Source organism: Sphingobacterium siyangense, assembly GCF_007830445.1.
In the GTDB taxonomy this organism is placed as follows: domain Bacteria; phylum Bacteroidota; class Bacteroidia; order Sphingobacteriales; family Sphingobacteriaceae; genus Sphingobacterium; species Sphingobacterium siyangense.
This window is the reverse complement of the sequence record NZ_VLKR01000026.1, coordinates 1-57,671: the sequence shown is the minus strand read 5'-3', so window position 1 is coordinate 57,671 and position 57,671 is coordinate 1. Positions and strand designations below refer to the sequence as shown.

Below are 57,671 nucleotides of genomic sequence, written 5' to 3'. Positions count from 1 at the left end.
CTACGGCATCATGATACAAGAGATCAAAACGGGTGTCGTAAATTGCAACCTCGACTTCGTTGAGGATTTTTCGGTTGTTGTGGTAGATATCTTCTAAGGTCTTTTTGTCGACTTTTGCATTCAAAAAAAGGTTTGCTTTGGTGTAAGCTTCTTTTTTCAATAGGGCGTAAAATTCTCTTTCCCGATTCTCCACCGCTGAAAAATATACTGTACAGGCAAATACCAGCAATATGGTGGCTGTAATCAGCGTGAATAATATGGAGATTCGTGTCCTGATCCGCATTAGTCCTGTTTTAGAATAAAGCCCATTCCGGATTTAGTATGGATATATCTGGTTGCAAAATCTTTGTCGATTTTTTTACGTAGATAGTTGATGTAAACATCAATGAAGTTGGTTCCGGTGTCGAAATGCGTTTCCCACACTTTTTCAGCAATTTCCATTCTGGAAAGGACACGCTCGGGATTTTGCAATAAATAATGGAGTAACTTGAACTCTTTGGGGGTCAAATGGATTTCGGTATTATTCCTTTTGACGCTTTTGGTATGGAGGTTCATTTCCAGGTCTCCATAACGCAAAATTGTTCCCGTGAGTGTATCTTGTTTTTGATATCTTTTGAGCAGGACTCTGATGCGGGCTAGGAGTTCGCGCATTTCAAAAGGTTTGACCAGATAGTCATCCGCTCCGGCGTCAAAACCCTCAATTTTATCGTCTGTAGTTCCTAATGCTGTTAACATGATAATGGGAACATCGGGTTTGATATGACGAATTTCTTTGCAGAGATCCAATCCATCCATCTTAGGGAGTACGATATCGGTTATGATAAGATCAAAGTCGTGTTGTAAGGCCATTTTCTTTCCAGATATGCCGTCGTAGGCAATAACTGTTTGAAATTCATTTTCATCAAGTCCGCGTTTGATCAATCCTGCGACACGTACGTCATCTTCGACTAGGAGAATCTTCATATAAAGAAAAACGTTAAAAACTTCGATGAATCGAAGTTTATCTATGATACCAAATCATGGGCTATCCATGCATTGTCCCTACAAATGTATCAAACTAAGCTAAATTTACACGGATATGCAAATAAAACTTTCTACACGGTCCTGCGATGACATCACTTACCTAATGTCTGTTATTGATCGTAGGACTACTTTTGGAATTTTAAAAATGAATGGAAAAAATATGTTGATTATTTTCAAATTGATAATCAACAATCCAGCCTTGATACCGGGCGATTTCGGTAATAATTGCCAACCCTAAACCACTGCCTTGGCTGTTTTTCGAGAGCTTGGAAAACCGTTTGAATAAAAGTATTTTATCTAAGGGCATTGAACCGGGGTTATATACCGTTAAAGAAGTTTGATTGAGATGTACAGCAATTGTATCGTTGGCATTGCTGTAACGTATGGCGTTCAGGAGTAGGTTGTTGATCAGGATTTCGGTCAGACTGCTGTTTCCTGTCAGCAGCACCGATGGTTGGATCTCTTGTTGCAGTCGTAGCTGTTTTAGCTCCAGATGTTCTTGCATGACTTCAATACTTTGTGTAACAAGCGAGTCCATACTGATTTTTTCGGAATGATCGAATTGACTGTTGTCAATCTTGGCGAGCAGCAGCAGGTTGCGGTTGATTCGCGTGCTACGTGAAAGCGCTTTATGCATATCTTCAAAGAGCTGGTATTGCTCATCGCTTAGATCCGGGTACTGCAATAAGATATCTAACTTATTTTTTAGGATTGCCAAAGGTGTTTGCAATTCATGAGAAGCATTTTCAGTGAATTCCTTTTGTGATCGGTATACGGCCAGGTTTTTTTCAAGAAGCTTGGATAAGGATTGATTAAGCTCATGGAACTCTATGGTGTCCGTTTGCTGGAAGTCAACCTGTTGTTGACTATTGAGATTAAATGCCTTCAATTTATCAACGGTATCTCGAAATGGTTTCCAGAGCCTAAGTGATATTTTTCTGGAGATAATAAGTAGACCAATGACCAAGATAACAAAGAAAAACAGCGTTGTTGCGGCGATGGCGGCGATGGTTTCTACAGATTCTTCAATATTTGTTTGTACGGTAAAACGATAAGGCGCACCATTGATCTGAATGACAGATGATAGGCATCTAAATCGGTCAATTGTCTTTGGTTCGACAAAACGCTGCGGTTTTTCGATGGTATACACGCTATCTTGCAATAAATCACCCGGCTTTACTTGATGTATATTCGTTTCAGGTTGTATGCTATTCCATAAAGCGATGCTGGCTTGGAGGCTGTCTTCGGACAGTTTTAAACTGTTCAGCTCGTAGGTTGTTTTCTTGACGATAATTTCGTTATGTTCGTCTAATTCACTTTTCCATATTCCGTCGATTACAAAATAATAAACAGGAATACTGACACCTAGTACAATCAATACATAGAGTAGAAATGGGGTCGTTATTTTGCTCAGTAGGGGTTTCATCTTACTATTTTAATTTTCCCATTTGTAGCCCGTACCGTATACCGTTTTGATATAGGGTTGACTTCCGGCGTCCTGTAATTTCTTTTTTAAATTTTTGACATGAGCATAGACAAAGTCATGGTTATCGAGCATATCAGCAATGTCGCCAGACAAGTGTTCCGCTAAGGTGCTTTTTGAAATCACTTTATTTTTGTTGCCGATAAAAAACATCAGCAGATCGAACTCTTTTTTTGTCAATACAACAGGAAGATCATTGACAATAACAGTTTTTGCAAGTAGATCAATCTGTATTTCATTTTGCACAACAATATTTGAGCTGTTGAATTGTTTCCGACGGATCAGGGAATAGATTCGTGCTGTGAGTTCCGATAAATGGAAAGGTTTGGTCAGATAATCGTCGGCCCCCAGTTGTAGTCCATGAATTTTGTCGTCCAATGCATTTTTTGCAGAAATGATGATCACACCGTCCTGCTTTCGCTGCGTCTTCAACTCTTCGAGTAGTTTTAGACCATTTCCATCTGGTAGACCGATGTCCAGTAAGATACAGTCGTACTGATATAACTGAATTTTGTCTAGAGCATCCTGTAAAGTTGGCGCAAATTCGCATAAATACTGTTGCTCGCTAAGGTATGTTGCGATGCTTTTGGCCAGCTCCAATTCGTCTTCTATGATCAAAATCTTCATGTGGTAAAGATAGAATTTCAATTTAGTAGAAATTTAGAATTTATTTCGCAATGATCTATCAATTTTGTTCATTTTTATTTCTTGTCCTACGACAAGTGTAATCGCTATTGAAACTTGTAATTTTAGTATAAATCAGTTATTTAGTATTTAAAAAAATCAAAACGAAATGGATAAACCGAAATCATTAAAATTAGAAATCATCATTCCTGCTTATCGCATGCACAGTCAAATTTTTCTGAATGCGTTGGATGGCGTTTCGGAAGAAGATGCATTAAAACGAATTGATGGACAGACCAACCATATCGTATGGATGGCAGGTAATTTTGTAAATGTGCGTTATGCAATGGCACATGTTCTTGGGCTTCAGGAAAATGATCCTTACCATGAGCTATTTTTTATGGGAAAGACACTCGATGAAAGCTATCACTATCCCAGTGTGCAGGAATTAAAAGAAAATTTTAAATCGATATCTCCGAAAGTCTATGCTGCTTTGCTGCAAGTGGACGATACGCAGCTGGCTGAACTATTTAAGATTAATATGAATATCCCTTTTATTGAGGAGGACAAGCTAAATTTCATAGGGATGTGTATCGGACGGGAAGATTATCTGGCCGGTCAGATTGCCTTGATGCGAAGGTTGCTGCACTATCCAGGCATGAAATACGATATTGACGAAAAAATCCAGTACTAAAAGAAAAAATCCAGTACTTAAAAAACTCAAGATCGGCCGCTGCTTAAAACGTCCGATCTTGAGTTTTTAAGTATGGACCCAGCCGCATGATCTGTCTGCGCTGAAAAGTCAATACGTTGTTTATACCTAGAAATAAGGTTTACTCGCTACCTTTTATCGTCAATATAACACCTGAATATTTCTCGTGGTCTTTACCGATATAGAGCAGATCGACTTTTTTTGTCGCAGCATCCTCGAGCTGTTTTTTCAATAGATTTAAATCTATTTTTTCCGTTTTTTCCTGCCATTCATCGGTCGATTGGGGCCTGAACGAAGCAATGTTCTTCATGTCAAAAAGTGCCGAATTTGTGTCGAGCTGCTTTGAACGATGTATAAAAATAGTGTCGCCCAGTATTTTATCTATTTTTATCCAACCTGCAGGAAGTCCATTTATACTGTTACCGTCCTGATCGGTAAAAAAAGTAGCGCCATAAAGTTGACCTGCCTTTAGTTGCTTCAAATTATCAACCATCTGACCGACTTCTTTTTCCCGTTGTTGATTGCCCAATTTATTCTTTACCCCATAAATGACTGCCCAGATAAGGATTGCCGCAGTGACAATTAGAAATCCTTTCCATAACTGAAAATAGGGGATGCTATACTGACTTTTGAACGCTTTGATCTCGGCTTTTAATTCATCTGAATAATTCCGCGCGTGAATCAATTTTCCTTGTTCGTCGTAAAGTCTGGAAAGTTTAACAAATCCACCGCCAAAAGGTAGGCCTATAAACCGACGGGCTGGCGTAATAATCTGTAAGGTGAAATTTCGTGGCGCGTTTTCTTTTTTTAAGGTTGCGGTTACCGTTTTTTCTGCTAATACAAAGTCGTAGATACTGAAAATAAAAAACATAGTCTGTCGTGATTTTTTAATGAAGAACTGAGGGAAGGATTCCGGATCAGTTCGACTTCATGAGAAATGAAGCATAAAAGCAAAATTAAAAGAAATAAATAAAAATCAATAAAAACACCCGGGCATTGCAAGAAAATTTCGATTTTTGAAGGGTACATTTTTGAAAAGCAATAAGATCAAATTGATTTAATACGCTGTGCCTTTCAGTAGGCTGACAATATAAACCGAAATGTGCGCTATAAAATATGATAAACCTAAAACTGAGTTTTATTTTGATCTGTGTAACAAGTGCTGTTATGGGACAAAAAATGGATAAATCAAAATTGGATAGTACGATTGCAGGCTATTACAAGGACTCGGCAGCTCCGGGGATTAGCTGTGCAGTTAGCCAAAATGGTCGTCTTATTTATCGTTATGCATTTGGGCTTGCAGATTTGAAGGAAAAACGTGCAATCACATCCAGTTCACATTTTCGCCTAGCATCGGTAAGCAAACAGGTGACTGCACAAGCGATATATACCTTAGTGATTCAAAAGCGTTTAAAACTAGACGACCCATTGTCCCTTTTTTTTGAAGATCTGCCAGTCGCACTGAAAGGTATTACTGTAGCACAGCTTCTGCAACATACATCCGGAATCTGGGACTATGAAGAACTTATTCCGAAAGAGAGGAAAGATCAGGTATCGGATAAGGATGTGCTGAAGTATATCCGGCAGACTGATCGTTTATATTTCCCTTCGGGAAGTCAATTTCGCTATAGCAATACAGGCTATTGTCTTTTATCGCTGATTGTCGAGCATGTTGCAAAAAAATCCTTTGCTTCCTTTGTCAAAAGTCAATTGTTTGAACCCCTAGGCATTAGCAAGGAATTGGTCTATGAACCGGGCACGACGGTTGATGAACGAGTCTACGGTTATCATCCGACAGAAGGCTCCTACCTGTTTGCCGATCAGAGTGTGACAAGTGCGACACAGGGGGATGGGGGTGTTTATCTATCTGCGGATGAATATCATACATGGGCCAATTTTTTGGTAAAAGATCGGTTAATACAGCCGGGACTGGAGCAATTGTTCGATCAAATGGCCTACCCGGTAAAGGATGGAATAGCGTATCATTTCGGATGGTTTATTCAAAAAAATGCAGGCCATAAAATCCTGTTTCATTCAGGTGAATCTACCGGGTTTCATCATATCGTATATATCGATGTACAGAAAGACCTTGTGGTTTCACTTTTTAGCAATCGTGATGATTTTATGATCGGTGAAGCTTTTGATGCCATCCTTAAAACAATGGGTATCAGCAAACCGGTATTGAATGGACAGCATCGCTCAACTTTTGCATGGTTGAACGGAGTTTATGCGAATGAGTGAAAGAGGGGAGCGGATTGAAATAAGCAGAAACAATAAATCGTCACAGCTCCACCTGCGACGATTTATTGTTTCTGAAGAGACCTATTTTAAAAAGTCGGGCGATTGATAGGCCGGATTGGGATAGGTATAGAACCCTTCCCCAGTAGCGACGCCCAATTTGTTTTTGTCTATAAAATGCTCCTTGAGATAGGCTACTGTTTTGATCTTTAAGGGGTCATTTGTTGCTTCGGCGCTCATTTTGTTGATATTATAGGCTGTTGTGATGCCAACGATATCGAGTATGCCGAAGGGGCCTGTTGGCGCTCCAGTGGCAACCATCCAGGTTTTGTCGATCGTTTGGGCATCCGCCACTTCGTTGACCAAAAGATCCGTTGCCGCCGAAAGTAATGGGACAAGTAAGGAGTTTACAATATAGCCAGGTTGCTCCTTAAGCAGTGGTAGGGCAACCATGCCAATGGATTTTGCAAAGTTTACAACCTGCTCAAATACCGTTTTATCTGTACCCGGATGGCCCATAATTTCTGCTGTATTGTGCTTCCAGATTTCATTGGCAAAATGTAGCGCAAGGAACTTCTCGGGACGGCCGGTTTCTTGAGCAAATTGACTTGGCAGCAAGGTTGAGGAGTTTGTGGCAAAAATGGTTTTCTCCGGTGCCACTTTCGCTAATTCCTGATAAAAACCAATTTTAATGGCTGGGTTTTCGGGAACGGCTTCGATAAGAAGATCTGCTTTTGCTACCGCCGCGGCAAGATCTGAACTATAACTGAGCCTATCAAAGGTTGAAGCCAGTTGTTCTTTACTCGCATGAAGATCTTTCTCGAATGCCTGCGCCAAAATATCAAATTTTGCTGCAGCTTTTTTAAGTACATCGTCATTGATGTCGTATACAGTGACATGATAGCCATGAAATGCTGTTTGGAAAGCGATTTGATAGCCTAAAACCCCGCTGCCAGCTATCGTTATATTTTTAAAGTCCATGATGTTATTGTTTTTTCAATTCGTAAAAACCTGCGCCACGGAACCATGGCGCAGGTTGTGATCCTTATCCTTTAATTCCTTTTAACCAATCTTTGAATTTGGTGATCTGCTCTGTCAAGAAAGATTCATGTTCTTCTTGTTCTTCAGAACCGATAGGCAGGATATGTTCAAAATAAGTGCCTTTTAGAATTTTACGCAGTAAGCCTTCGCCCACAAATGGTTTGTCATCATTTAATGTTTTGGCTGCTTTCAAAAGATGGCGGATGTCATATTGTAGGGGATTGATATCCGGAACCTGCTTGTTTAAGTTCAGCAGTTCATATACCGCAATACGTGCGGTACGTACCGAGCTTTCCATGGTAAAGACAACGTCATTGTTGGTTTCGACAAACTGACCGATCAAGCCCAGGTTTTTACATCCTTCAGGTACGACTCTCGGACGGTCGCCTTTTGCTCTTGGCATAAACATCGAGGTGATGTAAGGCATGAATGTCGTACGTACAATCGTATTTTTGATAACATCGTCCAGTTGATCAATAATGCCCAAATGGTGACATAGTTCGGCTAGAATTTCATCTCCCGTACATTGTGGCATTGGCTTTTTGATGTAATTTCCTTCTTTATCCATAAATAAGGCATATACCCATAAGACAAGAACATCATCCGGTTGGCCAGGGAAATGTGGCTGTCTATTACAGGTGAAACTCATCAGCCAATCAGAATCGGTAATGGTAATAATACCGCCAGTAACAGTTTTGCCGGAATAAGGGTCGTTGACGGAATATTCTTTTAATTTTTCGACTAAAGCCGAAGGTTTACATGTCAGGGTCGCAGACTCCCATGCTGATTTTTCGATGTTGCTGCAGAACTTTTCGGGTTTACCAAAGATGGTCGATTTGGCAGCAAGATTTTTCCAGAGTTTCCAGCCTGCACTCTGACCGCTGCTGCTGTTGTCGATACCGATGATCGGTGCATTTTTGTTGTCCCCGTAGAAGGTATCTTCTGTCATTGATCCAGTTGTCACAATGACGAAGTCGTCTTTTCCGATTGGAATTTTTACTTCTTTGCCATCTTGTTCTGTAATTAGGGCCTCCACAACTTTTCCATCGGTATTGCTTTGGATATCCAGGTCTTTGACCAATACATTGAATCGGATGTTTACACCTTTGCTTTGAAGTACTTTACGCAAAGGGGTCACAAAGGTGTCGTATTGATTGTATTTCGGGAATACGAGTGATGAAAGATCATTCAATCCGTCTATCGCATGTAAAAAGCGGTGCATGTACAATTTCAGCTCAAGTAAACTATGCCAGTTTTCGAAAGCGAACATGGTACGCCAGAAGGTCCAGAAATTACTGGATAAAAATGACTCGCTGAAGTAGTCTTCGATGGTTAAGTCATCTAGATCTTCTTTATTTTTGAGGAGCAATCGAATGATGGCCAGCTGATCCATTTTGCCCAATCCAAACTTGCTGAAGTCTTTTATCTCACCAAGTTTATGAATAAGCCTTGCTTTGGAGTAGTTGGAGTCGTTGTCATTGATCAAACGGTACTCGTCCAGAACACTGTAAGGGGCAGGCATTTCCAATGCAGGAATGTCCTGAAACATATCCCAAAGATTTTCGTAGGTCATATCCATTTCCCTACCACCGCGGATGACATAGCCGTCGGTTGCATTACCGGCGCCATCTAACGAGCCGCCTTCCACATGGAGCTGTTCAAGGAATGTGATGTTTTCAGCAGGAACATGACCATCACGGATAAAATAGTAGGCTGCAGACATCCCTGCTATACCGCTTCCGACGATGAAGATTTTACTGTCTTTATATGATTTTGGTGGAATACCTTTATTGCGTTGATAATTTCCGATCTGATCAGAAAAGGGCATCGATTTTTTCGGTGTGTTACGTTGTTGTTCTTTGCTTGAATCAGGTTCATGATTTACATTTCCATATTCAGCAGATGCATTTAATACTTTGTCGAATTTTGAGGTGATTTCTTTCATGATTCTTATGTTTTTTAATTCTTGAGTAAAGTTACTAAGATCACCTTAATCATTTGTGCCCTCAAATTCGCTATTGTTCTACCGAATTTCCTCTATCTACATATTTTGTCGCTTTCGGTACTCTGATGGCGATAAGGTGGAGTATTTTTTGAAAAAACGACCAAATGCTGAGATGGAATTAAATCCGATTTCATAAGAAATTTCTGAGATAGTCTTTTCGGGATTCCCGAGCAGCACATAGGCTTCTTTAAGCACACGCTCATCAATAATTTCATGTGGTGTTTTACCTGATGCTCTTTTAACAATCTGAATGAGGTATTTGTTTGAAATAAATAACTGGTCGGCGTAATATTGTACTTCTTTGTATTGATTGCTATGTCGCTGAACCAGGTCTGTAAACTTATAGAACAGGTTGTTGGTCTCTTGTACACTTTCCGTTGTATTATGGTCTTTAGAGGCCAATTCGTCTGCGATCTCTAACAGGAGATTAAAGATGATCGTGCGGATGATATCTGCTGTAAAATGCGTTGTTCTTAAGGTAACTTCTTTGAGGTAGTCTATTAATTTTAACAACTTGTCAATTTGTTTGTCTTGGGAGCTGACAATGGTAAAGGTCGAATTTTTGAAAAGCCCCAGTTGTTCGATAAAGAATGGATTGACAATATGTTTAAGCAGGAATGCTTTGTCAAAAAAGAGCAGCTTCATTCTAAAGTCGGGGCTGACCTGCGAAAAACGGATAATTGTTGTTGGGGCGGATATGAGGATATGATTTGTCGAGATATGGTATTCCTGATTGTCTACCTGAATATTTATATCGCCTGCCGTGCAGATACAGATGGCATAATAATCAATACGAAAAGCATTGCTTGGGTATTCAAAAATCGGATTTCCAGAAGAAATATAATAGGGGCGGTGGCAATTTACGCCAAAGAATGATAAGGTATCTTGAAGACTTTCGTGTGTATTATAAGTTGTTTTTACCTTAAACTTCATTGACTTTTTGTTCGGCTTGGGCATATACAGTTCCTATTGTTTTAAATATTCGAATGGGCTTTGTTTATTCGGATGCTGTCCGTTTGAGCATCAGCTTTTCTGTGGCAATATCGTCTTCTATCCCCACGAAGAAACTTTTGAATCCGAATTTATTCAGTAGTCGTCTCGATGCGGTGTTATCGGGATCAATAATACCAATCACATCTTTACCTGGATTTAATGTTGTGGCAAGGGCTAGCATCGACTCGCAAATCTGTGTTCCCAGCCCCTTTCCCCAATGTTCTTTGCGGAGCAAATAACCAATTTCGAATACACTTGGATCTTTTTTGTAGTTAACAAGCTTACAGTCGCCTAAAAGCTTTAGCGTATCCGCTTCGATTACTTTAAAATAGCCTAAATCAGGATCCTGGTTGATTTCTAGAATCGAATCGAACTTTTTCCGGGCCTGCTCTTCGGACAATCCTTTGCCGGTAATGTATTTCATGACATCATCCGCTTTAACCAAGTCGTGGAAAGCGTCAAAATCTTCCGGAAGATATTTTTTGAATAGAAGTGTATTGTACATGGCTAATGTGTTTATTTACAAGATAAGGTTGTTTTCTCTGAAATCAAATTATCGGAACCTAAATCATCATCTTTCTGTCTTATTTAACTTTTTCATGATTTTAGTTCTCCAATTTAACTTACATTGCCTTTCTGTAAAGCGGAAGGGAAGCTTTTATAAGAATGCTATTCCGTAGCGATACGGTGTAAATAAGAATTTTTAGAGGGAGATAATCGTTATGGAAATAAGAGCGGCAAGTGGAGCCGACTATGCGGCAATCCTGCGCATTTGGGAAAATTCGGTTCGGGCAACACATGATTTTTTGAAAGAGGAGGATCTTCAGTTATATAAGAGACTGATCCCAACCGAGTATTTACCACAATTAAAGGTATATGTCATCGATGATGAGGGACAGCCTACTGCTTTTTTCGCTGTCTCCGATGATAATCTAGAAATGTTATTTGTGGATTCAGCCTACAGGGGAAAAGGTATTGGGACTGTGGCACTACAGTATGTGCTGGATAAGCTCCAGGTGTATAAAGTTGATGTCAATGAGCAAAATCAGCAGGCTGTTGATTTTTATCTGAAAAAAGGATATCAGCTTATCGGACGCTCAGCTGTAGATGGTATGGGCAAATCCTATCCGATCTTGCATTTACATCACGAGCGCGCTATCAATGGATTGAAATAATTTTAAAATGAAATAACTTATGATACAAGGTTTATACGAAACGCATATTCAGGTGCGTGATTTAGCTAAATCGGTCGCATTTTATACGGAGGTATTGGGATTACGTGTGGCACATCGCGATCCGACACGTCCTATTGTTTTTTTATGGATTGGAACCGGCAAAGACTATATGTTGGGCCTGTGGCAGGAAGAAACAAACTTTCAACCGAGACATTTTGCTTTTAGAGCGGATAAAGAGGATATCTTGAACTATGCCGTGGACTATCTGAAAACACGTGACCTGACACCTTATAATTTTTTAAAGGATGGGATCGAAGCACCGATGGTCTTTGCATGGATGCCGGCATTGGCCATTTACTTTAATGATCCGGATGGCAACCAATTGGAGTTTATCGCAGTTTTGGAAGGGGAGGGCAGGCCCGAACTGGGCGTGCTGTCTTATGCCGATTGGATCAATCGTACGACACAATAAGTCGCGAAGAGACGACTTATTGTGTTGAATCCCATTCTTCGGCAAGGATTGCAAAGACCACGTCATCTTCCCATTGACCGTTATGGAAATAGCTTTTTACAAAATGAGCTTCCTTTCGGAATCCCAAACTTGTGAAAAGCTGCATGGATGCCTTGTTTTCCGGAGCTACCGAGGCCATGATCCGATGTTTATGATACTGACGGAACAGGGCCTCTATAACTGTTTTCAGTCCTTCTTTGGCATAACCCTGTTGCTGGAATTCTTTTTTTATGGTACAGCCCAATTCCACCTGCAGGTGTTCAGTACCAAAAAAGTGAACGCCAATATCGCCGATTACTGCGTTTGCTATTTTGTCGGTCATAACGAGCTGAAACCAGGACTCTGGAAGATTGAATGTGCCCGGATTTTTAGCTATAAATGCATCGACTTCTGCCAAAGAGTCTGGAATCCAGCCCTGGTATCTATTGGTTTCTTTATCCGAACGGTAACCGAATACGGCCTGACTGTCCTCCGCCATAATAGGCCGAATCGCTAATCTTTCTGATTCAATGTGCATGGTTTAACGTTTTGAAAATCTGGCTATCGCTTCTTCACGCGTACCTACAAAATTGATTTTCTTTGATTTATTGCTTTCGTAGATAAAATCGTTTAGACTTTTGCTGTTGTATCTGGAGAAATCGCCAACGATGGCAATGTCAAAGCCATACTGCGTATATTTTTGAAGAATTTCACCGGCAAGTTTTGTTTTAAGTTCGAAGAAATCGTCTGTGATGTTCTCTTGATAAATAATTGCTTTGTATGCTTCTTGCGCGCCACAGTCGACCATAATCTGTAGACCATCATCGAGATTATGGATAAAGACGCCTGAACCTTTAACTTCAGCAATGTTTTCGTCACCTAGCTGAATAATAGTGATTTCCATTTTTTTTGTCGTGTAGTGTTAAAAATAAATTTGTGGGACCATATTCCATTGGGACCATATTCCATGACCCAGTGCTCTACGTTGGGAAATCCTGTTGGAAATGATCCGAGATAATGGGTATACAGCTTTTAACCAGCAAATTCTTTCAGCATATTAATTGTTGGACAGAAGAACAGGGAGCCGGTATGGGCCGTACTAAAGTCCAGTATTCTATCGTAATTCCCCTCGGGTTCACCAATAAACATTCTGTTCAGCATCAATTGTACGGTACTGAATGTGCTGGCGTAAGCGATAAAGTAGGTTCCCATTTCATTTGTTGCGATTTGCCCAAAAGGCATATTGTCGCGAACAATTTTCAAATCGTCACCGACATTGGCTAGGGCCGAATGTGAATTAGTCGGTTTTTCATCGTCGCCCATCTCAATATCGTTTGCTTTGCTTCTGCCGATGACCTTCTCCTGTTCAGCGACGGGTAAAGAACGCCAGGCGTTCATGTCGTGAATATATTTTTGTACAAATAAATAGCTTCCACCCGTATAGGCTACATCCTCATCACCAACGATACCAAAGAAAGCACGATCCTCACCAAGGGGATTTTCTGTTCCGTCGACAAAACCCAAGATACTTCGGCCATCCCAATATCTGAACCCATGAATTTCCTCCTTGCAATCGGCAACGGGACTTAATAAGGCTGCAATTTCGGTGGCCATGTCAATGCAATAGCTTTTTTCATAAGCGCGAATATGGAAATGTAAATCTCCGGGGGTAGCCACAGCAACATGTTTTTGACCGATGATAGGTTCGAAAGGAACCAATTCCTTTGGCATAGGTTCGTTGAGTTCAAGCTTTTTCCAGGCATGGTGACTTATGCCCAATACCACGCTTGCTTTTACAAGGTTTGAACGTACCTGCGCCGAATTGTTGAGATTGACAACCAATGCACATAAGCGTTGGAAGACATCCTTAATGACCACATTTTCGTGGAAATTCCATACCATAAACACCGTATTGTTGCTCGGTGTATCGATGACATTTTGGGCCTGATGATCCATAAGATAAGTTGTTGTGTGTTGTACAGCCTTGCTAAGCTACAAATAAAATCGGTTGTACGGATAGACTTTTTGATTACTCGGATGCGGTTTTTTGATATAGTTTGACGATTTCATCAATGACCAGATCCGGTTCGTCATAAAAGACATGATGCTCCGCATTTTGAGCCAAAAGATAACGTCTATTGTTTTTTTGATCTGCATATTTTTTAAGGGCAGCAATAAATAAACTGCGATCGGGTTCTTCAAAAGGTGATTTTCCTGAGCCAATGACAGTCATAGGAACATTGATTTTTCCTGCAACCTCATGTAAAACAGCCGTTGATGCTTCGTAGTTTAAAACGAGATGATAGAACCCTAAGCTTTCTTTTTTGATGTTATCAAGTTCACTGGCATATTCGCTCTTCAATGATTTGGATCGCTCCATGGTCATGAAATAAGGGGAAACAATATCGATCATTACTGTGCCAACAACCTGACCGGGATTGGTCGTTATAAATTTCATCGTATAGTTACCACCGAAGGAATGGGCAACAAAAAAGTACCGATCACGATAGCCCAATTGCTGCAAGGCATTTTTAAGATCCTTTACTTCATTTGTCAAGCTAATGTTAACGGTGTCTATTTCACTTTTCCCAAAGCCAGCCCTGTCATAGGTAATTAAAGGTGCGCCCAATTTGCTCGATAGCGGTTCCAATAACTTTCTCCAAACGGAAGCATCATTTCCACCCCCAGATTCAAAGACAATGGGGATACCCTTCCCCTCCATTAAAGTAAATTGAAGGCTATGGTTCCCTACATTGATCATGGTATCCCTGAGCTGTGCTTTTACGGCCAGCCCGGGGAATGTCAGTAGGAGGAAAACGGATAAGAGGAGATTATACTTTAGCCCGTACATCGTTCATTTTAAGTGTCATGGTGGTCGCTTCCGTTTCGATCCATTGGCTGTATTCGGCGATAGCCTGTAAGCGAAGTTCGTCGGAGATATACCCTTCCGTAACCATTTGTCGCGATTGGGCGACTTTGTTCCAGATGGCCAGATTGGTATCAAAGTTTGCTTCTCCTTTTTTGTAGGTCTGATCGGCATTGATAACCTGAACCGAATGGAAACCTGCTTCCTGGAGCAGTGCAGCGACCTCATCAGCAACACGATTGTTCATACCTGCATCTGCTCTCCACTTCAGGAAAGTATGGTAAAATGTGAGCATACTTTCCGGAGGGGCAGGGTTCCATTCAATGGCGGTGTGATTGTAGTCTAAAATAGAAATTTGTCCTCCGGGCTTTAACCAGGATTTGAATAAGCCCAATGCCCTGGGAATATCACTTAACCATTGCATGGTGCGCGCCGTTATAATCAGGTCGAACGGATGTGGAGGCTGATAATCAAAAATATTGCTGCAGACCAGGTTCAGATTTTGGGTGCTACCATAAAGCTCATTGCCACTGTCGATAAAAGACGGTGTATTATCGAGCCCGATTATAGTTCCGTCGCCGATATAGCTTGCTACCTCATTCGTGAGCGTTCCGGTACCACAGCCTACGTCCAAGATTTCCATGCCGGGAGACAGTAAGGGAATAATCGTTCTATAATCGGAGGATAATGTTCTTCTTTCAAATATCTTATTGGCCTGTTGATCCTTTCTGTCAATAAATTTCTCTTTCATTGGATTGGGTTTAGTTGACTGTAAATATAGCTTTTGCTTTCCGGTTAAAAAAACTTCTATTCGTTTAACCGTTTTCGTTACGCTAATCAGACCAACAGTTGAGTATATTCCTTGATTTGTTTATGGTTACTATCAGTCGAATATCCTATTCTCCATTAAGAAGGATATAGTAGTCTTTTTACAAGGTATTAACAGGGGGTTAACAGGGTATTTATCCCTGCTAACCCCCTGTTATACCCCTGTTAACCCACTGTAATATCCCTGTTATTATGGAAACTGATGTAAAGCAATTTCAAACCTGTATCGGACGATAAAAGAGGGCCATTTACTGCTTTATGACGATCATTTACTATTTTGATAGAAACAGTGATACTTTGCGATTAATACCCTAATTAGGAAATTATTTTAGGTCGTTTCGCTGTTTTTTTAATAATAGTTTTTTATATTGTTGTACAATAGTACTCGTGCCGTTGTAATTACACTAAGATATCCTGATATTATGCGAAAAGTATTCAAAGTTCTCACGCTAACGTATTGTGCTGTTTTTCTTTCAGCCTGTTCTTCCAACTATCTCATGACATTCAATGGGGAAAATGTAAAAAAAGATGAAGACAAGGGAACGTTTTCATTTAATAATGATACAGTACAAATTGATTATTCCTTTGCCGACAGAGATGGTCGAATTTACCTTCGAATAGAAAATAAAATCGATAAACCGATCTTATGGGATCTTAAAAGTTCGGCTATGGTTATTAATGGTAAAACGCAAGGCTATTCTGCTGAACAAGCTGCTTTTAATGGAAAGATGAATGCTTCGGTTTCCGATATAGGCGCTAGTAAATCCACTATATTCAATGATACTTGGGTGAACGGTTATATTACAGGATCGGTAAGTTTACCTAAAGATGTGGTACTTATCCCACCACATGCCTATGTGGATGGGCATTATTTTGATTTTAAAAACGATGTTAAATCCATTGTACGATCATCCCAAAAAGAAAAAGTATATATGTATGATATGAGTGGCGAGAGTTTTGCGGTAAAACTTGCTCGATTTGAAGGCGCTGATTCACCTTACAGTTTACGTAGTTATTTAAGTTATTCGATTTTAGAAGATGGTAAAGCTATTGTTAAAACTACGGAACAAAAATTTTATGCTGCCCAGCTTTGGCAGACCGGTTCAGTAGCCCTTAATGATATTATTGAACTGTATAATAAGCGCGGAGACGTGCTGGCTGTTAAGGAAAAAAAGGGGCAGGGGGCAATGCTTGTTGGAGGTGCCTTGGCATTAACTGCAGTTGCTGCCGCAATTGACCCGAAAGCGGCAGAATAGTACCTAGAGCCATATATTATGGCTATAGATTATGCTCGTCTAAGCTGTGCCGGATTAAATCATGCCGGTTACAGCTTAGACAAACAATAAGCTCAAATTATTGTTTATGGAATTGGAGTGCTTTTGCACGCTATCAAGACAAAGTCATATCACGCAAAAAAATCTATACATATGAAGTATCTTGCACAATTTATGTTGATCGTATTCCTTTTTGCCGTTAAAGAAGGCCGATCTTGTACACGCGTTGTTTATAAGGGACCTAATCAGACTGTTATCACGGCAAGGAGTATGGACTGGAGAGATGATATCGCGGCCAATCTATGGGTGTTTCCGCGTGGAATAGCGCGCAGTGGAGAGGTAGGACCTCAGTCTTTGAAATGGACTTCCCAATATGGGAGTGTAGTTTCCAGTGCTTGGGACATTGCTACAGTCGATGGTTTAAATGAAAAGGGATTGGTGGCCAATGTACTCTGGCTTGTCGAATCTACTTATCCTAAATTTGATCCAGCGGGACCAAAAAAAGGGCTTGCAATCTCGGCTTGGGCCCAATATGTTTTGGATAATTTTGCGACAGTCAATGAAGCCGTATCTGCCTTAAAGGATGAGCCATTTGTAATTGTAAGTGATTATATCCCGGGAACTACCAAATTTACGACCATACATTTATCGCTGTCAGATGCCACAGGCGATAATGCTATATTTGAATACATCAACGGTAAACTGGTGATTCATCACGATGCGGCCTATACAGTTATGACAAACTCGCCCGTCTTTGAAGATCAACTGGCGCTAAACAGGTATTGGCAGGGAATTCCGGGAACTATCATGTTGCCGGGAACAAACCGTGCTGCTGATCGTTTTGTGAGGGCTTCCTATTACATTAATGCGATCCCGCAAACAGACGATGTGCGGCTTTCTGTTGCCAGTGTTCTCAGTGTGATCCGCAACTGCTCGGTTCCCTTTGGAATAAGCTCGGAATCTGAACCTAATATTTCGTCTACACGATGGAGATCCGTGGCTGATCAGAAGAATAAAATCTATTATTTTGAGAATGTATTGGTTCCGGGAACACTGTGGGTAGATCTGGCTAAATTTGATTTAAAGAAAGGGGCTCCGACGATGAAGTTGGACATGAAGCAAGGGATGGCAATAAATGGGATTTCAAATAACCTGTTTAAGGCTGCCCAACCCTTTAAATTTATGGGCATTTAAATTAGAAAGACCGAATAAATTAGAAAGACCGAACCCGGTTGTAATGGGGTTGGTCTTTCTTTTGTTTAGGAATTAGTAGAAAGTCCTATTTGACTGACGTTCCGTCTATAATCTCTTCATCCGCTTTGCTGACCAATTTAGTGTCTTGTTTTAAGTCACCAAATATTTCGATCTGACCATCAATGCTGCGTCCTTTCTGTACAGGAATACGTTGTGTTTTGTTCGAAACAACAGCAATCACAAAACTTCCTTCGCCTGAAGTAAATACCGCCGATTTCGGTACAACAAAAGTACTGTCTTGAGATGTTAAAGGCAATTCGACCTCTGCAACCATACCCGGCAATAGCTTGTTGTCGGTATTGTTAATGTCAATTTCTACCCGCTCGGATCTTAATCGGCTGTCCAGGGCACCCGATTTACGAGCGATCTTACCCGAGAAGGTTTGCCCTGGCAATGATTTGACAGTAAATTGTAAGGGCTGGTTTTCGGTGAGGAAACCCGAATATTGTTCCGGAACAGCAACGGCTAACCTCAGTTTGCGTTGTTGTTGAATGGTCATGATGGGCATTTCCGAGCCACGGCCAGCAGGACCAACATAGGCGCCCTGATTGACATTTCTTGTTGCGATTACACCGTCGAAGGGTGCTCTGATTTCCAAATAGTTCAACAGGTTTTGTACCTCTGCGTAGGCCGATTTAGCGGCTTGGTACTGCGCAAAATCAGCATTCTTTTTTGACTCAGCAACCTCAAGATCCAGTCTAGCCACCGTTCCCTCTACTTTGCTGGTTTCAAAGAGTCTGTCGTAAGTGCTTTTTGTAGCCATATAGACCGCTTCTTGCGATTTGAGCCGCGATTTGGCTGCTGAAAGCTGCGAACTCAATTCGGGAGCCTCCAATACAGCCAATAGCTGACCGGCATGCACCTTACTTCCGATGTCCACGTTAAGACTTTTGACGTAACTGCTGACCTTAGCGTAAATCTCGACCTGCTGGAATCCCGTGATTTCTCCAGGGATCTGCATTTTATTTGTTAATTTCTGTTTGGTGGGTACAAATGTCTCCATTGCCGGAGCTGCAGCTTCCGGACTTTCTTTTTTTGCATTTTCCTCGGCAGCCGAATGGCATCCTGTTAAGGATGCGATCAGACCGGCGATAGCTAATATTTTGAACAAATTATTTTTCATGTTTTATAGATTATACTGCTTTTACGATAAAGGTTTTAATGCCGCAATATAGTGTTTACTTTCTTTGTCTTCAGGATCTAATGAGATCGATTGTGTACTGCTTTTTTCTTGTGCCCAAGCAAATATAAGCGGTAAGATGACGAGTACGGCAAAAGTCGAAAATAGTAATCCTCCAATTACGGCTCTACCGAGTGGTGAAACCTGTTCGCCACCTTCACCATGACCAATGGCCATAGGTAGCATACCCACAATCATGGCCAAACTGGTCATGATAATTGGGCGAAGCCGTAAGGATGCTGCCTCACGGGCTGCAGCCAGCGCATCGCCATTATGCCGACGGATATGTTCGGCATTGGTGATGAGCAAAACAGCGTTCGCAATGGATACACCCACCGACATGATAATCCCCATGTAAGATTGTAAGTTGAGGGTAGATCCGGTTAACAACAGCAGAAGCAATGAGCCCAGCACAACCGCAGGAACTGTGGTGAGCACAACCATAGAAACTTTGAACGACTGAAAGTTAGCCGATAGCATCAAAAATATGACGATGATGGCCACAGCTAAACCCGATTCGAGGCTGCTCATGGTTTCTGACAATACTTTTCCAAGTCCTATTTGCTCGATCGACAAGCCGCGAGGAAGTTCACCAAGGGCTTTGATACTGCGCTGTACATCCTTGGAGGCTGTTTTTAAATCATTATGATCAATATTTGCTGTAACTGATACATAAGGCATTGCACCTAAATTGTCGTTTTCGCCATAGGTGAAGGACGGTGTGATCGTTGCAACGTCGCTCAGTATTGGTCGCGCTGAATTTTTCAATAAAGGGATTTCACCGATTTCTTTCTCATCTTTCATTTTATCGATGGGAACCTGAACTTGGACGTTGTAAGAAAGTCCTGCTTTTTCATCGATCCAGGTGTTTTTTTCGGTATAACGCGAAGAAGAGGTGGAAGCGATCAGCGATCGTGTGACTTCGCTGAGATCTACACCCAATTGTGCGGCCCTGATGCGGTCTATCTTAATATCGTAAGAAGGGTATTTAATGGATTGTGCTAATTGTACATCTCTAAAATAAGGGATGGCTTTTAGTTCCTCGATCAATTTACCAGCGTACTTCTCGTTGTTCTTTTTGTTTTTTCCTGCTATCCGAACTTCAATAGGAGTGGGCGATCCCTGACTTAATACTTTATCCGTAAGCTCGATCGGTTCAAAGGATACCTGTACATCGGGAACTGCCGCTTTCAGGCGTTTTCGGTATTCATCACGGAAACTGTCCATATCGTGATGGTAGTCTTTCAGTGCAATTTGGAAAACAGCTTCATGTGGACCAGCCATGAAAAGATAGATCGGTGATACTGAAAACTGTCCGGGATGTTGACCGATATAGACAGAAGATATGCTAATATGTTCTTTCCCAACCAGTTTTTCCAGTTCGGCCAGCGCTAGTTTTGCTTTTTCTTCGGTGCGTTCGATACGTGTACCTTCAGCCGCACGGAGGCGCATTTGGAACTGACTGGAGTTAACTTTCGGAAATACATCCTGTCCGATTGTGGAAAGTAAAATGACAACAAGACTTATTGCTCCCAGCAGATAAACTACGGTAATGGTTTTCTTCCTTTTAAACAAACGGTCGATCATTTTCATGAATCTGTTTCTGAACCGTTCAAAAATACTGATCTTTCCATCGTTGTTAAAGTCTTCCCGTTCCACCAATAGTTTCTTCTGATTTAGGGTATCTTGCTCGGATTCTATGGTCAGTCCAGTTGCTGCAAATTGAGCTTCATCTGTATTTAAACCCACTGGTTCGGTCGCTTGTGGCGCTTTATGCGCATGATCTTTCATGAGCCAGTTTGCCATGATAGGAACAAATGTCTGCGAAAGGAGGAAGGATATGATCATTGAAAATCCAATGGACAGGGCCAAGGGAAGAAATAACGAGCCCGGAATACCTGTCATGGTAAATGCCGGCGCAAATACGGCTAGTATACAGAGCAGGATCAATAATTTGGGTAAGGCGATCTCTTTACAGGCATCCCAGATAGCCAAGGCTTTGGGTTTACCCATATCCAGATGCTGGTGTATATTTTCTATCGTTACCGTACTTTCGTCGACCAGGATACCAATAGCCAAGGCTAGTCCACTAAGGGACATGAGGTTGATGGTCTGCCCGAAGAGTTTCAGAAAGAGCACTCCGGAGATCACGGATATCGGAATGGTTAGGATAACGATCAGCGCAGCTCTTCGATCACCTAAAAATAGGAGGACCATTAGTCCGGTGAGGATAGCACCGATTGCACCTTCAGTAATCAAACTTTTTACGGAATTGATGACATAGACGGATTGATCAAATTCATAAGATAACTTGACGTCGTCGGGTAAATTCTCCTGAATTTTTGGTAAGGCTGCTTTTAAATTCTGGACAACCTCCCAGGTTGAGGCATCGCCGGCTTTGGCGATACTGACGTACACGGAACGTTTGCCGTTGACCAAAGCATAGCCTGCGGTAACGTCGGCACCATCTTTTACGGTAGCAATATCGCCTAAGTAAAGATTCTGTACCCCACCTTTAAATAATGGGATTTTTTCAAAATCTTTTACATCCTTGATGGTGTTGTTCGTTGGTGTAATGTAGTTTTTGTCCTGAATACGTACGTTTCCTGCTGGAGCGGTTTGATTGTTTAGTCTTAGCGCTTCTACGACCTGATCGGGTGTCATATTGTGACTCCGCATTAAATCGGGATCAACGTTGACCTCAATTGTACGTGGACTTCCCCCAAAAGGAGGTGGCGACAATAGGCCGGGGATTGACGTAAACGATGCCCGGACATAGACGTTGGCTAGATCTTGTAGTTCGTTGTTAGAACGCTTGTTACTGCTCAATACCAGTTGGCCTACAGGGAGGGATGAGGCGTCAAAGCGAATGATGAACGGCGGTTGTGAGCCTGGAGGAAAGGAGGCCTGGATCCGATTGGCCAGGGCACTTAGCTCGGCTGCAGCCTGGGCCATGTTGGTGTCTTCGTAATACGATACTTTCATTAAGGTCAGACCTTGAATATTCTTGGTCTCAATAGACTTGACCCCATTGGCAAAAAGAAGGATATTGACGTAGTTTTTGGCAAAATAAGATTCCATTTGATCCGGCGAATAGCCACCAAATGGATGGGCAATATAAATAACCGGAAGGTTCATTTTTGGCAGGATATCCACCTTGATCGATCGAACGGCACCTATGCCAAAGACAATAAGTCCCAATACGAGTACGAGGATGGATATCGGCTTGCGTAAGGCAAAACGTATTAAATTCATGTAATGTTATTTATAGTTCTTTGTTGAAAATATCAAAATCTCCCGCAGCTGCGGCTTTTAGTAAAAGCGACTGCCAAAGATTGATGTGGACGATCTCTCGATCGGTTTCGGCTCTATTTAATGTGTAAAAGGTCTGCGTCACGTCGACAAGTGTCGCTAGGCCGTTTTTATACATCGTCATTTTTTGATTGTAAGCTTGCTGAGCTGCCGACACTTGTCGGGGAGCTTCTAGATCACTTTTTAGGGCCAATTGGATTTTCACATCAGCGGCATCCAGCTGTGCTGTCAATTGGGCTTCGGCAGTTTGGTATTCTTCTCTCAGGGCATCATTCGTAAAGCGCTGTGCACTGATTTTTTTATTGATACGCGCAATCGAAGTCAGATTCCAGTTTATGCCCAATCCCAAGAGATAATTTTGCCTACTGGGACGAACCCCTTTCCAATAATTTGTGCTATATGCTTGTAAATCCGTAATGTAGTCGCTCTTAAAACCAGATCCCCTTGTCTGAAAGACCCCAAAGGCACTTACAGTGGGAAGATACTCTTTGGTTGATAGTTTCAATTGTTGTTCGCCAAGTTCAATTTTACTTTTATAAAATTGCAGCATAGGATTACTTTCAATCAAGTTGCCTGAAAGCGGAGTTAGCTGTATAGGTGTTTTCTGAACCAGAACAGTATCTATTTCGAGATTTTTCGCTGGAATCCCCATCAATACCGTCAGCTTATTGTTTTGCTCCTTAACATTTTCACGGGCCTGATTGAGGCTGATTTTTGCGCGCGATACTTCCGCTGAAGCAAGCGTAGAATCTACTCCGGGTAATATTCCGTTTTTTACTTTGGTGGCAGCAATATTTAAAAATACCAGTGCGCGATCCAGATTCATCTGTTGATTTTTTTCCAATCGTTGACTAGCCAATAAATTGAGGTAAGCCGCAGCGATCTTGATTTTATGCTGGAACTGTTCCTGACCGAGATCGGCCTGTAGTCGTTTGGTATCGGATTTGGCCAATTCGATACGTTCTTTTTTTCGTCCAAAGGTGTAAATGTCCCAATTGACATTGGCTAAGTAAAGCGCACCAAATGCGGCATTCCAATTTTGTTCTGGAAGAGCGGCTCCCGAAGAAGCTACACCCAGCCCACCAAATCCATACAGTGGACCATTTTGTCCGTTGACTGTTCCAAAGTCCTGTTGGGCTACGATGTTCAGATTGGGCCAAAAGTCGCGTTTGACTTGTTCATTGGTCTGCAGGGAGGACTGGAGATAATATTCCTTTGCCTTGATATTTCCATAATTTGCAATACCCTGTTCTACGGCATCGCGGAGCGTAAGCTTCTGAGCGAAGGAAGAGGAGGTCGCAAGTGATACAGCCAATGACAGCACTAAATTCAATTTCAGCATAGGTTATCTATCATTTTATGGACACGAAGATAGCGATGAGATGAACTGCGATGTCCCTTTAAAATGATCTATAGCGTTTAAAAGTGACCAATTTAATTCGTCATTTATTTTTCTGCTGTTATAAACTTAAAACTTTTACTTTGTAACAGATTTTTAACAAAAAAAGGATTATGAGAAAGGTTTTGGAGAACAAGATCATACAGGAGATCGTGCTATTGGTCTTTTCGTTTATCCTCTTTACTTTGAACGATTGGATTTTGATCTTGAGCTGGAAGGGATTTTTGATGGGCGTGTTCTATTTCTTGATCCTATATGCGCATGCGCAGTTGAATCGCTTTTTTTTATTGCCCTTGCTGCTCAAAAAGAATAAACCCCTGTTGTACGTTCTGGCGTCGGTGGCAACCCTGTTGGTTTTTTCACTTATATTGAAAGAGCTAACGGATAATGTAATCTACAAGAATTGCTTTCTCTATAAGAATCTTGTTCAGAAAACGTTCCATTATCAATTTGGTGTATTATTGGGCTCGTTGATCTGTATATTGGGTAGTATCCAATTTATTGAATTTTATCGCTTTCAGCGTGTGAAGACCCGACGTGAACTGCTTTCCAATCAGACGCAATTGTCCCATTTAAAAAAACAGCTCAATCCACATTTTTTATTCAATACATTGAATACCATTTATGGTATTAATTTGAAGTACCCGGAACGTACCTCCGAATTGATCATCAAAGTTTCCCAGCTTCTCCGTTATCAGATGGAGAGCAGCGATCGGGAATTTGTTGCGATGGATGATGAGATCGATTTTATCTCAAGTTATATCGAGCTGGAGCGTGAACGGTTAGGTTACCGAACAAAAATTGAATTTGATTATCAAAAAGAAGAAGATATCAATTATCAGATAGCGCCGATGCTATTGATTACTTTCGTAGAAAATGCTTTTAAACACGGAACCTGCAGTATTGAAGATTGTTTTGTACATATTTCGATCAAGATTGAAAAAGGGAACTTATATTTGCATGTACGGAATTCTGTTCCCGTTAAGAAAAGGAATGTTTTTTCGGCGAAAATAGGTTTGGAAAATACAATAGCGCGATTAAAGCTTTTGTATCCTAATCGGTATACATTAACGACAAATTCCAAGAAAGAGGAATATGAGGTGTCATTGGTTATAAATCTTTAAACAATGAATAAAAATAGCTGTATCGTGGTTGATGACGAACCTGCGGCGCATTATGTACTGGTAAATTATATTGAAAGAAGTACTGATCTGCAGTTGGTCGCTCAATGTTATAATGCTTTTGAGGCATTGGAGTTTCTTCGGGAGAACAAAGTAGATTTAATCTTCCTGGATATTGAAATGCCCGAAATTAATGGGATGGAGTTTCTGAAGATGCTGGATAACCCACCCAAAACGATTTTGACAACAGCATATTCCGAATACGCATTGGAGAGTTATGATTACGGCGTTGTTGATTATCTGTTAAAACCTATTTCATTTCCCCGTTTTTTTAAGGCTGTTCAACGTTTTTTATCCTATAACACGACTGTGTCGCCCCAGGAAGAAGAACCCAAATCAATTAGTATACGCATGGATGGTCGTATTATTGACGTTAAATTATCGCAGATCGATTTTATCCAGAGCTTTGGCAATTACGTGAAAATTGTCACTCCTAGTCAGACATTTTTGACCGCAAGCACCACCCAGCAAATTCTCACACAGGTGCCGGCATCAAAGTTTATCCGTATCCACAAATCTTACATTGCTTCGATCAATAAGGTGATCAAATATGAGCATGGTATGGTACAGATCAATAATACGTCCCTACCGGTCGGGATTACTTTCCGTCGCGAGTTACAGGAGCGGCTAGCCAATAAATAGCGCTAAGCTATGAAGTAGTTCGATCATGTATCGCCGTTCTTGTCAATTCACAGCATATCATGTCATAACATATCATGTGAAGAAGAAAGTTCATTCATTTAGCTGGATGTGCTGATGCTGACGTTGGGTTTATGCAAGACCGGAAAGTTTACTGAATTGGCAATAAAACAATATTCACTTGCTTTTTGGTGTAATTCAATGGCTTGTGCAATCATCGTTGAATCTTTTACCCGGACCGAAGGATTTAGCGTAACTTCTTTAAAACGGCCTTTTCCACTTTCTTCTTCAAGCATGATCGCTGTTGCATGGTCTACATATTCTTCTACAATAATTTTATTGACCGAGCAGAAATGCAGGTACCATAACATATGGCAGGAGGACAGGGAGGCAAGCAATAGCTCTTCGGGATTGTGTTTGCTGGGGTCTCCCAGGAACGCTGGATCCGAAGAACCTTCAATCTCGGCTTTGCCGTCAATGCTAATGCGATGGCTTCTTTCGTAGTTTTTATAATGATCGGTTCCGCTGCCGCGATTTCCTGTCCACGTAATTGTGGCGATGTAATTATGCTGTTTCATTTGAAAATAATCGTTTGACGCTGTTGGTGCTAATCTGAAAGCAAGTTAAAAAAATATGCCTTTATCCTAAACATAAACACAATCTCTTCTGCGTAGAATTGACTTTCATATTATTTTTTTTGATCTAATTTTTTATTTATAATATACTGATTGGTATTTTATTTGTAGGTTTGTACTGATTTTAATTAAATCAAAAATTTATGAATAATACGGTGTTTTCTACTGTTTTTAAATATACCTTTTGGTATTTTATTTTGTATTATGATTGGCGTATGTATTGAAATTTTTATCGTGCCTTTTGGATGGTAACTATGCGGGGCGTACTTGTAAGACCTTTTTTGGTCGTGAATAATTCTGTTAACTAAAAATAGTTCGTATATGGAACAATATGATTTGGTTGTCATTGGGTCTGGCCCAGGCGGCTATGTTGCGGCGATTCGCAGTGCCCAATTGGGGTATAAAACCGCACTTGTAGAGAAATATGATACATTGGGTGGTACCTGTACCAATGTGGGCTGTATTCCCACAAAGGCAATTTTGGATAGTACACATCACTATCATGAAGCACAGCATCATTTTGCTGCACACGGGATTCAGGTAGGGGGACTATCGGTGGACTTTGGTCGGTTGTATGCGCGTAAAGATAAAGTGGTGTTGCAAAATACGCAGGGGCTGAATTTCCTGATGAAAAAGAATAAGGTTACGGTGATCCATGGAAAGGCCTCTTTTGTCAATAATTCAACGGTGGAGATTGCTACATCAGCGGGGGAGCGGCTGTCCCTTGGAGCAAAGAAATTTATCATCGCTACGGGTTCCAAGCCAGCGACAGTTCCGGGAGTAACCATAGATAAAAAACGTATCATAAGCTCAACAGAGGCGTTGTCTTTGCAAGAGAAGCCAGATAAAATCGTTATTATCGGTGGCGGTGTAATTGGGGTAGAGATGGCATCCATATTCAATAGATTGGGTTGTGAGGTCACTATTATCGAATATGCCGATCGTCTCCTTGCCAATATGGATCATGAATTGGGGGATGCCTTGAAAAAGATACTGCTGCATGATGGCATTAAAATTTTGCTTGAACAGGCTGTTTACAAAACCGAAAATATAGGCGCTGCGGCAAACGTTTTCTTTAAAGATCGAGCTGGTAACGAGCTGCAGTTACAGGCGGATTATATTTTGGTCGCTGTCGGGCGGAAAGCATTTACAGCGGGGCTTGGTTTGGAGAATACAGCTGTTCAACTGGATGCCAGAGGGATGATCGTTACCAACGAGCAGCTACAGACGGCCGTTCCCCACATTTATGCTATTGGCGATGTGATCGGTGGGGCAATGCTGGCTCATAAAGCTGAAGAGGAAGCAATCTTTGTTGTCGAACATATGGACGGCCAAAAACCAAAGGTACATTACGATCGGATCCCAAGTGTGGTTTATACCTGGCCCGAAGTGGCTTCCGTTGGCGCAACAGAAGAGGAGCTCAAAGCAAAGGGTATAGCGTATACGATTGGGAAATTCCCGTTTTCCGCAAATGCCCGTGCCCGCGCAGGGATGGATACACAAGGATTTGTAAAAGTGTTGGCCGATCCGAAATATGGCGAACTATTGGGAGTTCATATCATTGGAGCACGTGCGGCCGATCTGATCGCTCAAGGTGTTTTGGGCTTGGAATATGAAATCACCGCCGATAGTATGTCAAGGGTGTCTTATGCACATCCTACTTATTCAGAAGTCTTGAAGGAAGCGCATACCATTGCTTCGGGACGGCCATCCGTAAATATATAGGTATCGTATGCGTCTTTTCGGCGAAGAACAAAACGTATTTCTTTTAGAAGAGCTAAGCGTATTCCCTTCGTAGAAAAGGCGCTGCTTGTCTATTTTTTTGGATACAAACATCAATTTATCTATGTTTGTTGTGTATCAGGCTTTAATTTATGGACAAACAGCTATTGTTGGACAGTATTCAGAAAGAGATCGACCTCACGGAAGATGAAATCTTACGCCTATTGGCTGTTGTGAAATCCAAAAAAGTGAAGAAGAAACAATATTTGCTGTTGGAGGGCGATCTGAGCAGGTATGCTATTTTTGTCGCTTCGGGTTGTCTAAGAAGTTATTGTGTGGATGAAAATGGCTTTCAGTATATTCAACAGTTTGCTCCCGAAGGCTGGTGGATCGGCGATATGTATAGTTTGGTGACCGGAAAACCGGGCAACCTATACATTGATGCGGTATTTGAATCTGAGGTATGGATGATTTCCAAGGTAGATCTGCATCGGCTCTATCAGGAGATTCCGAAACTGAATGTCTATTTTCGGATACTTGCCGAAAATGCATTGGTTTATTATCAAAGTCGATCGATGGAGAATCTCCGTCTAGCTGCCAAAGAACGTTACGAAAAGTTCTGTACACGTTATCCTACATTGATCGACTGTCTTCCGCAGAAACAAGTTGCGGCATATATTGGCGTTACGCCCGAATTTTTAAGCAAAATGCTGCATCAGTAGCGGAAATCGGGCTATCGGCAAGAAATTGCCCGGTGATCTACCATTTCTCTTTTAACAGCGTTTCCAATTGACCGATTTCTTCCTGATACATGGTTTTCTTTCTCGTTCCAAAGTAAAGTATATTCTCCACGGGAGAAGTCCCTTCCCAGATTAGTTTTATTTTTCCGGATGCAAGTGCTTCGGCACAAAGAAAGTCGGGAACAATGGAAAAACCAGTATTGTTGCTCAAGCAGCGTATGATTGAGCTGATATTTGGGACGATATAATTGGGACTGAAGTCTGGATGTTCGCCAAAGTGTGTCGACCAATAGTTTTTTAAATGATCCATATCGGCAGCCGTGCTATACCACAATTGTTTTTTCAGGAGTTGAGCTGCTTCCTTGATTTTATTGTCGCTCAGTAGTGACTCGAGTGTGGATGTGTCGGTCTGACAACCTGCAATCAAGACAATGCGTTCTTTTGAGAAAGCCTCGTATTGTAGATTCTGCTGGTTTCCTTTTTGAGGCGTAATAATAAGATCCAATAAACCATTATCAAGATCCTGCTGCATCTGAGGATATTCTCCAAATTTGATAATTAAATTAAAGGGGAGCTGCGCGATATGTTCTTCCAGCGTGTATTGAAAGGTCTCAAAACACATTCCGATACTGATTGTGACACGTTCGTCCAATGCACGCTTGTGAAAATGCTGTTCACCGGTTTCTAGTTTTTTAAGCGGGTCAATAACATAGTTGTACAAGATTTTCCCCTTTTCGGTCGGCACCATTCTTCGCGCAGATCGATCAAAAAGCTTGTGCCCGGTAAAGGCTTCCAGGGAATTCAGATGTAGGCTGACACCAGGTTGAGAAATAAACAATTCCTGTGCAGCTGCAGATAATGTTCCGGTTTCATAGATTGCCTTAAATGTACGAAGCCATTCTAAGTTCCATTTCATAGTTATTATTTTTATGATACAAATATACAATTTAAATTATTTGTATGATTTAAAAATATGATAGAAATTTGTGTTATCAATAAGAAAAATTATAGAAATGAAAATATTTATTATCAACGGTGGACAGAAATTCGCACACTCGGGTGGTTCTTTCAATACCACAATAACAAATTGGACTGTTGAAACATTGGCTGAAAATGGACTTGAAACAAGGGTAACCAATATCAACGATGATTTTGATCCAATGGTTGAAGTTGAAAATTTTAAATGGGCAGACATTATCGTTTACCATTTCCCTGTATGGTGGTTTCAGGTTCCGAACCGTCTGAAGCTCTATATCGATGAAGTTTTTACGGCAGGTCACAACAACGGTATCTATAAAAATGATGGTCGTTCACGTAAGAATCCGGCCATTAATTATGGTACCGGAGGTTTGATGCATGGTAAAAAATACATGGTGACTTCGAGCTGGAATGCTCCTGAGACAGCCTTTACAATGGAAAATGAGTTTTTTGATCAGCATTCAGTTGATGCCGGTGTTTTATTCGGGTTTCACAAGATGAATCAGTTTGCAGGATTGGAACATCTGGGAAGCTTCCATTTTCATGATATGGAGAAGGGTGCGTCTCAAGAACGTGTCGACAATTACGAAAAGGAATATAAACAATATTTGGAAGAGGTCTTCCATTTGGAAACTACGTTGAACTAAAAATTTATTGATCGATAAATCGCTTTATCCATGGCGTTATTGCGATGAAAAGAGTAAATTACCACAATAAAAATCAATAACATGAAGGTATATTTAACCGCAATTTTAAAGGCAGTTCCCGCACATCGGGAAGAAGTATTGGCATTATTGTTAGAAATGGTCGAAGCAAGTAGAAAGGAAGCAGCTTGCATACAGTACGATCTGCATCAGGTAAATAGTGATGAAAACCAGTTTATCTTTTATGAAATCTGGGAAGATCAGGCGGGCTTGGATGCGCATAATCAACAACCTTATATTGTCGCATTCGGAAAAGTTGCCGGTGAAAAATTGCAGGAAGCGCCTCAAATTATATTAATGAATAAAATCGCTTAATTTACAATGTGGCCTGTAAGGACCGTATTGAAAAGATAGCAAAGAATATCATGTAGTGGATGACGTGTACAGGCGGAAGATATTAACTATAATTGAAGTATTGGTGGGTACCAAAATCATTTGTGTTGCCTTGAATAAGCTTGTTTTATTCTGATTTAGTGACGCGAATGATTTTGTTGGTACCTTGCTGAACAGCGACATCGACTTTATTTCGTTGCGTGTAGCTCTGTTGTAGGAGGTTCAATTTTTTGGCCAGTTGACCATCCTGATTGTCTAGCCAGAAGGTCGCAGCCATAATACCAATTTGAACTCTATAACTGGAATCAGTTTCCGGAACAAGCTGCTCGATAACCTGATGTTGATACCAAGTCAGATTTTTGTTTTCTTTTTGGGAAACACAGGCGTGTAGGAGAAGTACCAGAAGGGCTAGATAGCCCATTTTTAAAAGTTGACCGCGTCTTAGGTTCATCAATAGTTTTTTTGTGTTACACCAAATCTACTATTTTTTATCCAACGAATGAATTACTGCTGTAAATTTTTACGCTCCTCTTTAGACAGAAACCCTTCATTTACTTATTAGACTTCTCGTGTATGCACATTCAAGTAAATCTAAAAATGTATGAAGTTTGCTGTTCATTTCGCGGTAATCAAAAGTCTTAATTTCTTCAGGTGATTGCACAAATTGGAGCGATTGGCTTTGAAGAAAGAGATCTTCTTCTGCATCTATTAAGAGCCGGACGACTTCAGGAGTGAGTTCCATATGGCATTGAAATCCGTAGACGAGATTTGTATAGCGAACAATTTGTCGAGGGCAGCCGACGCTGCTTGCTAAGATTTTACTTTCAGGGGTAAGTCCAGGCATATCGTTGTGCCAATGTCCGACCGGTAATGGGCTGCCAAAATGTGCTATTTTGCTGTCGTTTATTCCTTCCTCTGTGAGCGTGATGGGGAAAACTCCAATTTCTTTTTGCGGACTATGTCTGTACGTTGCCGACAGCGCTTCGCCAATCAATTGTGCGCCCAGACATATACCAACAACCGCCTTGCCGGCATCAATACATCGGCGAATAAAAGCGATTTCGGCCTTAGCGTCAAAATAAGGGTATTCGGATGGGGATGAATCTGGGCTTTGAGGTCCGCCCATAATGATCAATACATCGATGGAATCTATTTCTTTTGGAAGGGGATCCTGTTGATAAACATGGGAGAAAGTAACTGAATGTTGCTGTTTTTCCGCCCAGGTTAAATAGGCCCCGGGTGCTTCAAAAACTTCGTGTTGTATAAAATGTATCCGCATCGTTTTTTTTTGTTAGTTGTGTTCGTTCCAGTAATAACTATCTGGTGTAGGACGTTGTCCAAAAATTGCCGTGCCTACCCTGACAATCGTAGCGCCTTCCGCTATCGCTATCGCTAAATCTCCGCTCATGCCCATCGACAATTCTTGCATCGATACACCGGGAATAGCTAGGGCTATAATTTGTTGTTGAATTTGTTTGAGCAATTTAAAACAGGCACGTACCTGTTCGGCCTCGGCACTCAATATACCGATAGTCATCAGTCCTTTAATCTTTAGTGTGCTTAATGTTGCTATTTGCTGAACCAGGCCGATCACCTCCCTTGGCGCAGCGCCGTACTTGCTCTCTTCGAAGGAAGTATTTACCTGAATGAGTACTTCCATGGTTTTGTCTTCTTTTAAAAGTCGCTGATGCAATTTTTTGGCGAGATCTATACGATCGATCGAATGGATGCAGGATACGTTGCATTTGAGCAGATCCTTGATCTTATTGGTTTGAAGATGACCAATAAAATGATTGACATGGGGAACAGCGTTTAAATACTCAAATTTGTCTTTCAGTTCCTGCACTTTATTTTCAGCAATTAGGGTTTGACCAGCTTGCAGCGCGATTTCGATACGTTCGGCAGGTACGGTTTTAGTGGCCAGCAATAATTTTACCTCGCGGGGATCGCGACGGTTTGTTTTGCAGGCTTCGTCTATACGTTGTTGTATGACCTGTATATTTTCTGCTATAAACTCATGCATGGTGCGGTTGTACTGTTTTTTTCATCATGATATCTATTTGTTTATCGTCACCCAGTTGAAAAATATGCTGGTCGAATGCGACAAAACCATTTTTCTGATAGAAATTGATTGCCCGCAAGTTTTTTTCCCAAACACCAAGCCAGATAAATGAAGCTGCTTTTATTTGGGCTAAGGCTAGTGCTTTTTCAAACAATAACTGTCCCACTTTTCTACCCTGAAATTCCTGTAATACATAGATGCGCTCGATTTCTAATGCCTGCGGGCACTGTTGTTCGGTCTGGGCCTGGCCGGTATTTACTTTTAGGTAGCCAATAACATCATTTTTCAAGACAGCGAAGTAAAATTCAGATTCGTTATCGCAGAGCTCGGACAATAATTTTTCCTTTGAAAACCCTTCGGCCAGATAGGTCTTCATATTCTCTTCGGTATTCGTGTCTGAAAAGGTCTGAATAAATGTTGCTTTTCCTATTTGCTGCAGCAGGTCAATATCTGTTAGTTTTACCTGTGTGATTTCTATGTCAGTGTGTGTGTTCATTTTTTTTCGTTACTTATTGATCCATTTTTCATTGCTGCGGCAATATTTCTTTCGAGCTCATTGTCGCTATTTTTTAGAAAATCACGGATACGCTGTTTTTCTGTTTCACTTTTATTTTGACTTAATTTTTTTTGGCCCTGTAAATCTGTGACGACAAGTTCGAAGGCGACGATACCCCGCATCATACCACTTTTAAAACGATCGGAAAGGCTTTCCCATTGTGTTAAATACGCTTCGTCGTAACTCAGGATCATCTGTTCTAGGGCTTTACTTTTTGCTTTTTCGTCTGTAAGGATGGATGCAAGGCCATAGGCATGTACAGCGATGTAATCCCAGGTTGGCACACTTTTTTCCTTGTCATAATGTTGTGGTGAGATATAAGCATGTGGTTCGGAGAAAATAACCAATGACGGCGTATTTTCGATATAATTGGCTTGTTCGTTTGCACGAGCGAAGTGTGATGTTAAAAGCAGCTGATCTTTATCTGTACGGACGTGAAAGGGGAGCTGTGTGGCTATTGGAATCCCCTCTTTAATCGATACAATGGTCGCAAAACTATATTGTTGCATAAATTCAACCTTTTCTGCGTAATCTTCGAACTGGAAATGTTTGGGTACATACATGCAAATAGCTATTTCTTGATTTTATCCAAAATTACAGCCAATAGATGCAACTGAGCTAGTCCAATTTGAATAATGTAGCTGGTCCAGTGTTCATTTATTGCGCGGGCTGACTGGTGTTCACGCAATCCAGGGATGTCGTTTGGCCTGACAGAGTCGAAGCCGAAGAGCTAATTTATGTTTTACATCTTTAGTTAACAAGCTCACAACAGTGGATGAATTCAACAGGATATGCATACCGGGTCAAAACGCATCACATATTCTTTGCAGTAATCAGCTAAAAATTGTGCTTTCAGATCAGTTATTGTACGAGCTGTTGGGCATTTTTGGATTATATTGTTGTACATGGTCAACTTTAGCAAATATGTGTGGGCCATTCATTTCAATTCCTGCGGCTAGAAAGTCATCTAAGATCGATTGAAAAATTTCAGACTTTGCCAGTTCAATTTCACCAGATTTAGCGATGTATACATTCAGTTCATAGAGGACATAGAAGTCGTCTAATTTTTTTTGTAAGACGAATGGCGCTGGGTTAAGGTTGACTCTTTTTATTCGGGGTGGGATGTTCAGGAGCAATTCGTGTATACGTTGCCAAGGTTCTTCATAACCGACTGTCAATTCCACCTGAAAGCAGATTCCATCTTCTGAGAAGGTTGAATAATTGACGGTATTTCCGGAAAGTACCGACGAATTGGGGATGGTAATTTCTTCATTTTTTATCGTTCGAAGCCTTGTTACCAGGGGTGATTTTTCGATAACAACGCCTGTTTTATCGGCGATGGTGATACGGTCTCCAATACGGAACGGACGCATATAGGTGATCACAAGTCCCGCTATGATATTGGAAATTGCAGAAGATGATCCTAAAGAAAATAGGACACCTATAAATACGGATATTCCTTTAAAGATATCTGAATTTGCACCGGGTAAATACGGGAATATGAGCACCAGTGTGAAGGCTTGGAGCAGAAAGCGAACAATCGTAAAGGTAGGCATGGCAAAATCGCGATGAAAGCCATTAACCTCTAATTTGCCTTTGTCAATTTCGGTAAAAATATACTTTATGAATCGAACGGCATAACGCATAACAACGAGTATGACAAATACGGTAATCAGATTTGGAATATAGTTCCAAATTGCCAAAACTGCAGTCTTCAGGGGTTTTGTGAAGAGTCCAATGAGATTGGATGCCCAGCTCTGTGTAAATGGAAAAACACTGAAGACAATCGGCAGCATGATAAAGGCAATGAGGACGATCAAGCCCCAACGTAAAATATTTATTGCATTAATAAACATCCGTGTTTTTTGTACCGAAGTGACAAGGACATAATTTTTGATCTTAATGTCTTTGATCCGTTGTGTTCTTTCCGTTAATATACGTTGCGTACCATATTTTTTCAACTTGTTTATTAATAGAATCAATATCGAAAAAACGACGAGAATGAGAAATACAAGCCCAATACGGGTAAGAAGTTTTGTAATGCTGTTATCTGCACGTTCCGTTGTGATTGAATCCTGAATTCTTTTTAGGTAGTTTGCCGCAATCTCTTCTTTACTTTTTCCTTCAAGAAGAGCATCGAGTTCTGTGACGGAAGTTATGACGAGATCTTTGTAAACGATGTCGGCACTAATTTCGCTGTTTTCGATTTTAAACGAATCTACTTTCACAAAATCGTCTTCATATAGATTATGGATTCTGCTGACCACATTGTAAGCTCGGTCTTTGGCTAATGATGATCCAAGTTTATTATAGATATAGAAGAGGGTATCCTGAAATGGCGCGACTGCATATCTTTTGGTGTTTTTTTTGATGGAGTCTACTTTAACTTTCAGCTGCTGCTTCCGAAGGTTATTTTCTTCGTCAAACTCATTCAGCTGCTGTTTTAAATTTTCCTTTTTGGGGCTATTTTGACTTTTAAGATCGGCAATTTCATGCTGAAGCTTTACCCGTTCAAGAGAATCATTAATTTGCTGTTGTCTAATTCCGTTCAGTAAGGAACTCAGATCCAATTCTTTTTTATTGACCGAATCTGTTTCTTGTGCATAAAGCTGTGTGCTCGTTGAAAAAAGACAAGATATGGTCATTAAGAAATAAACGTAAATACTTCTCATCGTGTTGTTGGTAAAATTGAATGCCGATGTTTATTAGGTCATTTTGCACATAACGATCGGACGGGTTCTCAAAGATAATAATTATCTTGATTAGATGGCAGCATGTCAAATATGATATAAATTGAAGGTAAAATGATACGATGCGACAGCTGAATTTAAATTATTCCAACTTTCTTTGTTAAAACGATTGGGCATAAGTTCAATGCGGAAAACTATGTAGCTAATTTATCCAAAAAATATGATTAAACCTTTTCAAAAATCTATTCATGCAATGAACAAACTCGGGAAGATGGGTCTCTGCTTTGTTTTGGCCTGTGCTTCTACTGTTTTAGATGGACAAGCCCAAGAACGCAAAGCTCCGGCTTATCCATTGATTACGCACAACCCCAATTTTAGTATATGGTCCATGACTGATCAGCTTCATGCGTCGACAACGAAACACTGGACAGACGCTGATCATTCGCTGTTGGGCTTAATTGATGTTGATGGTAATATTTATCGTTTTCTTGGCAAAGAAGAGCCTAGTTATGCTGTTATTCTACCGACTTCGGAAGATAAATCGTATACGGTACAATATACTGAATCAAAACCTCAAGGCGGCTGGGAGTCTTCCGCTTATAAGACGAATGCATGGAAATCGGGACTTGCACCCATCGGTGATGATGCGCAACAGGTAAAGACGCTTTGGAAATCGGACGATATCTGGGTGAGACGTGAGTTTTCCGTAGCGGATCCGAAGGGCATCAATGAGCTGTTTCTAAAACTCAATCATGATGATAATATAGAAGTATTTTTGAATGGGAAGAAGGTTTACGAAAAGGTAGGTTGGACTAACAGCTTTCACTATTTACCGATTGACAAGGCGAATTTGAAGGCCGGGCAAAATCATATTGCCATCCATTTGAAGAATAGTGCTGGCGGTCGTTACCTGGATTTTGGTTTGGTTGACAGGCTCAAAGAGCGTGGACCACGAATTCAAGAAGCCGTGCAAAAAGATGTGGAAATAACAGCGACGCGTACGGTCTATAATTTTCAGGCCGGTAAGGTGGATCTGAAATTAAGCTTTACGTCGCCTTTGCTTATGGATGATCTGAATTTATTGGCTCGACCGGTAAGCTATATCACGTATAACGTAAAAGCAAACGATGGCAAGCAGCATGCTGTTAAAGTTTTTCTAAGTGCATCCACAAATATTGCGGTGTATAAGCCTTCACAGGAAGTAACCGCCGAAAAATATGAAACGGCAAAATTGTCGGTACTAAAAGCGGGAACGGTCGAACAGCCTATTTTGCAGAAAGGTGCCGATGATATGCGGATAGACTGGGGGTATTTTTATGTTGCTTCACCAAAGCAGGATAAAACGCAACAGTTTATTAGTCCGAGGGGCGGAGCCGTCGACGCCTTTAGAAAGGGAACAGCGACCGCTGCAAAAACTGTTAAGGGTACCTCACTTGCGCTGAACACGGTCATTCCGTTTGGCAATGTGGGGGCGAAAGCGGAGGAACGTTTTGTTGAGGTGGGCTACGATGAAATTTATGCGATTCAGTATTTCAAAAATAATCTGCGACCATGGTGGAACAATTCTGGCAAAGAAACGATGGAAAATCAGCTTACTTTGGCAGCAGATGAGTATCGTAATGTGCTCGATAAGTGCGTCGCATTCGACAAAGCGGTTTATGCGGATGCGCTAAAATCGGGTGGAAAAGAATATGCACATCTTAGTGTGCTAGCTTATCGCCAAAGTATAGCCGCACATACCTTGGTGAAAAGTCCACAAAATGAATTGCTATGGCTTTCCAAAGAAAATAACAGTGGTGGTTTTATCAATACGGTGGATGTTACTTATCCTTCTGCACCATTGTATTTGATCTATAATCCGGAGTTGTTGAAAGGGATGTTAACTGGAATATTTTATTTTAGCGAGAGCGGTAAATATCCGTATCCTTGGGCGGCTCACGATTTGGGTACGTATCCATTGGCCAATGGTCAAACCTATGGCGAACCTATGCCTGTGGAGGAATCGGGCAATATGATTATTTTAACTGCGGCTATCGCGAAAGTGCAAGGGAATGGGGACTATGCCAGGAAGCATTGGAAAACATTGACAACTTGGGTAGATTATCTCGTTAAAGATGGCTTTGACCCTAAAACGCAGCTCTGTACAGACGATTTTGCTGGTCATCTTGCACGAAATGCCAATTTATCTGTTAAAGCTATTGTGGGTATTGCCTGTTATGCGCAGCTAGCGGAGGCCATTGGTGAAACTGCAATCGCAAAAAAATACCGTGCAATTGCCGAGGAAATGGTCCCGAAATGGATGGAAATGGCAGATGCGGGCGACCATTACGCGCTGACATTTGATGATAAAAATACCTGGAGTCAAAAATATAATTTGATCTGGGACAAAGTGTTGGGATTGAATCTGTTTCCTCAAAAAGTGTATGATACGGAAATTAAGTATTACCTGACCAAGCAAAATAGATTTGGTATACCATTGGATAGCCGTAAGGCCTACACCAAAAATGACTGGATTCTTTGGACAGCATCATTTGCTCCATCAAAAGAAGCATTTGAAGCTTTGGTGAAACCAGTCTATAGTCATGCGATTCAAACGGAATCCCGTGTCCCATTAAATGATTTTTATGATTCGACTACGGGGATCCGTGAAAACTTTAAGGCGCGTAGTGTTGTTGGAGGTTTTTACATGAAACTTTTAGCGGATATAATGAAACAAAAATAAATAATGTCAATGAGCAGGGGGAGAACCTGCAATGAAATTTAGTTTGTGTTTAGTTAATAAGACGGCGGGCAATTATAGGATTGCTCGCTGTTTGTTTATCGGGTTATGCGTTTCAATGCTTCGCATGATATTTTCACAATATCCTCATGTTTGACGCGATGTTTTTTTTCTAGAAATTTTCCATGTACAGTAATTGCCTGCATAGTGATGAGTCGGTCAAGCTGTTTGGATGATAGTTTTAAACAGTTACGAATGACGGTGGATAGTTTGAGCTGAAAGCTGAATGCATAGATGACTTTGAAGGATAAGGTGTCTTCGTTTGTGCTGTGCAAATTTTCAATGAACAGCTGTTCATACTGTATTTCATATTTGATGGTATCGAAATCTGCTTCAACATTGTTCTTTTTTCTGATTTCTGTTGAAAAAGCGTATTGCCATGCTAGTTCCCTGTTGTTTTCCTGAAATCTATGAAACAGTTCCTTATTGATGGATTCGGGGCTGGTACGGGAAATAATGGTCATATTGTAGGTGTTATCACATTTGATACATCTATAAATCAACCAAACGTCGATATTTTTTTTCTGTGCATTCATTCTGAACTTTTCACTGCAGTAGAACCTATCACTATCGCAATGGCTGCAGGATCTTTTGAGAAGGGGAGTGTTGTGTGCTTTGACCTCCCAGATATATTCTTTTCGCATGAGTTGTAGTCGCGCTTAATATTCTTTATTTGATTTTTGATATTATCGACGATATTGGAAAGGATGGGATATTTTAAATACTGCAATAGCATAAAATACTCTCCTGAGCTAACAATACCGAGAATAATAGGGTGAAATGAAAACCTGTTCGGATAGGAGTTACCCGAATAAAAGAATAATTAGCCTGTGGTTTGTGAGGCTAAATTATGCGACTATAAATTTGAAAATTGTGTTCAAAACGCTATTTCGTTGGTTTATAAACGAATTTAATTAATTTAATTGATTTTCCATGGATATCGAATAAAATTGCGCTACAATTTATATCCTATCTTAATATTAGATGACATGTAGAATACGCTGTAGTTTGTTTAAATAATATAAATCGTTAATAGGTAATTGGGATAAGAAGTGTGACCGTGGTGCCGGCAATGGGGTCTTTGGTGGTCTGAATACTTGCTTTCTTGCCCAACAGCTGCATACGTTCACGACTGATTGTTCCAGAGAGTGAACGATGTGTAATTTCAGGAATGTCTGGATTGACTTTACCGCTATCTTTAATCGTCACCCGTAGGATATCTGCGGACAACGCAAACTGGATGTCAATACTACCATCGCCCGTTTCGAGGTTTATACCGTGCAGAATTGCATTTTCAACATAGGGTTGTATGAGCATTGGTGGTAGCATGACTGCACTTAAATCTTGATCTTCCGGTTGTGCGATGTGGTAATGAAAAGCATCTTCAAAGCGCATTTGCTGTAAGATCAAATAGTTTTCTAAGGTTTCAAGTTCTTCATTTAAGGGAACGAGGCTCTCACGGCTTAATTCGAGATTGCTACGTAGTAGTCGACTGAAACGGTTCAAATATTTGATGGCATTTTCCTTCTTATCCAGGCGCATGAAGCTCTGTACAGCGGAAAGGGTATTGAAAATAAAGTGCGGTTCCATCTGTGTGCGCAACAACTGCTGCTGCAATAAGACCTTTTCTTTCTCTTGCCTGGCGCGTCGCTGACGAAAACTGTAATATAGGAAGAAAAGTATGATGATCAATAAAATAACCGCCAGGGAGGAAATGATCAGTCCTAAACGATTTTGTTGTAGCTGAAGCTTATTGATCTTGATATTTTCATTCAGTATACGGATAGACTGATCTTTCGCCTGGAGTTGATAAAGGGCATTCATTTCTGCGATCACTTGTGTATTCTCCGACTGATAAATACCTTTTTGTAATTGCACAAGGTGATTCAATACGTCTATAGCTGCCTTATCTTTTCCTTGCAAGCGATAGACGGCGGCGAGACTGTTTTGAAATGTAATTTCGTTGTTGGGAAAGATTAATTTGGGAAACTGCGCTTTAAGTTTGCCTGCTTTTTGGATGAATTTTTCGCCCAATACCGGTTTATTTAGTGAAACATAGATTGCGGCTACATTACTGTAGTCTACGAATAAATTGTTCATCAATATAGAGGATGCTGTCTGTTGGTGCAAACGTTCATCTATTGTTATTTTTAGCAACTCATAATGTAAAATGGAATCCGGTTTCTTAGCCGTTTCATAGTATTGGATCTTCGAATCGTATAGAAAACTAATGTTGTATTTGTCTGGATTTTTAGCGTGTAATTCTTCGAGTTGATGAAGGAAGGGAGCAATATCTTCTGCTGGCCGCTGTAAGGTGTTCAGCGTCTGTATCATTTGTACCAAAACGCGTTGTCGGTTAATATGTCCTTCCGGCAGTGAATCAATTAGGGGGAGTACCGAACGATTCATCTTTTCTGCAAGGTTATACTGGAAGGAGCTCAAGTTGTTTTGGGCAGCGGACAGTAATATCGCTGATTTCGCTTCGGTTGACAGTCCTGCAGCGGTATCCGATAAAACAATCGTGGCGGCTTTGTTATAATAATAGCCCGCTTCGCGTTGTTTTGCTTCTATGCTACGGATATTTCCTATTCCATTGTAAATAAGCGCTTTGTATTTTGCGTTTCCAGTGGTGGGTTCAATGAGCTCAAGCGCCTGTTGAACAAAAAAAAGAGCCGAATCTTGACCACTCATAGCATAGAGTCGTGCTAGGTAATACTTTACACGGGCAGCGAGTACCGTGTCTTTTTTTACGGTGGAATTATGGTCTAACGTTAACCAGGCCTGTTTGATGGAATCTCCATTTGCTGCAGTTAATTTTTGGTCTTCGAGCGTTTTAATCTGTGCAGCAATAGCATCATGGTCGGGCGATAATCCGTCTTTCTTTTGAGCGCAAGCGATAAAAAACAAAGGCAGTAGTAGCCAAGGGAAAATGCGGTTCAGTGCGCTCATTTTTCTGGGAAAAGCTGATTTAAGATCGAGTTTTTTCTACGTGATGAAATTGGAATTTCCTCTTTGTTCTTTAAGACAATATATTCGGAACGATTGACACCAGAAATATGCGACCTGTTGACAAGATACGATTGATGGGTGCGTAAGAAATAAGGCTGTGGCAATAATTCTTCATAATATTTGAGGGGTTTAGAGATTAACTCTTTTGTACCATCATTTAAAAAGAAAAAAGTATAGGGACCGTCTCCTTTGCAGTACACGATGTTGTGAACAGGGACGATACGTACATGGTGTATGGAAGACAAGGCAATGCTTTCGGGAAGTTCACTGGCATGTAAAGCTTCTTGTGCCATTGATAAACGTTGCATCCATTGGGGATTGTTTTCGCTTTTACGCCGGTAACGTTCTAAGGCTTCGTTTAGTTCGGTTTGATCGACCGGTTTCAAGAGATAATCCAAAGCACCGTATTTGATGGCTTTGATGGCAAAATGATTGTAGGCCGTAATGAAAATAATATTCTGTGGAATAACGGTTAGCTTTTTTAGGATGTCAAATGCTGTACCATCACGGAGCTGAATATCCATGAGTATAACGTCTGGTTGTTTCTCTTCAATCAATTTTACAGCATCTGTCACCGTATCGCTCCAGCCAACAAGTTCAACGTCAGTTTCCTGTTGGACCAAATAGCTGATTTCTTTGCGTACGGCGGGTTCATCCTCGATAATGGCTACTCTAATCATTTATCAATACTTTATAGCGTATAAAAATAATAATTGTTAGTAAGGAAACTGAATCCATTTACAATTCGTTGCAATTATTTACAATCTGGATTCCGGGTTCGAACAGCGGTGAATTGGATTTGATCATTTAAAATTCCAAATAGCAGTTGAAATTTTTATATTTAGTATTGTATAGACCACTCGTAATATGGAGACTCAAAGTTCATTAAAATCGGTTTTCGCTGGTAGCATTGGTTTGATTACCTTGTTTGCAGTCGTTGGGCAATTTGTATTAAGTGCTCTCGTCTCTAAGCTTGGCCGCATCGACTATATTGTTCAGTTTTTTAGTTATTTTACGATTCTCGGTAATGCAATGGTTCTGCTATGCTGTTTTTTTACTGTTTTCTGGTCAAAAAGTCGAATAGGCCTATTTTTTACTAAACCCGAAACAATTACTGCCGTAACATTATACATTCTTATTGTCGGAATTATCTATAATACCCTACTACGCTTTCTGTCGCATCCACAGGGTTTATCAATGGTAGTTGACGAATTATTGCATGTGGTCACTCCTTTGAGTTTTTTTCTTTTTTGGTGGCGTTTTTTGGACAAGGGAACAATCCGTTGGAGTCATATTTTTTACTGGTTGATCTTCCCATTAGTCTATCTTTTTTATACGTTGTGGCATGGTTCATTTTCTGGGTTTTATCCGTATCCTTTTGTCAATGTTTCCGAATTGGGAATGGACAGGGTTCTTTTGAACAGTTTTGGAGTAACCTTGGTTTTCGTTGCAATTGGTGCATTATTGATCGTATTGGGAAAATGGCAAAACAAACGGCATTCTCAACGGATTAAAAAATAAGAAAACTCAAAGCTTGTCGATGTTGTTATATGACTAGAACAGCGTTCTATTTTTTACTTTAATTGAATTGAAAATGGTTATACGATTTTTTGTCTGTGTCTCTTTGGTATTATGTGGGATATGTTGTTTTGGTCAAGTTGATGTTGATAAAATGCGAGCCGAGTACGCTACTGCTGTTCAAAATAAGAAACTCTGTGAAGCGAATCTGAAATTATTGGAGGGAGCTGCCAATTCCGCAACGGAGAAGGGATACCTGGCTGCTTATGAAATATTATGGGCGAAACATATGGGCAATCCGTTTACAAAACTAGGTCAATTCAAGAAAGGGAAAAAGCTTTTGGAAGAAATGATCATGAAATATCCCGATAATATCGATTTACGTTTTATTCGTTGGAGTGTGCAGACACATGCACCCTCTTTTTTAAGCTATAGTAAGGATCGATTGCGGGACAAGGAATATTTGGTGCACAACTTACATAAATTGCCCAATCCTAAGGGGCGAGAAGTGATCTATACGTATTTAAAAGAAGCAAATAGTTATCTCAAGGGTGATCATGTGTTTTCACAGGCCGAATTGAATGAGCTCTCTAAGTAACGAGCGATCTATATAACGAGCTATCCATATAAGGTATGGTCATTCCGCTGCTTATTCATTGATGCTGCATAAAAATCTTCGCATAGGCCAAGTTTTTTTTGGATGAAAATTTTCAACTTTGCATGATCAATAGCAATTAAACTTTAAAATGATGAAACAGATATTTATTAATCTCGTCGTAGCCGATGTGAATAAGTCAATGGATTTTTATACACAATTGGGCTTTACGAATAATCCTCAGTTTTCCGACGAACAAGGCAAATGTATGGTTTGGAGTGAGCATATTTTTGTGATGCTTTTATCTCCGGATAAATTTAAAACATTTACAGAAAAACCGCTTGCAGATACAAAAAAACAGATTGCAGCACTACTTTCACTTTCTGTTTCTGGTTTGGATCGTGTGAACGAAATTGTTGATAATGGATTGAAAGCCGGAGGCATTGAACCAACGCCAATGAAAGACTACGGTTTTATGCAACAGCGAAGTATTGAAGATTTTGACGGTCATACCTGGGAGATATTTTATATGGATATGAGCAAATTTCCAACGGCATAGAAATCATATCGGAATAATCGGTTATCGTAAAGTCCCTTGCAGTAATGTAAGGGACTTTTTCTTTTGTTGTTAAGGTAGCGAAGTAGCTGAATGCCGACCATTACTGCTTCCGATTTTTTTAGCGGTGCCACGAATATTAAACCATCGGATGCGAATTATAGTTGTGCCTTGCGAAAAGCTGGGCTAGGGCTTACATTTGACAACATATACGTTTGCTGTTTAGATAAGCGAATGGCTAACAAATCATAAAACTTGACACATGTTTAAAAATAAAAAGCTCAGCAAAAACCCACTTCATTATGTTTATGCGGTGATATGGTTGGTGTTATTTGGTTCCATTGCTTACTACGTTTATTCGGGAGCGGCATTTAAACCGGAGAATGGCAAAATTCACTTTGTGGCTATATTTATTGCGTGGGTGGTGGAGTATCTGGGGCTTACAATTACAAGTCTACTCTTCTTATTGTATGGAATCTATCGGGCCATGACAACCGTTTTAGAGAATGTGAAGGATAGTCCCGAATCTTGAGCTATTTGTGCAACATAGTGTTTACAAATCCTAAGGCTATGCTAATGTTACAGTAGCATTTTACGACGTTAATTATATTTGTTTTGTAAATACATATTGTGGTTTACGTGTAAGTCGTGGTACCTATGTTCAAACAAATTACATTTCGAGTTTTGCTGTTGATTAGCGCTTTGCTGCTGGTCGTAAAGCCATTAATTGGCTTTACGTTATATCATCAGGCCAAGGCTCAAGGCGAGAATGAGTTTATAACGGTTATCAAGGCTTTCAGCAAAAGAAAGCAGGAATACCTGGATTGGGTTGAAACTAGTGAAGGCAGCATAATCTGTAATGGCATGTCTGCAGTAGTTGGACGCATCCGAACGTTGCTTATTTTCCATTTCTCCAATTTTTTCTCACCTTCTGTTGGGAAAAATCCGACAAACAATTTCTTAAGTCAACTATTTAGCCCTTTTGAGCGGCTCTACCTGTTGCATCTCCGTTTGACATTATGATTTGATACCTGTTTAAAATAGACGAAAGGCATTATTCCGCTGAGGAATTTCGTTGCTGTAATTTATTTAAAATAAGATATTAAACATGTTTAAGAAAATAGTCCTGATAGGAGTTTTCTTGCTTTCCTGTGGCGTTTTTTGTCATGGGCAGGAAAATAATATACCTATCAAACTCAATGATTTGTTGTCTGCGGTAGCACAACATGCGCCTTCTTTGCGTACTGACTATACGGGTACTATGGTACAAGAAGCTCGTGTGCAGGAAATACGAAATAACCGTTTGCCGAGTTTGCAGCTATCCTATCAAGCTGATCTCGGTTCAAATAATAATGTGCCCGGCCCTTACTTTGGATTTGGTATTGTGCCGACCAATAATGGGGGGATACGTGAAAATAATAATTACAATGCCGTCAGCAGCAATCTTGCTATTGCGGCGTTTCAATGGGAGTTCTATAATTTCGGCGCGTACCAGGCGCAAGATCAATTGGCTCAATCGGCGGTTAACGTTGAAAAGAAACGATTTGATCAATCAAAATACGACCTGCAATCGTTTACGATCTACAGTTATCTTCAGCTGTTAAAATTGCATGATCTTATTGAAATTCAGACACGGAGTATCGATCGAAACCGAGAGATCAGGCAATCGATATTTGCTGTAGTTAAAAGCGGTATCCGGGCGGGTGTTGATACCAGTATGGCGGATGCGGAGATTTCAAGAGCGAAGCTGAGCTTAATTGAACTTGAAAATCAACAACGGCAGTTGCAGATTCGTTTATCGACGCTTTCTGCATTGCCTCCCGATCAAATTGTTGCCGATATGACCGCTGAAAAGATCCTCTTTGAGCAGGTGAAAAGTTCGCCCATTGAATTGAATGGGGGGACGCAGCACCCCTTAGTAGCCTATTACAATGCTTTATTTGATAAAACCAAAATGGAGGAAAAGCTTGTATCAAAAAGCTACCGTCCTAAGCTCTTTCTTTCGGGGGCAGTGTGGGGACGTGCCGCGAGTGTAGATCACAGCAATAGTTATCGTTCCCTTGGCGAGGGATTTGGAGTGGAACGAGGTAATTATCTCGTTGGTGTCGGAATCAATTACAACATCTTTGACCTTCAACGGAAAAAAGCAAAACTCCACACACAGCGGTTGATGGTTGATCAGGCTGGGCAAAAGCTGCAGGAGGAGCAGGCCAATATTACGATGAATATTGCGCAGTCTGCTGCGGAAGTTGCTACTGCCGAGCAGAGGTTGGACGAGATCCCGCATCAGACCAAAGCTGCTAATGCAGCCTATCGGCAAAAGTTCTCGCTTTATAAAAATGGGCTTACAGATATTGTTGAAGTCAATGTCGCACAAAATATGCTCTATCAGGCTGAGCGGGATTATATCGCTGCCAAGTATAATTATTACCTCGCATTGTTCCATCAGGTCGTTGCCCAGAATAATGTAGACGGATTTCTCCAACTTTTTAAATAAATGTCTATGTCATTAGTTACAGTTGCTTTAAAAAGGCCGATTACGACAGTGATTATTACACTGAGTCTATTGTTATTTTCGATCTTATCACTCTTTAAGATCCCTATCGATATCTTTCCGCAGCTTAATTCGCCTACAATATATGTGATTGAGTCTTATGGTGGTATGTCTCCACAGCAGATGGAAGGTTTTTTTTCCTCCCGAATGCAGGATCAATTTCTATATGTCAACGGTATAAAAAATATTTCTGCCAAGAATATTCAGGGACTGACCTTACTGAAATTGAGTTTTTATGAAAATACGGATATGGCCGAGGCATCGGCACAGGTTGCATTGCAGGTAAACCGGGCCATGAAATTCTTTCCTCCGGGAGCATTGCCTCCGCAAGTTGTCCGTTTTGACGCCTCATCCCTTCCTGTCGGACAGCTAGTGCTGTCATCTAAAACACGGAGTTTAAAGGAAATCTATGATATGGCAAGTACACTTGTTCGTCCGATGTTTTCCGCTGTGCCCGGACTTTCAGCTCCACCGCCTTTTGGAGCCAACTCAAGGACTATAACGGTCAATGTTGATCCCAATAAACTACGAAGTTATCATTTAACGGCAGATGAAATTGTGATGGCTTTGTCAAAATTCAATGTGATGTCTCCTTCGGGTAACCTTCACCTTGACAATACAATGTATGTCACGACGATAAACTCCCTCATTAAGAATGTAAGCGACTTTGCCAATATTCCAATTTTGACGAAAAATGGGATACCTATTTATGTGAAAGATGTGGCTCGGGTATCAGATGGATCCGATATTACGGTAAGTTATGCATTGATCAATGGAAGAAGATCCGTCTATATTCCTGCGGTGAAAACTGCTGACGCTTCTACCTGGGCTGTTGTGCGTAATCTGAAAGCTAAATTACCGGAGATTCAAAACTTGCTTCCTGAAGATGTGAAAGTTTCTTATGAGTTTGATCAGTCTGTGGCCGTCATGAATTCGGTCCAAAGCCTTTTGCACGAAGGCGGACTTGGGGCTTTATTGACCGGGTTGATGGTGTTGTTATTTTTGCGGGATTGGCGTAGCAGTCTGATCGTCATCATTACAATACCAGTTTCCATATTATTGGGGGTATTGTTGCTGAAACTTTTCGGACAAACAATCAATATTATGACCTTAAGTGGTTTGGCACTGGCGATTGGGATTTTGGTTGATCAGGCCACGGTGACAATTGAAAGTATCCATCAGCATCAGGAAAAAGGGACCGCCAAACGGAAAGCAATTTATCGTGCCTGTCAAGAGATTGCGGTGCCATTGTTGTTGATTCTCTTTTGTATCCTGGCTGTTTTTGCACCATCGTTTATGATGGAAGGCATCCCTAGAGCCATGTTTTTACCTTTATCTCTGTCCATTGGTTTAACGATGATTGCTTCGTATTTTATGGCGCAAACATTGGTGCCAATCTTATCCAATTGGTTGCTCAAGGATCATCATCTGGGGCATGCTCAATCGGATTCACCCAGTTTTTTTGATCGGATAAAAAAGCGGTATCGTGTGATATTACATCGATCCATGCGTCATAAGGGTAGGGTTGTTTTAGGCTATTTGTTTTGTACGCTTGCGATGTCGGCGCTTGCATTTCTATATATTGGCAAGGATATGATGCCGAAAGTCAATAACGGACAGTTTCAATTGCGGATCAAGGAACCCGATGGGACACGATTGGAACGTACGGAGGAATCTGTTAAACAGGTTCTGCAATTGATTGACAGTACGGTCAATCATCAGGTCGCCATCAGTTCTGCTTATGTTGGTTTGGTTCCGAGCAGTTATGGTGTTAGTAATTTGTATGTTTTCAATACAGGGACACATGAGGCTGTTATTCAGGTGAACTTAAATGCAGATTATCATGTTAATATGGATGAGCTTAAAGATGTACTCAGACATAATATTCAGTATAAAATGCCACGTTTGCGGTTCAATTTTGAGCCTATAGACATGACCGAGAAAATTATGAGCCAAGGTGCGGCCACACCGATCGAGGTCCGTATTGCCGGAAAGAAAATGGATGAGATGAAGTCATATGCCGACAAAGTTGTTTCAGCACTGCACAAGATTGATTATTTACGGGATGTACAGATTGCTCAACCCTTGAAGTTACCGACCATTGCAATAGCCATCGATCGGCTCAAAGCATCACAATTGGGTTTACAGATGGATGATATTGCCCGGTCTGTGACGGCGAGTACGTCTTCGAGTCGTTTTACGCAAAAGATACAATGGCTTGATGAGAATAACACCTATACGTATCAGGTACAGGTTCAGGTGCCTGAGTATGTGATGAATACGATGGACGAGTTGCGTGAAATTCCATTAGTCAAAGGGCAGTTAACGCCAACCTTAGGCGATATTGCGAGTTTTAATACACAATATATGCCTGGAGAGTATGACCGACAAGGGCCAAGGCGCTATTTAACTGTGATGGCCAATATACACCAAAAGGATCTGGGGACGGCTACAGCGGATGTTCAAAAAGCGATTCGGAGCCTGGCTGCTCCACCCCGAGGTGTCATCGTTGAGATGAAGGGAATGTCTACACTGTTGCTTGAGACCATGAGTAGCCTTCAAATAGGCCTGCTATGTGCTGTGGTTGTTATTTTTCTTTTATTGGCGGCGAATTACCAAAGTGTGAAACTTTCCTTAACGGCTTTGGTGACTATTCCGGCAGTTATTCTTGGGGCATTGTTGATGCTCATATTGACGGGGTCGACTTTAAATTTACAATCCTATATGGGCATGATCATGTCTACAGGTGTTTCGGTTGCAAATGCCATTCTTATCGTTTCGGGGGCAGAAAATTTGCGTATCGATCTTCGTAACGCACGGACGGCGGCTTTTGCGAGTGCTGCTACACGTTTGCGTCCCATATTAATGACGAGTATGGCTATGATTGCGGGGATGATTCCGATGGCTATGGGAATGGGAGAAACTGGGGAGCAGGCCGCGCCACTTGGACGTGCTGTTATCGGTGGTTTGTTTGCGTCAACTTTTGCCGCCCTTTTCATATTACCCTTGTTGTTTGTGTGGATGAAAGAGAAATCCAACTATGATTCTGTTTCACTGCTACCGCATGAGGAACCGGTGGATGCAGAGGCTATTTTAGACAACAATGCTTATATCGCAAATTAGGTGTTAAGCTTAGCAGGCTTAAATGTCATTTTACGATACGGTGAACTTAAAATTTTGAAGAAGAAATATACCATCTAGTGGGTGGGAAAAATGATTAAAGATGAAAGAACTATGCTATGTATTCTTGTCGATAAGCTTATTAACTGCTTGCGGAAGCACAGAGAAGCCTATCGACCTTACGCCAAAACAACCGGGCAAGACTGCAGCTCATGAAGTTGCGGTGTTGCAGGAAAAGGTTATGTCGAGCAGTGTTAGATTGCCGGGAAAACTTAAACCATATAATGAAGTCAATATTTATGCGAAGATGAATAGTTTTGTGAAACATATTCATGTGGACCGTGGAACTATTGTCAGGAAAGGCCAACTGTTAATCCAGTTGGAAGCACCAGAAATGCTGGCGGCAGTACAGGCCGCGCGTTCGCGTTATGTACAGGCGCAGGAAACGGCTTCGGCGAGCAAAGATAAATATCGCCGACTGAAAAATGCAGCGCAGGAAGAGGGGGCTGTTTCACCTTTGGATCTGGATAATGCGTTGTCAAAGATGAAAGCAGATGAAGCTGTTGCCATGTCGGAAAAAGCTAATGTAGAAGAGGTGGAGATGATGCAATCTTATCTGGATATCAAAGCTCCTTTTAATGGTATTATTGTGCAACGTAATGTATCAGAAGGTGCGTTGGTCGGTCCAGGAAAAGGAAGCGATCAGCCTTTACTTATTTTGCAGGATCTTAATCGATTGCGATTGGAAGTACAGATTCCAGAGACCTATGTGGATAAAGTTGATTTATCTAAAAAAGTAGCTTATCGTTTCAATAATAAACCAAATAAAGTATTTGATGGGATGATCGCAAGATCAGCGAATTCGCTAGGGGCCATGCAGTCGGAAGCGATAGAGGTGGATGTTCCCAATGCCGATAATCTACTGAAGCCTGGTTTGTACTGTGAGGTTGATATACCGCTTTCTGCCGGAGCCAGTTCTTTACTGGTGCCATCGAATAGCATTGTTCGTTCGACGGAAAGACAATATGTTATTCAAGTCGTTGATGGAAAAGCTCATTTTGTGGATATCAAAGAAGGGGTGTCTACACATGATTCAACAGAAATTTTTGGTCAGCTGAATATACATGATCGGATTCTATTACATGCAAATGATGAAATTAAAGAAGGGACAGCACTTTCTTTAGAAAAGTAAATAGACTTCGTACGATAATAGCGTTTCGGATATAGGCCGAAACGCTATTATTATAGGTTTTAAATCGTCTTATTCAATAGGTCATAGAGACCTTTGATCAAGGCCCGTATTTGGCTGCCGTTCTGATCTGAAAATGAAAACTCATCTGCAAATCGGTTTGCTCCTCTCAGAAATTCCCGAAGCTCTTGTACATTGTCTACATTTTCTGCGCTTGAAAATTTATTCTTATAAAGAAGAACATAGTTTAGAAACTCCTGAGTTGACTGGTTGAGTGAAACTTCCTGTTGCAATAGCGTCAGAAGTTGCAGATAATGCGCTTTTATGAATTCAATATTTACCATGGTAAAGGAATTTCTTGTACGAGTTGCTTAAAGGCATCATCTCTGACAGCAGCAGGGATAAATAGCTGAATTGCTTTACCAGGAAGATGGGGGTTGATTATACCTGTGGCAATAGGTTGTCTTGCGGTGGCGCCCTGCCATACTTTTAGTGTTTTGGCTTGTGGAACTTCATACCGGTAAAATTTACTGAAGTTGTTCCATGCCGGTTGAACGGCAGTACCGCCGATTACGTCGCCGACGGATTTTGGAATCTCTTTGGTCCAGTAGCCGCCGGCAGGATTTCCTCCAGTGACACGATATATTTTGGTGCCTGCGGGTAGTTCTGTCGCTGTAGCGTCCACAAAGTTGGCAGCCTCTACTGCTGGTAAATCTAAATCTGGATTATTCCATGGGCTAGTTTTTCCATTGGATAAGCCATTCGGTACATAATCAGATTTTGCTATTCCAGGGATATTGTTCCAGTCTTCAATATATACCCTCTGATGATAAATACTTTGTGCTGTTTCCAGGTTATTCAGCAGAGCAGCCTTATCCTTTGACTTGGAAAATGCTTCTTTGAGTTTGGTTTGGTCCAAACCTTTTGCTATCCAATTGTTTAATTTGGCTTTGGTGCCTGTTCCTAAAGATTTTTCGAGGTCGTCCATCCAACTGGTCGAATTTTCGATTTCATCAATTGGATCCTTATCCGAGGAACAATTAACGACAAGTTGACTTGTGAAGATTAACAGAATCAACAGCACTGTTTGAGTAAATCTGGTCATGATTGGTTTACGTTGTTAGTATATAATTAAATGTAATTAATAAAATAGTTAACGTGTTTTTTAAATAATGGTTTTGATTTAAGTGATTATTTGTTAAATAATTATTTTTATGGAAATACTTTTATGTATTAATATGTGTTTTGCTGATGAAATTAGGTAATTGTTAAAATTTATGCAAGTTAATTTTGAGAATTTACTTAATTTAAAGGAAAGGTAATTTTATGGACTATAGTGGCTTTCTAGTCTCAAAATAGATCATTCTAGCTTAATCTTCGGCGGATTTTGCTAGGATATGAATCAAGTACCCATTCTATCCGATAGATTTGGATAGAATGAGGGATTCCAGCACTTTATAGGTTTGACGGGTTCTTGGCGCTATCAAAACGGGTTTTTAGATGCTGCCTTCTTGAACGGCGTAAACGTGATTTTTTTACAGGATAATGTCTCTTTTTTGTGATATTGTTAAAGATTAGAGCCACCAGGAATAAAATTATGCAACCTGATAGTACTGGACTTAATACGTACCAATATCCCATTGAAGAGATCTTTGTTCCGCTGCTGACTGCAATGAGTGCAGTTGCTCCACCAGGAGGATGCAGCGTGCGTGTATGTTGCATACAAACAATGGACAGGGCAACGGCAAAGGGAGCGGTCAGCCAGATAATATCGGGAAGGAGCTGTGCAACGGTAACTCCGGCGATTGCAGAAACAACATGGCCGCCGATTAAATTGCGTGGCTGTGCAAGTGGACTTTGTATGGCACCATAAACCAAAACCGAGGAAGCTCCGAAAGAACCTATCAAAAAGACATTTTCGAGCGAAGGTAAATGAAGTGATTGGATATAGGCGATAATAAATATCCCAACAAATGCACCAATAAATGACCAAAAATGTTCCCAAGGATCGACTAATGTCTCTCTATAGATCACATATCTATAGATCCGTAATTGTCTGTGGAGATGCTGTTTCATTTTATTTGCAAAAATATGTAGACCAAGGGCTTTAAACTTTGCGCATTCTATCTTGATTTTTGAAGAATTTATAACATTCGATTTCTTATGCTGGGTGTCACGATACTTTGGCAGCAAAGTCCATCGAAATGATGTCTAAGGGATGCCCCATTTTTATAGACTCATGGTAGTTACAACGCTTTTGGCTCTTGTTCAGATCGAAAAATTTACTGGGCAAAAGTACACTAAAATAATAAGATCTATCTCCTGTAATTTAAAATCTCCCTTTTGATACGGCTAGTTTTAACGTATACTCTTTTCTCGTCCAATGGGATTGGAGGATAGTTTTCTGTCCGATCTTTCAGGATCATTTTATGCTATAAGTAAGTGGATGTTAGTTTGATAAAATTGGTTCCATTGCGGCGCGCAACGTGGACCTGTTGGTTTTCGATCCGACCAGTGCAACTTACAATTTTGTAAGTTGTTCCAGTCTCCGGAAAAACACATTAGTTTTGTTCAAAAATTATACCCTATGGAATTGAAAGATAATATTGTGGGTTTTCACCACCTATCGATTAAGGCTCAGGATTTTGATAAGACGATTGGCTTTTATGGAAATCTTGGTTTTATTGTCGTGCATGAATGGTCGTTACCCGAGTTCAATTTAGAACGCTGCGCCATGCTTTTTAATGCCTCTATAGGCTATTATTTGGAAATTTGTGATAAGAATGCTGCTATTCCAACGCAGGGAAGAAGGCGTAAAGAAGGAGAGGAATATGTCGAGAATGCGCTACTTCATCTGTGTTTTACGGTAGAAGATGCCGAAGATGCCCGAATACAGGCTATCGCCCATGGTGCAAAGGACCTGAGTGCCGGTGTTTTCGAACTCAGGCTCAGTCAAGGTAAAAAAGATGTTTTTGTACGCAACAGTCTCGTTTATAGTCCAAATGGAGAGGTGATTGAATTTTTGGAGCGGGTTGATTTTAGTTAAGGATGGTCGTTGTTAAACCCAGAAAGGGCTGCCAATAGGGGTTTTAGCTGATGACTTTTGTCGGTCAGTGAATAGACAGATGCTGTTTTACTTCGGTCTTTTTGAATGAGTCCATCCAGCTGCAATTCTTTCAATTGTTTCGCAAGTGTACGATCGCTTACTTGGGGTAGAAGAATTTTGAATTCCGAATAGTTTGTGTCCTGCTCGAGGAGTTTGAATAGAATCGAAAGTTTCCATCGACCACTGAATAATGCCAACGTTTTTGAGGCGTTACAGAACTGTTGTAATGTTTTTTCATTGATTGCATTCGTCGAATTTTCTTTGCGGTCTGTCATAGCTACTAATATCGAAAAAAATGTGAAGAATGAAAGGGATATTTCCCTAGCAATTTGTGTCCTTCCGTCATCGATTTATTTTTAATAATTCTTTTATTTAGAATTATTAAAAATAGTATATCTTTGGGCCATTATTCATTGCGCTCCTACAAAGAGACAATATCATCTACAAATTCTTTTGTCTAAATGGAAACATACATTTTTTCAATGCGATCAATTTTACGCACTGTCTTTATCATTAGCCTTTTACATCTTTCACAAAATCTGCTGTCACAGGAGAGCAAGGGCAGCGTTCGCGGGCGCTTAACAATGGTGGATGGTGAACCTATGGCTTCCAAGGCTATTTCATTGCTAGAACTTCAGCGAACTACCCTTACAGATGAGGATGGTAAATACATCTTCAAAGGGTTGGATACAGGTAATTATACCATTCGTGTACAATTATTAGGGGCAAAGGAAATCAAGATCCCCGTTCACATCGGAGCTCCTCTTATTCATGTGGAAGCGAATTATCAGATGTCTGACGAGAATGTACTTGCTTTGCAGGAAGTTGTTGTGCACGGTAAAAACAACAGGTTTGTTCAAAAAGAAAGTGTGTACGTAGCGCGCTTACCTTTAAAAAATTTGGAGAACCCGCAGGTGTATAATGCCGTTCCCAAAGCCCTTTTTCAGGAGCAAATCGCCGTGGACCTCGGTAGCATTTCTAAAAATGTTCCCGGTGCTGGTATACCGATGATTGCTAATCAAGGCCGGGTAACGTTTCGTTCGAGAGGATTTGAAACTGAGCCAAATGCGCGTAATGGTGTTGCCGGAGCGGCTTTTTCTTTTATCGATCCAGTCAATTTGGAGCGCATTGAAGCCATAAAAGGACCATCAGCTACCTTGTTTGGAAAAAGTGTGTCGAGCAGTTACGGTGGCGTTTATAACCGTGTTACCAAAAAGCCTTATAACGATTTTGGGGGCGAAGTTGGTTATGTAGGTGGAAGCTGGAATTATAACCGTGTAGCTTTGGATCTCAATACGCCGATAAATGCAGACCGGACAGCTCTTTTCAGAATCAATGCCGCTGGAACGATAGAAAAAAGTTTTCAGGACCTGGGATTTACCAATAGCTTTGCCTTGGCACCAAGTTTCTCGTACCAGATAACAGATCGGCTTTCATTACTCTTGGATCTTGAGTACGGACAGGCTAAAGGAACATCTGTGGTACGTTTCAACCCATACACTGGAAGTAACAAAGTGCAGTCCATCAGTGATATGAAATTCCCTTACAAAAAGACTTTTCTAAGCAATGATTTAGCCTATCAAACGCAGATGTTCAATATTTTTGCGCAGATGAACTATAAAATTTCAGAAGAATGGACTTCACAGACTATCATTTCTAGGGCAAATTCAACTATCAATGGGTATATCTCAGCGCTGAATGGTAAATCTGATTCGACCTTAAATGCACAGGTTATGGTGGGAACTACGTCGTTTATTGCGACGGATCTGCAACAGAATTTTATCGGTGATTTTCATATCGGAAAATTTCGCAACCGGATGGTTATAGGCTTGGACTACTATAATAATTCCAATTATTTTGATCGCTACCATACCAACACTCGGACAATCAATTTTATAAATCCACCTGCAGATTATCGTATCAATCATTTTATTGTTGATTCTTTAACCGCAAAATCTGCCTATCGTAAAGAGAAAAATAGTGACGATACTTATGCAGCATACGTTTCTGATGTATTTAATTTGACTGATCAATTGATGGTTATGGCGAGTTTGCGCGTGGACCGCTTCCAATATCATGGGGTCTACAATATTACGACAGGGGAAACTACGGGCGGAATAGGTGCTGGGGGGATTCAAAAAGGACCATTTGGGCAAACAGCATTGTCACCCAAATTTGGTGTGGTATATGAAGCGCTCAAAGATAAGCTATCGGTATTTGGAAACTATATGAATGGTTTTAATAACATCAGTGGTGTGGATATCAATAGCAATCCTTTCAAACCCGAATATGCCAATCAGATGGAGTTTGGTGTAAAAGGGGATCTATTCAACCACCGGTTGGCTGGAACTGTAAGTTATTACGATATCCGTGTGGATAATGTTTTACGCACGAATCCAGATGATAGTAATTATTCCATCCAGGACGGTACACAGTTAAGTAAAGGTGTTGAAGTGGAATTGACCGCGAACCCATTTAACGGAATGAATATTGTAGCTGGATATGCTTATAATGAGAGTAAATATAGTAATGCCGATCCATCGGTAAATGGTTTGAGACCTGCACTTTCGGGGCCACAGCGTATGTTGAATTTTTGGTTGAGTTATCGTATACCAGCTGGAAAATATCAAGGACTGGGCGCCGGATTTGGAGGAAATATGGGAAGTTCCTCTTATCAGACAAATACACAGACGGCTAAGGTTATTATTCCTTCCTATCAGCTATTTGACGCAACTGTTTATTATGATCAATCTAAATTTAGGGTCGGAATAAAAGTAGATAATTTGACAAGTGAGAAAGCTTGGTCGGTAAGGCTTACGCCACAGAGCCCGGCGCGTGTTTTGGCTAACTTTACACTAAAATTTTAGTGGAAGACCACAACGAATAGATAAAAAAAGAGAAGGCTTAGCCTTCTCTTTTTTTATCTATTTACAGATTGAGACAATAATTGCAACGATGTCTGATTCTCATAAAGGGAATGCCTTGATCCTCGCCGGGGCTATTTTCATACCAATTGGATATACTTGAACAAGCTGACCCCTCAAAATTGAAATAGAATTAGGGATGCGTAGTGCGTTTAAAGCTGTTATTCAACTGCCATACTGGCTG

55 protein-coding genes (1 of these 55 running past the window's edge) are annotated in these 57,671 nt (G+C 40.8%); 23 read left to right on the top strand and 32 right to left on the bottom strand.

Going from position 1 to position 57,671, the window contains the following annotated elements; all coding sequences use genetic code 11:
- From IQ31_RS20165 to IQ31_RS20150, 4 genes are all read right to left on the bottom strand, one after another.
- Positions 1–283 carry the start of a HAMP domain-containing sensor histidine kinase gene (locus IQ31_RS20165; protein ID WP_145329634.1) on the bottom strand. The gene continues 1,094 nt to the left of window position 1, outside the view, so only the first 283 of its 1,377 coding nucleotides appear in the window; its start codon is at positions 281–283; its stop codon lies off the left edge, out of view.
- A complete protein-coding gene (locus IQ31_RS20160; protein WP_145329631.1) occupies positions 283–963 on the bottom strand; it encodes a response regulator transcription factor in 681 nt (226 codons plus the stop codon). Before IQ31_RS20160 ends, IQ31_RS20165 begins: the two co-directional genes overlap by 1 nt.
- A 199-nt stretch (positions 964–1,162) precedes the next feature.
- Complete coding sequence (locus tag IQ31_RS20155; protein ID WP_145329628.1) at positions 1,163–2,449, bottom strand: sensor histidine kinase; 1,287 nt, start codon at positions 2,447–2,449, stop codon at positions 1,163–1,165.
- A gap of 9 nt (positions 2,450–2,458) precedes the next feature.
- Positions 2,459–3,133: a response regulator transcription factor gene (locus IQ31_RS20150; protein WP_145329625.1), complete on the bottom strand. Its 675-nt coding sequence runs from the start codon at positions 3,131–3,133 to the stop codon at positions 2,459–2,461.
- Positions 3,134–3,299: 166 nt separating this feature from the next.
- On the opposite strand from IQ31_RS20150, the gene IQ31_RS20145 reads away from it, so the two are divergent.
- Entirely contained in the window at positions 3,300–3,824 is a 525-nt protein-coding gene (locus IQ31_RS20145) for a DinB family protein (RefSeq protein WP_145329622.1), read from the top strand.
- A 139-nt stretch (positions 3,825–3,963) separates the two neighbouring features.
- Here IQ31_RS20145 and IQ31_RS20140 read toward each other — a convergent pair whose 3' ends face one another.
- Positions 3,964–4,713: a hypothetical protein gene (locus IQ31_RS20140; protein ID WP_112375810.1), complete on the bottom strand. Its 750-nt coding sequence runs from the start codon at positions 4,711–4,713 to the stop codon at positions 3,964–3,966.
- A 245-nt stretch (positions 4,714–4,958) separates the two neighbouring features.
- Between IQ31_RS20140 and IQ31_RS20135 the strand changes: the two genes are divergently transcribed.
- Entirely contained in the window at positions 4,959–6,083 is a 1,125-nt protein-coding gene (locus tag IQ31_RS20135; protein WP_145329617.1) for a serine hydrolase domain-containing protein, read from the top strand.
- A gap of 81 nt (positions 6,084–6,164) precedes the next feature.
- Here IQ31_RS20135 and IQ31_RS20130 read toward each other — a convergent pair whose 3' ends face one another.
- The 4 genes from IQ31_RS20130 to IQ31_RS20115 all read right to left on the bottom strand — a co-directional run bounded on the left by IQ31_RS20130 (position 6,165) and on the right by IQ31_RS20115 (position 10,624).
- Positions 6,165–7,061: a 3-hydroxyacyl-CoA dehydrogenase gene (locus tag IQ31_RS20130; RefSeq protein ID WP_145329615.1), complete on the bottom strand. Its 897-nt coding sequence runs from the start codon at positions 7,059–7,061 to the stop codon at positions 6,165–6,167.
- Between the two features lie 64 nt (positions 7,062–7,125).
- Positions 7,126–9,066: an oleate hydratase gene (locus IQ31_RS20125; RefSeq protein ID WP_145329612.1), complete on the bottom strand. Its 1,941-nt coding sequence runs from the start codon at positions 9,064–9,066 to the stop codon at positions 7,126–7,128.
- Between the two features lie 96 nt (positions 9,067–9,162).
- Complete coding sequence (locus IQ31_RS20120) at positions 9,163–10,059, bottom strand: helix-turn-helix domain-containing protein (RefSeq protein WP_145329609.1); 897 nt, start codon at positions 10,057–10,059, stop codon at positions 9,163–9,165.
- Positions 10,060–10,123: 64 nt separating this feature from the next.
- On the bottom strand, positions 10,124–10,624 hold the full coding sequence (locus tag IQ31_RS20115) for a GNAT family N-acetyltransferase (protein ID WP_115050011.1): 501 nt from the start codon (positions 10,622–10,624) through the stop codon (positions 10,124–10,126).
- A 217-nt stretch (positions 10,625–10,841) separates the two neighbouring features.
- On the opposite strand from IQ31_RS20115, the gene IQ31_RS20110 reads away from it, so the two are divergent.
- Together IQ31_RS20110 and IQ31_RS20105 are read left to right on the top strand one after the other, a co-directional pair.
- Positions 10,842–11,294: a GNAT family N-acetyltransferase gene (locus IQ31_RS20110; protein WP_208734329.1), complete on the top strand. Its 453-nt coding sequence runs from the start codon at positions 10,842–10,844 to the stop codon at positions 11,292–11,294.
- 19 nt (positions 11,295–11,313) lie between these two features.
- Positions 11,314–11,766 carry a VOC family protein gene (locus IQ31_RS20105; RefSeq protein ID WP_075993850.1) on the top strand — a complete coding sequence of 151 codons (453 nt, stop codon included), beginning with the start codon at positions 11,314–11,316 and terminating at the stop codon, positions 11,764–11,766.
- A 16-nt stretch (positions 11,767–11,782) separates the two neighbouring features.
- Here the strand turns inward: IQ31_RS20105 and IQ31_RS20100 are convergent, their stop codons facing one another.
- From IQ31_RS20100 to IQ31_RS20080, 5 genes are all read right to left on the bottom strand, one after another.
- The gene (locus tag IQ31_RS20100; protein WP_145329604.1) at positions 11,783–12,322 is read right to left on the bottom strand and encodes a GNAT family N-acetyltransferase; all 540 of its coding nucleotides are present in this window, start codon (positions 12,320–12,322) and stop codon (positions 11,783–11,785) included.
- 3 nt (positions 12,323–12,325) lie between these two features.
- Entirely contained in the window at positions 12,326–12,688 is a 363-nt protein-coding gene (locus IQ31_RS20095; RefSeq protein ID WP_115050019.1) for a DUF4180 domain-containing protein, read from the bottom strand.
- A 128-nt stretch (positions 12,689–12,816) separates the two neighbouring features.
- Positions 12,817–13,740 carry a Dyp-type peroxidase gene (locus IQ31_RS20090; RefSeq protein ID WP_145329601.1) on the bottom strand — a complete coding sequence of 308 codons (924 nt, stop codon included), beginning with the start codon at positions 13,738–13,740 and terminating at the stop codon, positions 12,817–12,819.
- Positions 13,741–13,813: 73 nt separating this feature from the next.
- The gene (locus IQ31_RS20085; RefSeq protein ID WP_145329597.1) at positions 13,814–14,635 is read right to left on the bottom strand and encodes an alpha/beta fold hydrolase; all 822 of its coding nucleotides are present in this window, start codon (positions 14,633–14,635) and stop codon (positions 13,814–13,816) included.
- Complete coding sequence (locus IQ31_RS20080; protein WP_145329594.1) at positions 14,616–15,401, bottom strand: class I SAM-dependent methyltransferase; 786 nt, start codon at positions 15,399–15,401, stop codon at positions 14,616–14,618. The genes IQ31_RS20085 and IQ31_RS20080 overlap by 20 nt, the downstream gene beginning before the upstream one ends.
- 499 nt (positions 15,402–15,900) lie before the next feature.
- Here IQ31_RS20080 and IQ31_RS20075 point away from each other — a divergent pair, with 499 nt between their 5' ends.
- Entirely contained in the window at positions 15,901–16,734 is an 834-nt protein-coding gene (locus tag IQ31_RS20075; RefSeq protein ID WP_145329591.1) for a YgdI/YgdR family lipoprotein, read from the top strand.
- Positions 16,735–16,905: 171 nt separating this feature from the next.
- Positions 16,906–17,946, top strand: a complete 1,041-nt coding sequence (locus tag IQ31_RS20070; protein WP_145329588.1) for a linear amide C-N hydrolase — start codon at positions 16,906–16,908, stop codon at positions 17,944–17,946.
- Positions 17,947–18,031: 85 nt separating this feature from the next.
- Here IQ31_RS20070 and IQ31_RS20065 read toward each other — a convergent pair whose 3' ends face one another.
- From IQ31_RS20065 to IQ31_RS20055, 3 genes are read right to left on the bottom strand one after another with little or no spacing between them, the layout of a single operon-like run.
- Positions 18,032–19,129, bottom strand: coding sequence for an efflux RND transporter periplasmic adaptor subunit (locus tag IQ31_RS20065; RefSeq protein WP_115050029.1), 1,098 nt, complete (start codon positions 19,127–19,129; stop codon positions 18,032–18,034).
- Between the two features lie 21 nt (positions 19,130–19,150).
- Positions 19,151–22,441 (bottom strand): efflux RND transporter permease subunit, encoded by a 3,291-nt coding sequence (locus IQ31_RS20060; RefSeq protein WP_145329585.1) that lies wholly within the window; start codon positions 22,439–22,441, stop codon positions 19,151–19,153.
- A gap of 10 nt (positions 22,442–22,451) precedes the next feature.
- The gene (locus IQ31_RS20055) at positions 22,452–23,840 is read right to left on the bottom strand and encodes a TolC family protein (protein WP_145329583.1); all 1,389 of its coding nucleotides are present in this window, start codon (positions 23,838–23,840) and stop codon (positions 22,452–22,454) included.
- A gap of 170 nt (positions 23,841–24,010) precedes the next feature.
- Between IQ31_RS20055 and IQ31_RS20050 the strand changes: the two genes are divergently transcribed.
- Together IQ31_RS20050 and IQ31_RS20045 are read left to right on the top strand one after the other, a co-directional pair.
- Positions 24,011–25,021 (top strand): sensor histidine kinase, encoded by a 1,011-nt coding sequence (locus IQ31_RS20050; RefSeq protein WP_145329580.1) that lies wholly within the window; start codon positions 24,011–24,013, stop codon positions 25,019–25,021.
- A gap of 3 nt (positions 25,022–25,024) precedes the next feature.
- On the top strand, positions 25,025–25,720 hold the full coding sequence (locus IQ31_RS20045) for a LytR/AlgR family response regulator transcription factor (RefSeq protein WP_145329577.1): 696 nt from the start codon (positions 25,025–25,027) through the stop codon (positions 25,718–25,720).
- Positions 25,721–25,818: 98 nt separating this feature from the next.
- Here IQ31_RS20045 and IQ31_RS20040 read toward each other — a convergent pair whose 3' ends face one another.
- The gene (locus IQ31_RS20040) at positions 25,819–26,295 is read right to left on the bottom strand and encodes an OsmC family protein (RefSeq protein ID WP_145329574.1); all 477 of its coding nucleotides are present in this window, start codon (positions 26,293–26,295) and stop codon (positions 25,819–25,821) included.
- A 378-nt stretch (positions 26,296–26,673) separates the two neighbouring features.
- Between IQ31_RS20040 and lpdA the strand changes: the two genes are divergently transcribed.
- Together lpdA and IQ31_RS20030 are read left to right on the top strand one after the other, a co-directional pair.
- Entirely contained in the window at positions 26,674–28,077 is a 1,404-nt protein-coding gene (gene lpdA / locus IQ31_RS20035; protein WP_145329570.1) for a dihydrolipoyl dehydrogenase, read from the top strand.
- Between the two features lie 149 nt (positions 28,078–28,226).
- On the top strand, positions 28,227–28,796 hold the full coding sequence (locus IQ31_RS20030) for a Crp/Fnr family transcriptional regulator (RefSeq protein ID WP_075993837.1): 570 nt from the start codon (positions 28,227–28,229) through the stop codon (positions 28,794–28,796).
- A gap of 37 nt (positions 28,797–28,833) precedes the next feature.
- On the opposite strand, the gene IQ31_RS20025 is transcribed toward IQ31_RS20030, so the two are convergent.
- Positions 28,834–29,730, bottom strand: a complete 897-nt coding sequence (locus IQ31_RS20025; RefSeq protein WP_075993836.1) for a LysR family transcriptional regulator — start codon at positions 29,728–29,730, stop codon at positions 28,834–28,836.
- Positions 29,731–29,827: 97 nt separating this feature from the next.
- Between IQ31_RS20025 and IQ31_RS20020 the strand changes: the two genes are divergently transcribed.
- Both IQ31_RS20020 and IQ31_RS20015 read left to right on the top strand, forming a co-directional pair.
- On the top strand, positions 29,828–30,439 hold the full coding sequence (locus IQ31_RS20020; protein WP_115050041.1) for an NAD(P)H-dependent oxidoreductase: 612 nt from the start codon (positions 29,828–29,830) through the stop codon (positions 30,437–30,439).
- 81 nt (positions 30,440–30,520) lie between these two features.
- Entirely contained in the window at positions 30,521–30,811 is a 291-nt protein-coding gene (locus IQ31_RS20015; RefSeq protein ID WP_075993834.1) for a putative quinol monooxygenase, read from the top strand.
- A gap of 145 nt (positions 30,812–30,956) precedes the next feature.
- Here IQ31_RS20015 and IQ31_RS20010 read toward each other — a convergent pair whose 3' ends face one another.
- The 6 genes from IQ31_RS20010 to IQ31_RS19985 form a co-directional block, all read right to left on the bottom strand.
- The gene (locus IQ31_RS20010) at positions 30,957–31,280 is read right to left on the bottom strand and encodes a hypothetical protein (RefSeq protein WP_145329567.1); all 324 of its coding nucleotides are present in this window, start codon (positions 31,278–31,280) and stop codon (positions 30,957–30,959) included.
- A gap of 96 nt (positions 31,281–31,376) precedes the next feature.
- Positions 31,377–32,108, bottom strand: coding sequence for a type 1 glutamine amidotransferase (locus IQ31_RS20005; RefSeq protein ID WP_145329564.1), 732 nt, complete (start codon positions 32,106–32,108; stop codon positions 31,377–31,379).
- A 12-nt stretch (positions 32,109–32,120) separates the two neighbouring features.
- The gene (locus IQ31_RS20000; protein WP_145329562.1) at positions 32,121–32,852 is read right to left on the bottom strand and encodes a YggS family pyridoxal phosphate-dependent enzyme; all 732 of its coding nucleotides are present in this window, start codon (positions 32,850–32,852) and stop codon (positions 32,121–32,123) included.
- Positions 32,845–33,387 carry a GNAT family N-acetyltransferase gene (locus IQ31_RS19995; protein ID WP_115050050.1) on the bottom strand — a complete coding sequence of 181 codons (543 nt, stop codon included), beginning with the start codon at positions 33,385–33,387 and terminating at the stop codon, positions 32,845–32,847. Before IQ31_RS19995 ends, IQ31_RS20000 begins: the two co-directional genes overlap by 8 nt.
- Positions 33,384–34,010 carry an FMN-binding negative transcriptional regulator gene (locus IQ31_RS19990; RefSeq protein ID WP_115050052.1) on the bottom strand — a complete coding sequence of 209 codons (627 nt, stop codon included), beginning with the start codon at positions 34,008–34,010 and terminating at the stop codon, positions 33,384–33,386. The genes IQ31_RS19995 and IQ31_RS19990 overlap by 4 nt, the downstream gene beginning before the upstream one ends.
- Positions 34,011–34,304: 294 nt before the next feature.
- Positions 34,305–36,119, bottom strand: a complete 1,815-nt coding sequence (locus IQ31_RS19985) for a mechanosensitive ion channel family protein (RefSeq protein ID WP_088162565.1) — start codon at positions 36,117–36,119, stop codon at positions 34,305–34,307.
- 271 nt (positions 36,120–36,390) lie between these two features.
- Here IQ31_RS19985 and IQ31_RS19980 point away from each other — a divergent pair, with 271 nt between their 5' ends.
- The gene (locus tag IQ31_RS19980) at positions 36,391–38,859 is read left to right on the top strand and encodes a glutaminase family protein (RefSeq protein WP_145329658.1); all 2,469 of its coding nucleotides are present in this window, start codon (positions 36,391–36,393) and stop codon (positions 38,857–38,859) included.
- A gap of 95 nt (positions 38,860–38,954) precedes the next feature.
- On the opposite strand, the gene IQ31_RS19975 is transcribed toward IQ31_RS19980, so the two are convergent.
- The 3 genes from IQ31_RS19975 to IQ31_RS19965 form a co-directional block, all read right to left on the bottom strand.
- Positions 38,955–39,452 (bottom strand): DUF1062 domain-containing protein, encoded by a 498-nt coding sequence (locus tag IQ31_RS19975; protein WP_208734328.1) that lies wholly within the window; start codon positions 39,450–39,452, stop codon positions 38,955–38,957.
- Between the two features lie 493 nt (positions 39,453–39,945).
- Positions 39,946–41,865 (bottom strand): sensor histidine kinase, encoded by a 1,920-nt coding sequence (locus IQ31_RS19970; protein ID WP_145329556.1) that lies wholly within the window; start codon positions 41,863–41,865, stop codon positions 39,946–39,948.
- Entirely contained in the window at positions 41,862–42,605 is a 744-nt protein-coding gene (locus IQ31_RS19965) for a LytR/AlgR family response regulator transcription factor (RefSeq protein ID WP_145329553.1), read from the bottom strand. The genes IQ31_RS19970 and IQ31_RS19965 overlap by 4 nt, the downstream gene beginning before the upstream one ends.
- A 187-nt stretch (positions 42,606–42,792) precedes the next feature.
- Here IQ31_RS19965 and IQ31_RS19960 point away from each other — a divergent pair, with 187 nt between their 5' ends.
- From IQ31_RS19960 to IQ31_RS19925, 8 genes are all read left to right on the top strand, one after another.
- Positions 42,793–43,446 carry a Pr6Pr family membrane protein gene (locus IQ31_RS19960; RefSeq protein WP_145329550.1) on the top strand — a complete coding sequence of 218 codons (654 nt, stop codon included), beginning with the start codon at positions 42,793–42,795 and terminating at the stop codon, positions 43,444–43,446.
- 73 nt (positions 43,447–43,519) lie between these two features.
- The gene (locus tag IQ31_RS19955) at positions 43,520–44,041 is read left to right on the top strand and encodes a hypothetical protein (RefSeq protein ID WP_145329547.1); all 522 of its coding nucleotides are present in this window, start codon (positions 43,520–43,522) and stop codon (positions 44,039–44,041) included.
- A 148-nt stretch (positions 44,042–44,189) separates the two neighbouring features.
- Entirely contained in the window at positions 44,190–44,597 is a 408-nt protein-coding gene (locus IQ31_RS19950) for a VOC family protein (protein WP_145329544.1), read from the top strand.
- A gap of 259 nt (positions 44,598–44,856) precedes the next feature.
- A complete protein-coding gene (locus IQ31_RS19945) occupies positions 44,857–45,126 on the top strand; it encodes a hypothetical protein (protein WP_145329541.1) in 270 nt (89 codons plus the stop codon).
- A 125-nt stretch (positions 45,127–45,251) separates the two neighbouring features.
- Complete coding sequence (locus IQ31_RS19940; protein WP_115050065.1) at positions 45,252–45,617, top strand: hypothetical protein; 366 nt, start codon at positions 45,252–45,254, stop codon at positions 45,615–45,617.
- 85 nt (positions 45,618–45,702) lie between these two features.
- Entirely contained in the window at positions 45,703–47,091 is a 1,389-nt protein-coding gene (locus IQ31_RS19935) for a TolC family protein (protein WP_145329538.1), read from the top strand.
- Between the two features lie 6 nt (positions 47,092–47,097).
- Positions 47,098–50,271, top strand: a complete 3,174-nt coding sequence (locus tag IQ31_RS19930) for an efflux RND transporter permease subunit (protein ID WP_145329535.1) — start codon at positions 47,098–47,100, stop codon at positions 50,269–50,271.
- Between the two features lie 100 nt (positions 50,272–50,371).
- Complete coding sequence (locus tag IQ31_RS19925; RefSeq protein ID WP_115050069.1) at positions 50,372–51,460, top strand: efflux RND transporter periplasmic adaptor subunit; 1,089 nt, start codon at positions 50,372–50,374, stop codon at positions 51,458–51,460.
- A gap of 59 nt (positions 51,461–51,519) precedes the next feature.
- On the opposite strand, the gene IQ31_RS19920 is transcribed toward IQ31_RS19925, so the two are convergent.
- From IQ31_RS19920 to IQ31_RS19910, 3 genes are all read right to left on the bottom strand, one after another.
- Complete coding sequence (locus IQ31_RS19920; RefSeq protein ID WP_145329533.1) at positions 51,520–51,801, bottom strand: hypothetical protein; 282 nt, start codon at positions 51,799–51,801, stop codon at positions 51,520–51,522.
- The gene (locus IQ31_RS19915) at positions 51,795–52,562 is read right to left on the bottom strand and encodes a hypothetical protein (RefSeq protein ID WP_145329531.1); all 768 of its coding nucleotides are present in this window, start codon (positions 52,560–52,562) and stop codon (positions 51,795–51,797) included. The genes IQ31_RS19920 and IQ31_RS19915 overlap by 7 nt, the downstream gene beginning before the upstream one ends.
- 350 nt (positions 52,563–52,912) lie before the next feature.
- The gene (locus IQ31_RS19910; RefSeq protein ID WP_075993821.1) at positions 52,913–53,533 is read right to left on the bottom strand and encodes an HPP family protein; all 621 of its coding nucleotides are present in this window, start codon (positions 53,531–53,533) and stop codon (positions 52,913–52,915) included.
- Positions 53,534–54,044: 511 nt separating this feature from the next.
- Between IQ31_RS19910 and IQ31_RS19905 the strand changes: the two genes are divergently transcribed.
- The gene (locus IQ31_RS19905) at positions 54,045–54,503 is read left to right on the top strand and encodes a VOC family protein (RefSeq protein WP_145329528.1); all 459 of its coding nucleotides are present in this window, start codon (positions 54,045–54,047) and stop codon (positions 54,501–54,503) included.
- Here the strand turns inward: IQ31_RS19905 and IQ31_RS19900 are convergent.
- Positions 54,500–54,838, bottom strand: coding sequence for a winged helix-turn-helix transcriptional regulator (locus IQ31_RS19900; protein WP_115050077.1), 339 nt, complete (start codon positions 54,836–54,838; stop codon positions 54,500–54,502). The genes IQ31_RS19905 and IQ31_RS19900 overlap by 4 nt on opposite strands.
- Positions 54,839–55,045: 207 nt before the next feature.
- Here IQ31_RS19900 and IQ31_RS19895 point away from each other — a divergent pair, with 207 nt between their 5' ends.
- On the top strand, positions 55,046–57,430 hold the full coding sequence (locus IQ31_RS19895) for a TonB-dependent receptor (protein ID WP_145329526.1): 2,385 nt from the start codon (positions 55,046–55,048) through the stop codon (positions 57,428–57,430).
- The last annotated feature ends 241 nt before the right edge of the window (positions 57,431–57,671 follow it).

Excerpts from the sequence above, each read along its gene's own strand:
- IQ31_RS20075 (WP_145329591.1), top strand. The coding sequence starts at position 15,901 with ATGCGAAAAGTATTCAAAGTTCTCACGCTAACGTATTGTGCTGTTTTT.
- IQ31_RS19920 (WP_145329533.1), bottom strand. The coding sequence starts at position 51,801 with ATGGTAAATATTGAATTCATAAAAGCGCATTATCTGCAACTTCTGACG.
- IQ31_RS20135 (WP_145329617.1), top strand. The coding sequence starts at position 4,959 with ATGATAAACCTAAAACTGAGTTTTATTTTGATCTGTGTAACAAGTGCT.
- IQ31_RS20050 (WP_145329580.1), top strand. The coding sequence starts at position 24,011 with ATGAGAAAGGTTTTGGAGAACAAGATCATACAGGAGATCGTGCTATTG.
- IQ31_RS20000 (WP_145329562.1), bottom strand. The coding sequence starts at position 32,852 with ATGCATGAGTTTATAGCAGAAAATATACAGGTCATACAACAACGTATA.
- IQ31_RS19930 (WP_145329535.1), top strand. The coding sequence starts at position 47,098 with ATGTCATTAGTTACAGTTGCTTTAAAAAGGCCGATTACGACAGTGATT.
- IQ31_RS20065 (WP_115050029.1), bottom strand. The coding sequence starts at position 19,129 with ATGAAAAATAATTTGTTCAAAATATTAGCTATCGCCGGTCTGATCGCA.
- IQ31_RS20130 (WP_145329615.1), bottom strand. The coding sequence starts at position 7,061 with ATGGACTTTAAAAATATAACGATAGCTGGCAGCGGGGTTTTAGGCTAT.
- IQ31_RS19985 (WP_088162565.1), bottom strand. The coding sequence starts at position 36,119 with ATGAGAAGTATTTACGTTTATTTCTTAATGACCATATCTTGTCTTTTT.
- IQ31_RS20045 (WP_145329577.1), top strand. The coding sequence starts at position 25,025 with ATGAATAAAAATAGCTGTATCGTGGTTGATGACGAACCTGCGGCGCAT.
- IQ31_RS20120 (WP_145329609.1), bottom strand. The coding sequence starts at position 10,059 with ATGAAGTTTAAGGTAAAAACAACTTATAATACACACGAAAGTCTTCAA.
- IQ31_RS19945 (WP_145329541.1), top strand. The coding sequence starts at position 44,857 with ATGTTTAAAAATAAAAAGCTCAGCAAAAACCCACTTCATTATGTTTAT.
- IQ31_RS20020 (WP_115050041.1), top strand. The coding sequence starts at position 29,828 with ATGAAAATATTTATTATCAACGGTGGACAGAAATTCGCACACTCGGGT.
- IQ31_RS20010 (WP_145329567.1), bottom strand. The coding sequence starts at position 31,280 with ATGAACCTAAGACGCGGTCAACTTTTAAAAATGGGCTATCTAGCCCTT.
- IQ31_RS19955 (WP_145329547.1), top strand. The coding sequence starts at position 43,520 with ATGGTTATACGATTTTTTGTCTGTGTCTCTTTGGTATTATGTGGGATA.
- IQ31_RS20090 (WP_145329601.1), bottom strand. The coding sequence starts at position 13,740 with ATGGATCATCAGGCCCAAAATGTCATCGATACACCGAGCAACAATACG.
- IQ31_RS20085 (WP_145329597.1), bottom strand. The coding sequence starts at position 14,635 with ATGTACGGGCTAAAGTATAATCTCCTCTTATCCGTTTTCCTCCTACTG.
- IQ31_RS20155 (WP_145329628.1), bottom strand. The coding sequence starts at position 2,449 with ATGAAACCCCTACTGAGCAAAATAACGACCCCATTTCTACTCTATGTA.
- IQ31_RS19965 (WP_145329553.1), bottom strand. The coding sequence starts at position 42,605 with ATGATTAGAGTAGCCATTATCGAGGATGAACCCGCCGTACGCAAAGAA.
- IQ31_RS20160 (WP_145329631.1), bottom strand. The coding sequence starts at position 963 with ATGAAGATTCTCCTAGTCGAAGATGACGTACGTGTCGCAGGATTGATC.
- IQ31_RS20145 (WP_145329622.1), top strand. The coding sequence starts at position 3,300 with ATGGATAAACCGAAATCATTAAAATTAGAAATCATCATTCCTGCTTAT.
- IQ31_RS20040 (WP_145329574.1), bottom strand. The coding sequence starts at position 26,295 with ATGAAACAGCATAATTACATCGCCACAATTACGTGGACAGGAAATCGC.
- IQ31_RS20015 (WP_075993834.1), top strand. The coding sequence starts at position 30,521 with ATGAAGGTATATTTAACCGCAATTTTAAAGGCAGTTCCCGCACATCGG.
- IQ31_RS20150 (WP_145329625.1), bottom strand. The coding sequence starts at position 3,133 with ATGAAGATTTTGATCATAGAAGACGAATTGGAGCTGGCCAAAAGCATC.
- IQ31_RS19900 (WP_115050077.1), bottom strand. The coding sequence starts at position 54,838 with ATGACAGACCGCAAAGAAAATTCGACGAATGCAATCAATGAAAAAACA.
- IQ31_RS20140 (WP_112375810.1), bottom strand. The coding sequence starts at position 4,713 with ATGTTTTTTATTTTCAGTATCTACGACTTTGTATTAGCAGAAAAAACG.
- IQ31_RS20080 (WP_145329594.1), bottom strand. The coding sequence starts at position 15,401 with ATGAAAGAGAAATTTATTGACAGAAAGGATCAACAGGCCAATAAGATA.
- IQ31_RS20030 (WP_075993837.1), top strand. The coding sequence starts at position 28,227 with ATGGACAAACAGCTATTGTTGGACAGTATTCAGAAAGAGATCGACCTC.
- IQ31_RS20005 (WP_145329564.1), bottom strand. The coding sequence starts at position 32,108 with ATGCGGATACATTTTATACAACACGAAGTTTTTGAAGCACCCGGGGCC.
- IQ31_RS20055 (WP_145329583.1), bottom strand. The coding sequence starts at position 23,840 with ATGCTGAAATTGAATTTAGTGCTGTCATTGGCTGTATCACTTGCGACC.
- IQ31_RS20025 (WP_075993836.1), bottom strand. The coding sequence starts at position 29,730 with ATGAAATGGAACTTAGAATGGCTTCGTACATTTAAGGCAATCTATGAA.
- IQ31_RS20100 (WP_145329604.1), bottom strand. The coding sequence starts at position 12,322 with ATGCACATTGAATCAGAAAGATTAGCGATTCGGCCTATTATGGCGGAG.
- IQ31_RS19910 (WP_075993821.1), bottom strand. The coding sequence starts at position 53,533 with ATGAAACAGCATCTCCACAGACAATTACGGATCTATAGATATGTGATC.
- IQ31_RS19915 (WP_145329531.1), bottom strand. The coding sequence starts at position 52,562 with ATGACCAGATTTACTCAAACAGTGCTGTTGATTCTGTTAATCTTCACA.
- IQ31_RS19980 (WP_145329658.1), top strand. The coding sequence starts at position 36,391 with ATGAACAAACTCGGGAAGATGGGTCTCTGCTTTGTTTTGGCCTGTGCT.
- IQ31_RS20105 (WP_075993850.1), top strand. The coding sequence starts at position 11,314 with ATGATACAAGGTTTATACGAAACGCATATTCAGGTGCGTGATTTAGCT.
- IQ31_RS19925 (WP_115050069.1), top strand. The coding sequence starts at position 50,372 with ATGAAAGAACTATGCTATGTATTCTTGTCGATAAGCTTATTAACTGCT.
- IQ31_RS19970 (WP_145329556.1), bottom strand. The coding sequence starts at position 41,865 with ATGAGCGCACTGAACCGCATTTTCCCTTGGCTACTACTGCCTTTGTTT.
- IQ31_RS19905 (WP_145329528.1), top strand. The coding sequence starts at position 54,045 with ATGGAATTGAAAGATAATATTGTGGGTTTTCACCACCTATCGATTAAG.
- IQ31_RS20095 (WP_115050019.1), bottom strand. The coding sequence starts at position 12,688 with ATGGAAATCACTATTATTCAGCTAGGTGACGAAAACATTGCTGAAGTT.
- IQ31_RS20070 (WP_145329588.1), top strand. The coding sequence starts at position 16,906 with ATGAAGTATCTTGCACAATTTATGTTGATCGTATTCCTTTTTGCCGTT.
- IQ31_RS20110 (WP_208734329.1), top strand. The coding sequence starts at position 10,842 with ATGGAAATAAGAGCGGCAAGTGGAGCCGACTATGCGGCAATCCTGCGC.
- IQ31_RS19940 (WP_115050065.1), top strand. The coding sequence starts at position 45,252 with ATGTTCAAACAAATTACATTTCGAGTTTTGCTGTTGATTAGCGCTTTG.
- IQ31_RS19975 (WP_208734328.1), bottom strand. The coding sequence starts at position 39,452 with ATGAATGCACAGAAAAAAAATATCGACGTTTGGTTGATTTATAGATGT.
- IQ31_RS19990 (WP_115050052.1), bottom strand. The coding sequence starts at position 34,010 with ATGTATGTACCCAAACATTTCCAGTTCGAAGATTACGCAGAAAAGGTT.
- IQ31_RS20115 (WP_115050011.1), bottom strand. The coding sequence starts at position 10,624 with ATGTACAATACACTTCTATTCAAAAAATATCTTCCGGAAGATTTTGAC.
- IQ31_RS19950 (WP_145329544.1), top strand. The coding sequence starts at position 44,190 with ATGATGAAACAGATATTTATTAATCTCGTCGTAGCCGATGTGAATAAG.
- IQ31_RS19895 (WP_145329526.1), top strand. The coding sequence starts at position 55,046 with ATGCGATCAATTTTACGCACTGTCTTTATCATTAGCCTTTTACATCTT.
- IQ31_RS20125 (WP_145329612.1), bottom strand. The coding sequence starts at position 9,066 with ATGAAAGAAATCACCTCAAAATTCGACAAAGTATTAAATGCATCTGCT.
- IQ31_RS19935 (WP_145329538.1), top strand. The coding sequence starts at position 45,703 with ATGTTTAAGAAAATAGTCCTGATAGGAGTTTTCTTGCTTTCCTGTGGC.
- lpdA (WP_145329570.1), top strand. The coding sequence starts at position 26,674 with ATGGAACAATATGATTTGGTTGTCATTGGGTCTGGCCCAGGCGGCTAT.
- IQ31_RS20060 (WP_145329585.1), bottom strand. The coding sequence starts at position 22,441 with ATGAATTTAATACGTTTTGCCTTACGCAAGCCGATATCCATCCTCGTA.
- IQ31_RS19995 (WP_115050050.1), bottom strand. The coding sequence starts at position 33,387 with ATGAACACACACACTGACATAGAAATCACACAGGTAAAACTAACAGAT.
- IQ31_RS19960 (WP_145329550.1), top strand. The coding sequence starts at position 42,793 with ATGGAGACTCAAAGTTCATTAAAATCGGTTTTCGCTGGTAGCATTGGT.